Origin of the sequence: Streptococcus orisasini, from assembly GCF_001431045.1 — a bacterium.
Classification (GTDB): domain Bacteria; phylum Bacillota; class Bacilli; order Lactobacillales; family Streptococcaceae; genus Streptococcus; species Streptococcus orisasini.
In genome coordinates this window covers 57,672-115,342 of the sequence record NZ_BCLE01000029.1, presented here as the reverse complement: position 1 = coordinate 115,342, position 57,671 = coordinate 57,672, and the positions used below count along the sequence as shown (strand labels likewise).

At 40.8% G+C, this 57,671-nt stretch carries 53 protein-coding genes, 3 tRNA genes and 1 other RNA gene (2 of these 57 cut by a window edge); 50 read left to right on the top strand and 7 right to left on the bottom strand.

The annotated features are described in order from the left end of the window. The 6 genes from uvrC to SCSH_RS05790 form a co-directional block, all read left to right on the top strand. On the top strand, positions 1 to 1,612 hold the 3' portion of the coding sequence (uvrC, locus tag SCSH_RS05815; protein WP_057490951.1) for an excinuclease ABC subunit UvrC. 167 nt of this gene lie to the left of the window's left edge; the window shows 1,612 of its 1,779 coding nt (coding positions 168-1,779); its start codon lies beyond the left edge, outside the window; its stop codon occupies positions 1,610 to 1,612. A gap of 84 nt (positions 1,613 to 1,696) precedes the next feature. After that, positions 1,697 to 2,401, top strand: a complete 705-nt coding sequence (locus SCSH_RS05810; protein ID WP_057490950.1) for a GNAT family N-acetyltransferase — start codon at positions 1,697 to 1,699, stop codon at positions 2,399 to 2,401. 88 nt (positions 2,402 to 2,489) lie between these two features. Beyond that, positions 2,490 to 2,816: a bacteriocin immunity family protein gene (locus SCSH_RS05805; RefSeq protein ID WP_057490949.1), complete on the top strand. Its 327-nt coding sequence runs from the start codon at positions 2,490 to 2,492 to the stop codon at positions 2,814 to 2,816. A 430-nt stretch (positions 2,817 to 3,246) separates the two neighbouring features. Continuing rightward, positions 3,247 to 3,849, top strand: a complete 603-nt coding sequence (locus SCSH_RS05800; RefSeq protein WP_057490948.1) for a nitroreductase family protein — start codon at positions 3,247 to 3,249, stop codon at positions 3,847 to 3,849. Between the two features lie 8 nt (positions 3,850 to 3,857). Continuing rightward, positions 3,858 to 5,264 (top strand): dipeptidase PepV, encoded by a 1,407-nt coding sequence (pepV, locus tag SCSH_RS05795; protein ID WP_057490947.1) that lies wholly within the window; start codon positions 3,858 to 3,860, stop codon positions 5,262 to 5,264. A 106-nt stretch (positions 5,265 to 5,370) separates the two neighbouring features. Next, positions 5,371 to 5,955, top strand: coding sequence for a uracil-DNA glycosylase family protein (locus SCSH_RS05790; RefSeq protein WP_057490946.1), 585 nt, complete (start codon positions 5,371 to 5,373; stop codon positions 5,953 to 5,955). A 518-nt stretch (positions 5,956 to 6,473) separates the two neighbouring features. Here the strand turns inward: SCSH_RS05790 and mnmE are convergent. Then, a complete protein-coding gene (gene mnmE, locus SCSH_RS05785; protein ID WP_057490945.1) occupies positions 6,474 to 7,841 on the bottom strand; it encodes a tRNA uridine-5-carboxymethylaminomethyl(34) synthesis GTPase MnmE in 1,368 nt (455 codons plus the stop codon). Positions 7,842 to 7,969: 128 nt separating this feature from the next. Between mnmE and rpiA the strand changes: the two genes are divergently transcribed. The 11 genes from rpiA (at position 7,970) to yydJ (ending at position 17,838) form a co-directional block, all read left to right on the top strand. Continuing rightward, a complete protein-coding gene (gene rpiA / locus SCSH_RS05780; RefSeq protein ID WP_057490944.1) occupies positions 7,970 to 8,641 on the top strand; it encodes a ribose-5-phosphate isomerase RpiA in 672 nt (223 codons plus the stop codon). 51 nt (positions 8,642 to 8,692) lie between these two features. After that, positions 8,693 to 9,904: a phosphopentomutase gene (locus tag SCSH_RS05775; RefSeq protein WP_057490943.1), complete on the top strand. Its 1,212-nt coding sequence runs from the start codon at positions 8,693 to 8,695 to the stop codon at positions 9,902 to 9,904. Position 9,905: 1 nt separating this feature from the next. Beyond that, entirely contained in the window at positions 9,906 to 10,700 is a 795-nt protein-coding gene (locus SCSH_RS05770; protein WP_057490942.1) for an alpha/beta fold hydrolase, read from the top strand. A gap of 203 nt (positions 10,701 to 10,903) precedes the next feature. Further along, positions 10,904 to 11,713, top strand: coding sequence for a purine-nucleoside phosphorylase (locus SCSH_RS05765; RefSeq protein WP_057490941.1), 810 nt, complete (start codon positions 10,904 to 10,906; stop codon positions 11,711 to 11,713). Positions 11,714 to 11,722: 9 nt separating this feature from the next. Then, positions 11,723 to 12,427 carry a glutamine amidotransferase-related protein gene (locus SCSH_RS05760; RefSeq protein ID WP_057490940.1) on the top strand — a complete coding sequence of 235 codons (705 nt, stop codon included), beginning with the start codon at positions 11,723 to 11,725 and terminating at the stop codon, positions 12,425 to 12,427. After that, positions 12,420 to 13,673: a chloride channel protein gene (locus tag SCSH_RS05755; RefSeq protein WP_152972521.1), complete on the top strand. Its 1,254-nt coding sequence runs from the start codon at positions 12,420 to 12,422 to the stop codon at positions 13,671 to 13,673. Before SCSH_RS05760 ends, SCSH_RS05755 begins: the two co-directional genes overlap by 8 nt. Before the next feature lie 279 nt (positions 13,674 to 13,952). Further along, the gene (gene deoD / locus SCSH_RS05750; RefSeq protein ID WP_057490959.1) at positions 13,953 to 14,657 is read left to right on the top strand and encodes a purine-nucleoside phosphorylase; all 705 of its coding nucleotides are present in this window, start codon (positions 13,953 to 13,955) and stop codon (positions 14,655 to 14,657) included. 251 nt (positions 14,658 to 14,908) lie between these two features. Next, positions 14,909 to 15,373 (top strand): COG2426 family protein, encoded by a 465-nt coding sequence (locus tag SCSH_RS05745; protein ID WP_057490938.1) that lies wholly within the window; start codon positions 14,909 to 14,911, stop codon positions 15,371 to 15,373. A 96-nt stretch (positions 15,374 to 15,469) separates the two neighbouring features. After that, positions 15,470 to 16,390: a Gbs1250 family HEPN protein gene (locus tag SCSH_RS05740; protein ID WP_238581369.1), complete on the top strand. Its 921-nt coding sequence runs from the start codon at positions 15,470 to 15,472 to the stop codon at positions 16,388 to 16,390. Positions 16,391 to 16,493: 103 nt separating this feature from the next. Then, positions 16,494 to 17,114, top strand: coding sequence for a YydI family epipeptide exporter ATP-binding subunit (yydI, locus tag SCSH_RS05735; protein WP_057490937.1), 621 nt, complete (start codon positions 16,494 to 16,496; stop codon positions 17,112 to 17,114). 1 nt (position 17,115) lies between these two features. Further along, entirely contained in the window at positions 17,116 to 17,838 is a 723-nt protein-coding gene (gene yydJ, locus SCSH_RS05730) for a YydJ family epipeptide exporter permease subunit (RefSeq protein WP_057490936.1), read from the top strand. Between the two features lie 57 nt (positions 17,839 to 17,895). On the opposite strand, the gene SCSH_RS05725 is transcribed toward yydJ, so the two are convergent. After that, positions 17,896 to 18,801 carry a LysR family transcriptional regulator gene (locus tag SCSH_RS05725; protein ID WP_057490935.1) on the bottom strand — a complete coding sequence of 302 codons (906 nt, stop codon included), beginning with the start codon at positions 18,799 to 18,801 and terminating at the stop codon, positions 17,896 to 17,898. A gap of 302 nt (positions 18,802 to 19,103) precedes the next feature. On the opposite strand from SCSH_RS05725, the gene cpsA reads away from it, so the two are divergent. The 20 genes from cpsA to nt5e all read left to right on the top strand — a co-directional run bounded on the left by cpsA (position 19,104) and on the right by nt5e (position 40,995). Continuing rightward, on the top strand, positions 19,104 to 20,567 hold the full coding sequence (gene cpsA, locus SCSH_RS05720) for an LCP family glycopolymer transferase CpsA (protein ID WP_057490934.1): 1,464 nt from the start codon (positions 19,104 to 19,106) through the stop codon (positions 20,565 to 20,567). A 79-nt stretch (positions 20,568 to 20,646) separates the two neighbouring features. Next, positions 20,647 to 21,297 carry a sugar transferase gene (locus SCSH_RS05715; protein ID WP_057490933.1) on the top strand — a complete coding sequence of 217 codons (651 nt, stop codon included), beginning with the start codon at positions 20,647 to 20,649 and terminating at the stop codon, positions 21,295 to 21,297. A gap of 95 nt (positions 21,298 to 21,392) precedes the next feature. After that, on the top strand, positions 21,393 to 22,805 hold the full coding sequence (locus tag SCSH_RS05710; protein ID WP_057490957.1) for a flippase: 1,413 nt from the start codon (positions 21,393 to 21,395) through the stop codon (positions 22,803 to 22,805). 9 nt (positions 22,806 to 22,814) lie between these two features. Continuing rightward, positions 22,815 to 23,924 carry a UDP-galactopyranose mutase gene (gene glf / locus SCSH_RS05705; protein ID WP_057490932.1) on the top strand — a complete coding sequence of 370 codons (1,110 nt, stop codon included), beginning with the start codon at positions 22,815 to 22,817 and terminating at the stop codon, positions 23,922 to 23,924. A gap of 9 nt (positions 23,925 to 23,933) precedes the next feature. Beyond that, positions 23,934 to 24,728 carry a DUF4422 domain-containing protein gene (locus tag SCSH_RS05700; protein ID WP_057490931.1) on the top strand — a complete coding sequence of 265 codons (795 nt, stop codon included), beginning with the start codon at positions 23,934 to 23,936 and terminating at the stop codon, positions 24,726 to 24,728. A gap of 11 nt (positions 24,729 to 24,739) precedes the next feature. Beyond that, entirely contained in the window at positions 24,740 to 25,930 is a 1,191-nt protein-coding gene (locus SCSH_RS05695) for a hypothetical protein (RefSeq protein ID WP_057490930.1), read from the top strand. A gap of 2 nt (positions 25,931 to 25,932) precedes the next feature. Beyond that, on the top strand, positions 25,933 to 26,934 hold the full coding sequence (locus SCSH_RS05690; RefSeq protein WP_057490929.1) for a glycosyltransferase family 2 protein: 1,002 nt from the start codon (positions 25,933 to 25,935) through the stop codon (positions 26,932 to 26,934). Then, positions 26,931 to 27,863 carry a beta-1,6-N-acetylglucosaminyltransferase gene (locus SCSH_RS05685; RefSeq protein ID WP_057490928.1) on the top strand — a complete coding sequence of 311 codons (933 nt, stop codon included), beginning with the start codon at positions 26,931 to 26,933 and terminating at the stop codon, positions 27,861 to 27,863. Before SCSH_RS05690 ends, SCSH_RS05685 begins: the two co-directional genes overlap by 4 nt. Positions 27,864 to 27,874: 11 nt before the next feature. After that, entirely contained in the window at positions 27,875 to 29,011 is a 1,137-nt protein-coding gene (locus tag SCSH_RS05680) for a glycosyltransferase (protein ID WP_057490927.1), read from the top strand. After that, the gene (locus SCSH_RS05675) at positions 29,004 to 30,056 is read left to right on the top strand and encodes a glycosyltransferase (protein ID WP_057490926.1); all 1,053 of its coding nucleotides are present in this window, start codon (positions 29,004 to 29,006) and stop codon (positions 30,054 to 30,056) included. Before SCSH_RS05680 ends, SCSH_RS05675 begins: the two co-directional genes overlap by 8 nt. After that, on the top strand, positions 30,053 to 31,054 hold the full coding sequence (locus SCSH_RS05670) for a stealth family protein (protein ID WP_057490925.1): 1,002 nt from the start codon (positions 30,053 to 30,055) through the stop codon (positions 31,052 to 31,054). Before SCSH_RS05675 ends, SCSH_RS05670 begins: the two co-directional genes overlap by 4 nt. 284 nt (positions 31,055 to 31,338) lie before the next feature. Then, entirely contained in the window at positions 31,339 to 32,337 is a 999-nt protein-coding gene (locus SCSH_RS05665) for an acyltransferase family protein (protein WP_057490924.1), read from the top strand. A 259-nt stretch (positions 32,338 to 32,596) separates the two neighbouring features. Further along, on the top strand, positions 32,597 to 33,373 hold the full coding sequence (locus SCSH_RS05660; protein ID WP_057490923.1) for a dihydroorotate dehydrogenase electron transfer subunit: 777 nt from the start codon (positions 32,597 to 32,599) through the stop codon (positions 33,371 to 33,373). Positions 33,374 to 33,382: 9 nt separating this feature from the next. Continuing rightward, the gene (locus SCSH_RS05655; RefSeq protein WP_057490922.1) at positions 33,383 to 34,312 is read left to right on the top strand and encodes a dihydroorotate dehydrogenase; all 930 of its coding nucleotides are present in this window, start codon (positions 33,383 to 33,385) and stop codon (positions 34,310 to 34,312) included. After that, positions 34,305 to 34,997: an orotidine-5'-phosphate decarboxylase gene (gene pyrF, locus SCSH_RS05650; RefSeq protein ID WP_057490921.1), complete on the top strand. Its 693-nt coding sequence runs from the start codon at positions 34,305 to 34,307 to the stop codon at positions 34,995 to 34,997. The genes SCSH_RS05655 and pyrF overlap by 8 nt, the downstream gene beginning before the upstream one ends. A gap of 323 nt (positions 34,998 to 35,320) precedes the next feature. Further along, positions 35,321 to 35,950, top strand: a complete 630-nt coding sequence (pyrE, locus tag SCSH_RS05645; RefSeq protein ID WP_057490920.1) for an orotate phosphoribosyltransferase — start codon at positions 35,321 to 35,323, stop codon at positions 35,948 to 35,950. Between the two features lie 98 nt (positions 35,951 to 36,048). Continuing rightward, positions 36,049 to 36,549 carry a YbhB/YbcL family Raf kinase inhibitor-like protein gene (locus SCSH_RS05640; protein ID WP_057490919.1) on the top strand — a complete coding sequence of 167 codons (501 nt, stop codon included), beginning with the start codon at positions 36,049 to 36,051 and terminating at the stop codon, positions 36,547 to 36,549. 47 nt (positions 36,550 to 36,596) lie between these two features. Continuing rightward, positions 36,597 to 37,250: a uracil-DNA glycosylase gene (locus SCSH_RS05635; protein WP_057490918.1), complete on the top strand. Its 654-nt coding sequence runs from the start codon at positions 36,597 to 36,599 to the stop codon at positions 37,248 to 37,250. A gap of 22 nt (positions 37,251 to 37,272) precedes the next feature. Beyond that, the gene (locus SCSH_RS05630) at positions 37,273 to 38,541 is read left to right on the top strand and encodes a dihydroorotase (protein WP_057490917.1); all 1,269 of its coding nucleotides are present in this window, start codon (positions 37,273 to 37,275) and stop codon (positions 38,539 to 38,541) included. A gap of 222 nt (positions 38,542 to 38,763) precedes the next feature. After that, on the top strand, positions 38,764 to 40,995 hold the full coding sequence (gene nt5e / locus SCSH_RS05625) for a cell surface ecto-5'-nucleotidase Nt5e (protein WP_057490916.1): 2,232 nt from the start codon (positions 38,764 to 38,766) through the stop codon (positions 40,993 to 40,995). Between the two features lie 75 nt (positions 40,996 to 41,070). Here nt5e and plsY read toward each other — a convergent pair whose 3' ends face one another. Beyond that, positions 41,071 to 41,715 (bottom strand): glycerol-3-phosphate 1-O-acyltransferase PlsY, encoded by a 645-nt coding sequence (gene plsY, locus SCSH_RS05620; protein WP_057490915.1) that lies wholly within the window; start codon positions 41,713 to 41,715, stop codon positions 41,071 to 41,073. Between the two features lie 112 nt (positions 41,716 to 41,827). On the opposite strand from plsY, the gene parE reads away from it, so the two are divergent. From parE to SCSH_RS05565, 11 genes are all read left to right on the top strand, one after another. Further along, positions 41,828 to 43,777, top strand: coding sequence for a DNA topoisomerase IV subunit B (gene parE, locus SCSH_RS05615; RefSeq protein ID WP_057490914.1), 1,950 nt, complete (start codon positions 41,828 to 41,830; stop codon positions 43,775 to 43,777). A 19-nt stretch (positions 43,778 to 43,796) separates the two neighbouring features. Beyond that, positions 43,797 to 44,114 (top strand): hypothetical protein, encoded by a 318-nt coding sequence (locus tag SCSH_RS05610; protein ID WP_057490913.1) that lies wholly within the window; start codon positions 43,797 to 43,799, stop codon positions 44,112 to 44,114. A gap of 60 nt (positions 44,115 to 44,174) precedes the next feature. After that, a complete protein-coding gene (parC, locus tag SCSH_RS05605; RefSeq protein ID WP_057490912.1) occupies positions 44,175 to 46,634 on the top strand; it encodes a DNA topoisomerase IV subunit A in 2,460 nt (819 codons plus the stop codon). A gap of 173 nt (positions 46,635 to 46,807) precedes the next feature. Further along, the gene (locus SCSH_RS05600) at positions 46,808 to 47,869 is read left to right on the top strand and encodes a branched-chain amino acid aminotransferase (protein WP_274518961.1); all 1,062 of its coding nucleotides are present in this window, start codon (positions 46,808 to 46,810) and stop codon (positions 47,867 to 47,869) included. A 322-nt stretch (positions 47,870 to 48,191) separates the two neighbouring features. Next, positions 48,192 to 48,422, top strand: a complete 231-nt coding sequence (locus tag SCSH_RS05595; RefSeq protein WP_057490910.1) for a DUF2969 domain-containing protein — start codon at positions 48,192 to 48,194, stop codon at positions 48,420 to 48,422. A gap of 59 nt (positions 48,423 to 48,481) precedes the next feature. Beyond that, positions 48,482 to 48,562, top strand: a tRNA-Tyr gene (locus SCSH_RS05590). 156 nt (positions 48,563 to 48,718) lie between these two features. Beyond that, a tRNA-Gln gene (locus tag SCSH_RS05585) sits at positions 48,719 to 48,790 on the top strand. Positions 48,791 to 48,922: 132 nt separating this feature from the next. Next, positions 48,923 to 50,122, top strand: coding sequence for a 30S ribosomal protein S1 (gene rpsA / locus SCSH_RS05580; protein WP_057490909.1), 1,200 nt, complete (start codon positions 48,923 to 48,925; stop codon positions 50,120 to 50,122). A 176-nt stretch (positions 50,123 to 50,298) separates the two neighbouring features. Further along, positions 50,299 to 52,047, top strand: a complete 1,749-nt coding sequence (locus SCSH_RS05575; protein WP_057490908.1) for an ABC transporter ATP-binding protein — start codon at positions 50,299 to 50,301, stop codon at positions 52,045 to 52,047. Continuing rightward, positions 52,037 to 53,914 carry an ABC transporter ATP-binding protein gene (locus SCSH_RS05570; protein ID WP_057490907.1) on the top strand — a complete coding sequence of 626 codons (1,878 nt, stop codon included), beginning with the start codon at positions 52,037 to 52,039 and terminating at the stop codon, positions 53,912 to 53,914. Before SCSH_RS05575 ends, SCSH_RS05570 begins: the two co-directional genes overlap by 11 nt. A gap of 82 nt (positions 53,915 to 53,996) precedes the next feature. Beyond that, positions 53,997 to 54,068 (top strand) — tRNA-Arg (locus tag SCSH_RS05565). A gap of 127 nt (positions 54,069 to 54,195) precedes the next feature. On the opposite strand, the gene SCSH_RS05560 is transcribed toward SCSH_RS05565, so the two are convergent. Next, entirely contained in the window at positions 54,196 to 54,807 is a 612-nt protein-coding gene (locus tag SCSH_RS05560; protein ID WP_057490906.1) for a TVP38/TMEM64 family protein, read from the bottom strand. 80 nt (positions 54,808 to 54,887) lie between these two features. On the opposite strand from SCSH_RS05560, the gene ssrA reads away from it, so the two are divergent. Both ssrA and SCSH_RS05555 read left to right on the top strand, forming a co-directional pair. Next, positions 54,888 to 55,236: a transfer-messenger RNA gene (gene ssrA / locus SCSH_RS10900) on the top strand. A 51-nt stretch (positions 55,237 to 55,287) separates the two neighbouring features. After that, positions 55,288 to 55,902 carry a DUF3862 domain-containing protein gene (locus SCSH_RS05555; RefSeq protein WP_057490905.1) on the top strand — a complete coding sequence of 205 codons (615 nt, stop codon included), beginning with the start codon at positions 55,288 to 55,290 and terminating at the stop codon, positions 55,900 to 55,902. Positions 55,903 to 55,968: 66 nt separating this feature from the next. Here SCSH_RS05555 and SCSH_RS05550 read toward each other — a convergent pair whose 3' ends face one another. The 3 genes in view from SCSH_RS05550 to SCSH_RS05540 are tightly spaced (at most 9 nt apart) and all read right to left on the bottom strand, a layout consistent with a single transcriptional unit that may run on beyond the window. Then, positions 55,969 to 56,763 (bottom strand): hypothetical protein, encoded by a 795-nt coding sequence (locus tag SCSH_RS05550; protein WP_057490904.1) that lies wholly within the window; start codon positions 56,761 to 56,763, stop codon positions 55,969 to 55,971. A 9-nt stretch (positions 56,764 to 56,772) separates the two neighbouring features. Then, positions 56,773 to 57,480 (bottom strand): ABC transporter ATP-binding protein, encoded by a 708-nt coding sequence (locus SCSH_RS05545; protein WP_057490903.1) that lies wholly within the window; start codon positions 57,478 to 57,480, stop codon positions 56,773 to 56,775. Beyond that, positions 57,477 to 57,671, bottom strand: partial view of a GntR family transcriptional regulator gene (locus tag SCSH_RS05540; protein WP_057490902.1) — the 3' portion only. The gene runs 177 nt beyond the window's last position; the window shows 195 of its 372 coding nt (coding positions 178-372); its start codon lies beyond the right edge, outside the window; its stop codon occupies positions 57,477 to 57,479. The genes SCSH_RS05545 and SCSH_RS05540 overlap by 4 nt, the downstream gene beginning before the upstream one ends.

The window sequence follows — 57,671 nt, the reverse complement described above, 5'->3', positions numbered from 1 at the left end:
GGTGTCAGAAATCGAGGACTTTGAATACATTGTGACGGGTTCCAATATTGAGGCCCTTCTTTTAGAAATCAATCTCATTCAGGAAAATCATCCCAAATACAATATCAGGCTCAAAGATGACAAGTCTTACCCTTTTATTAAGATTACCAATGAGAGATACCCTCGCCTGTTGATTACGCGTCAGGTCAAAAAAGACAAGGGACATTACTTTGGTCCTTATCCTGATGTCGGCGCTGCCAATGAAATTAAAAGGCTGCTGGACAGGATTTTCCCTTTTAAGAAATGTACCAATCCGCCAGAAAAAGTTTGCTTTTACTATCACATTGGCCAGTGTTCTGCTCACACCGTCTGCCATACTGACCAGGCCTATTACGATAAGATGATAGAAGATGTCAGTAATTTTTTAAATGGCTATGACAATAAGATTGTTAATGGGCTCAAGGAAAAAATGCAGACCATGGCTGAAAACATGGAGTTTGAGCGGGCCGCAGAGTATCGGGATTTAATCAGTGCGATTGGTGTTCTCAGAACCAAGCAGCGGGTGATGGCGCAGGATTTGATTGACCGAGATATTTTTGGCTATTATGTCGATAAGGGCTGGATGTGCGTGCAGGTCTTTTTTGTCCGCCAAGGCAAGCTCATCCAGCGTGATGTCAACATGTTTCCTTATTACAATGAGCCTGAAGAAGATTTTTTGACCTACTTGGGTCAGTTTTATCGGGACAGGCGCCATATTATTCCTAAGGAAATCTTTATCCCCAAAAATATTGACGAAGAGTTCGTCAAAGCCTTGGTGGATACTAAGGTCATCAAACCTCAGCGCGGTGAGAAGAAGCAGCTGGTCAATTTGGCAATAAAAAATGCGCAGGTCAGCCTGCAGCAAAAATTTGACCTGCTAGAAAAAGACTTGAAAAAAACGCAGGGAGCTATTGATAATTTAGGGGAGCTGTTGGGAATTGAAAAGCCTGTAAGAATCGAAGCTTTTGATAATTCCAATATCCAAGGAACCAGCCCAGTTGCGGCCATGGTCGTCTTTGAAAATGGCAAGCCCAATAAAAAGGAATACCGTAAATATAAAATCAAAACCGTTACTGGTCCGGATGATTATGCCTCTATGCGAGAAGTCATCCGCCGCAGATACAGCCGTGTCAAGCGTGATGGTCTCAGAGTTCCGGACCTGATTATCATTGATGGCGGACCAGGTCAGGTCAATATCGCCAAGGAAGTTGTCAGAAAAGAAATTAATTTAACGATTCCTATCGCAGGTCTGCAAAAAAATGACAAGCACCAAACCCAAGAGCTGCTCTTTGGTGATCCGCTGGAAGTGGTGCCGCTGCCCAGAAATTCCGAAGAATTTTTTCTCTTGCATCGCATTCAAGACGAGGTGCACCGTTTTGCCATCACCTTTCACAGACAGGTTCGCAGCAAGAACAGCTTTAGTTCTAAACTGGATGGCATTGCAGGTCTTGGGCCTAAGCGCAAGCAATTATTGCTAAAACATTTCAAGAGTTTGACCAAGATTAAAGCGGCTAGTTTGGATGAGCTGACAGCCCTAGGAATTCCGCAGAAAGTCGCAGAAAATGTGCAGGAGAAGCTGCAAGAAAAAGCGTAAGGCAGAACTTGCTAAAATGCGACTACGTAAATTTAATGTAGAAGAGAAGAAACAAAGCCCTTAAGGGCAAATAAGGAGACCATTATGCCAACAAATATCTTTGATCAGCCAATTGGAGAATCAGTTCTTGATTTTAGACCTGGTCAATTGCCGGCTATCAAGCAGCTTACAGGAAATTATACCATCGTTGAACCTCTGAATGCGGATAGACATTTTGAGGATGCTTATACTTTTTATGGTCCTGACAGCCCTAACGAACAGTGGACCTATCTGCCAATTGATCATTTTGAAAATAAAGAAGATTTTAGGGATTATTTTGAAGGGATGGCTGATTCCAAGGATCCTTATTATTTAGCTATTATAGATAAGGAGAGTCACAAGATAATAGGTACGTTTTCTCTCATGCGAATAGATTCTAAAAATCGTGTGATTGAAATGGGCTGGGTTCTTTACGGTCCGGAGTTAAAGCACTCACGAATAGCGACTGAGGCCCAATATCTGGTCATGAAATATGTTTTTGAAGAATTGCATTATCGCCGCTACGAATGGAAGTGTGACAGCCTAAATGCGCCTTCTAATCAGGCTGCCAAGCGTTTAGGATTCACCTTTGAAGGAACCTTTCGGCGGGCAGTGGTTTATAAAAACCGCAGCCGCGATACTAACTGGTATTCCATGCTGGAAGAAGAATACCAAGCCATGAAAACTAAGTTTGACAAATGGCTGGATCCAGAAAATTTTGATGATCAAGGCCGCCAAATCACCTCTTTAAATGGTGCTCATGCAAGTTAAAAAATCCAATTTGACGAATACAACAGTTAAATTGGCGAGATTATATAGGCTAGGAACTGGCTGAATGTTGTAAAGTGAGGTAAAACTGATGACTAAAAAAGATAGACAGCAAATGGAAAATCAAGTCATGACAGACTACTACAATCTTTTGCTCAATCCGGATATTTATCCAGAAGAACGTGAGCTGCTGTTGGACTATAAGCAGGAAGTGGAGGCCGGGCGTGATTTTTCAAGACAGTCTTATCGCCTCTGCAGAGATTTAGAGCGCTTGTCATTGAAGTATTTGCAGAGAAAAAAAGGCTTATCAGAACCTGTTAAAGCTTTTTATGGTTCGCTTAACGGTTTAGAGGCATCAGAATTGAGAAACAATGAAATTGCCAAAGGGATTATTGCAGCCTCGGGAACTTGGTTATAAATACAAGCAGCAGATTTTCAATCTGCTGTTAGCTTGAAGAAAAAGTCCTTTTTTGATACTTCCTTAGGTGATGTCGGACGGCAGCGACTTCCTAGGGAATTCCATGCCTAAACTTTGAGCCACGGTCTCAAAGTTTCCGAGTGTCAGAATTGGCTTAAATTCACCATTTCTGACACTTTCATCACGGCGGAAGTATCCTTTAAACTCGTTTGCGTTCGTGGAATTTATATGGTAGTCTGCAGACTTCTTTGCTGATCAAGGTAGGCAAATGGAGAATTGTCTACAGTCTGGCAGCAGATTTTCAATCTGCTGTTTTAATGTCTGACGTTTTCTTATTTATTTTTAAGAAGATGCTGAAAAAGCTGTAAACAGTTTCAAAAAATGGTAAAATAAAAAAGTAACTATAACATATTAGAAGGATCGTTCATTTATGAAATTTTTAGAGTTAAATAAAAAGCGGCATGCGGTCAAGAAATTTAATGACAAGCCTGTTGATTTAAAAGATATCCGCACAGCGATTGAAATAGCTCAGCTGGCTCCCAGCGCCAATAATATTCAGCCCTGGAAATTTGTAATTGTCAAAGAAAAAAAGGAGCAGCTGGCTCAAAGTCTGCCTGCTCTCAATAAAGTACAGGTGGAACAGGCTCAGTATGTGATTGCACTTTTTACAGATACGGATCTGGTGCAGCGTGCCCGCAAGATTGCCAGAATTGGCAGTAAAAATCTTCCCGATGATATGATTGCCTACTATATGGAAACCCTGCCAGCTCGTTTTGCTTCTTTTGATGATAAGACCAAGGGTGAGTATCTGGCCCTTAATGCTGGGTTAGTGGCTATGAACTTGGTGCTGGCCTTGACTGACCAAGGTATTGCTTCCAATATAATCCTTGGTTTTGATAAAACAGTAGCCAATGAGATATTGGATATTGATGAGCGTTTTCGTCCTGAACTCTTGATTACTGTGGGTTATACAGATGAAGAGCTTGAGCCAAGCTACCGTCTGCCAGTTGATGAGATTATTGAGATACGATAGGAGCAGTTATGTTTGTAGATTTTCAAAAGGAAGTAGATAAACGCCGCGGCGACATTTTAGCAGATCTTTTTCGAATTTTGCAGATTAATTCGGAACGTGATGACAGTAAGGCTGATGCCAAACACCCTTTTGGCCCTGGACCTGCTCAGGCTCTGCAGCATTTTTTGAAAATGGCTGAACGAGATGGTTACGAAACGAAGAATGTCAATAACTACGCTGGACATTTTGAATATGGCCAGGGAGATGAGGTTTTAGGTATCTTTGCGCATTTGGATGTTGTCCCTGCTGGCAGTGGCTGGAAAACATCACCTTACCTGCCTGAAATCATTAATGGCAAGCTTTATGGCCGCGGTGCCAGCGATGATAAGGGACCGACAATTGCTTGTTACTATGGTTTGAAAATTATCAAGGACTTGGGTCTGCCGGTTTCTAAAAGAGTGCGTTTTGTTGTTGGTACAGATGAGGAATCTGGCTGGGCGGATATGGACTATTATTTTGAACATGTCGGTGTGCCCGAGCCTGACTTCGGTTTTTCACCGGATGCCTATTTCCCTATCATCAATGGTGAAAAGGGGAATATCACCGAATACCTGCATTTTGGCAACAAAAACGGCGGTTCTTTCACTCTTGAATCCTTCAAGGGCGGCCTGCGTGAGAATATGGTACCGGAGTCAGCAACAGCTGTTTTTACAGGCAATCTCAGCTTAGAAGATTTACAGCTGTCTTTGGATGCCTTTGCTGAATCTCACAATCTTAAAGCCAGTCTGACTGAAGATGAAGGTCGTTTTCATTTGACGATTCATGGGAAGTCCGCTCACGGTTCTACTCCGGAAGCTGGTATCAATGGCGCTACTTATTTGGCTCTCTTTTTATCTCGTTTTGATTTTGCTGGTGATGCCAAAGCCTACCTTGATTTGGCAGGTAAGATATTGCTGAACGACCATGCGGGTGAAAAACTAGGTGTTGCCTTTGTTGATAAACAGATGGGAGCTTTATCCATGAATGCCGGTGTCTTTGATTTTGATGCAGAAGCAGAGAACAACACCATTGCACTTAATTTCCGCTATCCTCAAGGAACAGATTCGCAAACCATCAAAGCGAAATTGGAACAGTTAAACGGTGTCAAAGAAGTCACCCTGTCTGAGCACGAGCACACTCCTCATTACGTACCGATGGATGATCCGTTGGTGTCAACGCTTTTGGCTGTTTATGAGAAACACACTGGTGATAAGGGCAAGGAATGGGTTATCGGCGGCGGTACTTTCGGTCGTTTGCTGAAACGAGGTGTTGCTTTTGGAGCTATGTTCCCGCATTCTGAGGATACCATGCACCAAGCCAATGAATTTGTGGAAGTAGAAGACCTCTACAAGGCAGCAGCCATTTATGCCGAAGCCATCTATGAGCTAATCAAGTAAACATGAGAGCAGAGCCGTGCTAAGAACATGGAACAAGCTTAAATAACAAATGAAAAAGAACTGACGATTTGTTTATCTCAGTTCTTTTTGACAAGGGAGAGTAATTATGACAACTATTGAAGAAATCACTAAGGCCATTATGGCAGACAGTCAAAATAGTTTGTATACGGAACAAGGAATCGAGCCGCTTTTTTCAGCACCGAAAACAGCACGCATTAATATTGTTGGTCAAGCACCCGGCATCAAAGCACAGGAATCGCGGCTCTATTGGAATGATAAGAGTGGAGATCGTCTGCGCGAGTGGATGGGGGTTGACTATGATACCTTTTATCATTCAGGTTATTTCGCTGCTATTCCCATGGATTTTTATTATCCTGGTAAAGGAAAATCAGGCGATCTGCCGCCTCGAAAGGGATTTGCCCAGAAGTGGCATCAGCCGATTTTGGATCTACTGCCGGATATTCAGCTGACTATTTTAATTGGCAATTATGCTCAAAAATACTATCTGCAGCAAAAATCTTCAGTCAAATTGACAGATACAGTTGAACATTATAAAGACTATCTGCCGGATTTCTTTCCACTTGTCCACCCCTCTCCTAGAAATCAAATTTGGATGTCTAAGCATCCTTGGTTTGAAGAGCAGGTCGTGCCGGATTTAAGACAGATTGTTGAGAAAATCATTAAAAAATAAGGAAAGAACTATAGGTAAAATTACATGGGTAACTATTTTTTCTACTAAAGAAGGTATGAAAAATAAGATTTAATTATTCCGATTTTTTAGGAATTGAGTTTGCTGCTAGAAATCATTCATCATTAGCTTATAAAGATAAAGCCCTTAGGACTTGAGTTTCTAAGGGCTTTATTTTCAGTCTGAAACATCCGGTGGATAATTTCAAACTGAAGAAAAAGTCAATTTTTATCAAAAGAACTATTGTGTTATGATACTTTCCTTAGGTAGCACGGACGGTAGCAACTTCCTTTGGAATTTCATACCTAGATTTTGAGCCCAAGTCTCAAAATCTCCGAACGCCAGAAATGAGTGATTTCTGGCGTTTTTGCTACAGCGGAAAGTATCTGGGGCAGGATCGTTCAATTCTCCTATTTTTCTTATAGATTGTGAGTTGATATTATCCTAAGATGTGTGTGCTTGTGAAATGCTAACTATAGAGTTTGTCTACAACCTGAAACATCCGGTGGATATTTTTTGTTTTATTTTCCCAGACAAAATTGGCTGAAGAGCTGAGTGATGAGTTCATCTGGAGCCGCATCGCCTGTGATTTCGCCTAGGATTTCCCAAGTACGGGTCATATCAACCTGTAAGAGATCTACCGGCATACCAAGTTCCAAACCTTCATTGACAGCATGGAGGCTTTCGAGAGCCTGCTCGATAAGGCTGATGTGACGCGCATTAGAAAGGTAAGTCGCATCTTTTTCAACAATGCCTGCGTTATCAAAGAAGATTTGGTTGATGCGTTCTTCGATAAGATCAATGTTTTGATTTTTTAAGACTGATATCTTGATGACATCATTCGGCAACTGATCGCTTTCAATCTGCTGGGGCAGATCAGTCTTGTTGAGCAGAATGAGCCGATTAGTATTTTGGCTGATTTTTAGTAAGGTACGGTCTTGATCGGTTAGTTTTTCGGCGCTGTTGAGGACTAGAAGGACGAGATCGGCTTCCTCAAGCGCTTTTTTGGAGCGCTCAACACCGATTTTTTCGACTAAATCATCTGTTTCCCGAATACCCGCAGTATCAATCAATTTTAGAGGCACACCCTTGATGTTGACATACTCTTCAATGACATCACGGGTTGTTCCTTCAACATCAGTAACAATGGCTTTTTCTTCCCGTAAAAGATTGTTAAGAAGGCTTGATTTGCCGACATTGGGCCGGCCGATGATAGCAGTGGACAGACCTTCGCGCAAAATCTTGCCGCGGCGGGCTGTTTGTAAAAGATTGGTCAGAAGTTTTTCAAATTCCTGTGTCTTTTCGCGCATCAAGGCTGTTGTCATTTCTTCGACATCATCGTACTCAGGATAGTCAATATTCACTTCGACCTGAGCCAGTGTGTTTAAAATTTCCTGACGGATATTATTGATGAGTTCAGAAAGGGAACCGTCCAGCTGCTTCACAGCGACAGCCATAGCCTTGTCTGTTTTGGCACGGATCAAATCCATAACAGCCTCAGCCTGAGCCAAGTCAACACGCCCGTTTAAGAAAGCACGTTTGGTGAATTCGCCGGGCTCAGCCATCCGGGCACCAGAGCGAATAACTAGCTGCAAAATTTCATTGGTAACTGCTACACCGCCATGGGTATTAATCTCAATGACATCTTCACGGGTGAAGGTCTTAGGCGCCCGCATGACCGAAACCATGACCTCATCAATAAGACGCCCGTCTTCTACGATATGGCCGTAGTTAATCGTATGGGAGGCGACTTTGGTTAAATCCTTGCCTTTAAAGATTTTTTGGGCGATAGCAAGAGCTTCAGAGCCAGAAAGCCGGACAATGCCGATAGCTCCTTCACCAAGAGGTGTTGCAATCGCAGCAATGGTATCAAATTCTTTCGTGATCATAACTTAATTGTAGCGCAAAAAGAGGGAAGCTGCAAGATTTTGAGACCTTCAGAAAAGGGAGATTGCTATTTAACAAGTATGCGATTTCATGGTATAATAAGATGATTATATGTGAAAGAGGAAGCTTTATGGAAGAGCTCAAAAAAATTGCTGGCATCAAAGCGGCAGAATATGTCAAAGACGGTATGACTGTGGGACTTGGAACAGGCTCAACAGCCTATTATTTTGTTGAAGAAATTGGCCGCCGTGTTCAGGAAGAAGGCTTGCAGATTGTCGGTGTAACAACTTCAAGCGGGACAACTGCTCAGGCTAAGAGCCTTGGGATTCCGCTCAAGTCTGTTGATGAGGTTGACTCCATTGATGTGACTGTTGATGGCGCCGACGAGGTCGATCCTCAGTTCAACGGTATCAAGGGCGGCGGCGGTGCTCTGCTCATGGAGAAAATTGTTGCAACTCCCACCAAAGACTATATCTGGGTTGTTGATGAGAGCAAGCTGGTGGACACTCTGGGATCTTTTAAATTGCCGATTGAGGTTGTTCAGTACGGTGCCGAACGTCTTTTTAGAGAATTTGAAAAGAAGGGCTATAAACCTTCTTTCAGGGAATATGACGGTGTTCGTTTCGTGACGGATATGAAAAATTTCATTATCGATTTGGATTTAGGTTCTATTCCCAATCCTGTTGAGTTTGGTGCTGAGCTGGATCACCAAGTCGGCATTGTTGAACACGGTCTTTTCTGCGGCCTGGTCAACCGTGTCATCGTTGCTGGCAAAGACGGCGTTCAAGTTTTGGAAAAATGATTGTTCATAGGTAATGGGTGCCAACCGTAACCACCCTTAGAAAGAAAGATAATGTCTAAATTTAATCGTATTCACTTAGTAGTTTTGGATTCTGTTGGTATTGGAGCTGCACCAGATGCTAATAACTTCTCCAATGCTGGTGTGCCGGACGGTGCTTCTGACACACTGGGACATATTTCCAAAACAGTTGGCCTTAATGTGCCAAATATGGCCAAAATCGGTCTTGGAAATATTCCGCGTCCGCAGGCTCTAAAAACCGTTCCTGCCGAAAGTCAGCCAACTGGCTACGCAACTAAATTAGAAGAAGTATCTCTCGGTAAAGATACCATGACCGGCCACTGGGAAATCATGGGGCTCAATATCACCGAGCCTTTCGATACCTTCTGGGATGGCTTTCCGGAAGAAATCATCACTAAGATTGAAGAGTTCTCAGGACGCAAGGTCATCCGTGAGGCCAACAAGCCTTATTCTGGTACTCAGGTCATTGCTGATTTTGGTCCGCGGCAAATGGAGACTGGTGAGCTGATTGTCTATACCTCAGCTGATCCAGTGCTGCAAATCGCAGCTCACGAAGAAGTGATTCCGCTGGATGAGCTCTATAAAATCTGTGAATACGCCCGCTCCATTACCTTGGAGCGTCCAGCTCTTCTCGGTCGTATTATCGCCCGTCCTTATGTCGGGGAAGCCGGCAACTTTACACGGACAGCCAACCGCCGCGATTTGGCTGTATCGCCTTTTGCACCGACAGTCTTAAATAAACTGGATGAAGCTGGCATTGATACTTACGCTGTTGGTAAAATCAATGATATTTTCAACGGCTCAGGAATTAACCATGACATGGGTCACAATAAATCCAACAGCCACGGTATTGATACTTTGCTTAAAACCATGAACCTGCCTGAGTTCACTAAAGGTTTCTCCTTTACTAACTTGGTAGACTTTGACGCTCTTTACGGCCACCGTCGAAATGCGCATGGCTATCGCGACTGCCTGCATGAATTTGATGAGCGTCTGCCGGAAATCATTGCAGCCATGAAAGAAGATGACTTGCTTCTTATCACAGCTGACCACGGAAATGATCCAACCTATGCCGGAACCGACCACACCCGTGAATATGTGCCGCTTTTGGCTTACAGTCCGGCCTTTAAGGGCAGCGGCACTATCCCAGTTGGCCACTATGCCGATATTTCAGCAACCATCGCTGATAACTTCGGTGTGGACACAGCTATGATTGGGGAAAGTTTCTTGGATAAATTGGTGTAGAATGTATAAAGCCAGAAATAAAAGCTTAACTTTTAATGGTACCAAAATGGACTACCTGACTTTCGGTAAAGGGATAAAGCCTCTCATTTTGATACCTGGCTTGAGTACGCAGCGACTCAAGGGCAGAGCTTTTTTCATGTCTTATGTCTATCGTATTTTTGCCAAAGACTACAAGGTCTACATGTTTGACCGCAAGAATAAGGTTGAGGCTGGTTACAGCATTTCAGATATGGCAGATGAATTAGCGCAGGCCATGAAGTACTTGAATCTTGAAAAAGTAGATATCATTGGAGTTTCGCAAGGTGGGATGATTGCTCAGCTGCTGGCAATACGTTATCCGGAACTAGTCCGTAAACTGGTTCTTGGTGTAACCTTATCGAAAGTCAATGATACAGCTCTATCTACCATAGGCAATTGGGTAAATCTGGCTCAGAAGGAAAAACGTCAGCAATTGGTGCTTGATATGATGGACAAGGTTTATTCTGAACGCTATGTCAAGCGTAATCGCTGGTTGATTTTTCTCTTGTCAAAATTGATGAAACCGAAAGAATTGGATAGATTTATTATCTTGGCGGATTCCATTTTGCATTTTGATGCCAGCGACAAGCTCAAAGAAATTGCCTGCCCTGTTTTTGTAATCGGAGGCGGTAAGGATAAGGTGGTAGGTGCCCAGTCATCAGCTGACTTAACTCAAGCTCTCAACTGTTCCTATCACATTTATCCGAATTTAGGGCATTCCGCCTATGTTGAAGCCAAAGATTTTAATCAAAGGATTTTGACATTTTTACAATCTTAATCAAAAACTAAAATTTGCAGAAAGGATTGTTCGGTTGGCAATTCCAACTGAACACGGGGCTAAATTCCTAGGAAAAAGACACAGTCCTTTGAATTAGAAGTGTGCTTACTTGTAAGTGTAAATCTTACCTAGGAAGAGGTTCGGTAAATTGCCTATTTTTTAGGGAATTTTTCGCAAGCGAAAGGCCCTTTGTAGCTTAATTTATGACACTAGTAGAAAAAATCAATGAAACCCGTGAATTTTTACAAACCAAAGGCGTGATAGCGCCTGAGTTTGGTCTGATTCTAGGTTCTGGTCTGGGTGAGCTGGCAGAGGAAATTACCAATGCTGTCGTCCTTGACTATGCTGATATTCCTAATTGGGGACGCTCAACAGTCGCGGGGCATGCTGGCAAGCTTGTCTATGGTGACTTAGCAGGCCGCAAGGTCTTGGCTTTGCAGGGACGTTTTCATTTTTATGAAGGCAATCCACTGGAAGTGGTGACCTTCCCTGTGCGCATCATGAAGGCTCTGGGTTGTCAGGGTGTTCTTGTCACCAATGCGGCTGGTGGTATCGGTTTTGGTCCGGGAACCCTCATGGCTATTTCGGATCATATCAATCTGACAGGACAAAATCCATTGATTGGAGAAAATCTGGATGAATTCGGTCCGCGTTTTCCTGATATGTCCAATGCCTACAGCAGGGATTACCGCAAAAAGGCTCAAGCTGTTGCACAAAAGCTGGGAATTCAGCTGGACGAAGGGGTTTATATCGGCGTATCAGGACCTTCTTACGAAACACCGGCTGAAATTCGTGCCTTTAAAACACTGGGAGCTGATGCTGTTGGTATGTCAACTGTTCCTGAAGTCATCGTTGCAGCGCATTCAGGTCTCAAGGTTCTGGGAATTTCAGCTATCACCAATCATGCAGCTGGTTTCCAAGAAGAATTGAACCACGAGGAAGTCGTAGAAGTGACACAACGCATTAAAGAAGACTTCAAGAGATTGGTTAAAGCTATTTTGGCAGAATTGTAAGGGGCTAAGATGAGAATTCATTTTATTGTTCATGAAAGTTTTGAAGCGCCGGGAGCCTATCTTGCTTGGGCGGCTCTGCGAGGACATGAGGTGTCCTTGACCAAGGTTTATCGGTATGAGCCTCTACCTGAGTCGGCAGCTGACTTTGATATGCTGATTGTTATGGGAGGACCGCAGAGTCCGCAGACGACCAAGGCGGAATGTCCCTATTTTGATGCCGCTGCCGAGATTGCTTTGCTCCAGTCAGCCATGGCAGCTGATAAGATCATCATCGGTGTCTGTCTGGGAGCGCAGCTATTGGGCGAAGCCTATGGAGCAACAGTAGAACACAGTCCTGAAAAGGAGATTGGCAACTTTCCGATTAGCCTGACTGATGCGGGATTGGCTGATGTAGGCTTGAAAGCTTTTGGAAAGGGGCTGACAGTAGGCCATTGGCACGGGGACATGCTCGGCCTGAGTGAGACAGCGCAAGTCTTGGCCATCAGCCAAGGCTGTCCAAGACAGATTGTCAAATATAGCGACAAGCACTATGGTTTCCAATGTCATTTAGAATTCACTCAAGACTTGGTTGCTAATCTGTTAGCGCAAGAAGCAGATTTTGATCAGACGGTTCAGCATCATAAATATGTTCAAGAAGCAGAGCTCATTCAAGGTTTTGACTATAAGGAGATGAATGAGAAACTTTTCTCATTTCTAGATAGTTTCAATGCTTAAGTCAGATAAAACTTATATTGGTAAACTGCTGGCCGCCTTTGTTTTGACTAGTTTACTGACAGGTCTAGGTGGTATATTGCTGCATGAGCTGCAAGAGCTGGTGGAAAAACTAGCTTTTGGACGAGGGGAAGTCTCCTCGCAGTTGCTGCTCTTTGGACATGTTTCCACTGAACGGCGATTCTTAGCTGTTTTTGCTGCGGGAATCCTTTCGGCCTTGATTTGGTACTTGATACAAAGGAAAAATCGGCAGATTATTTCGGTCAGATCTCAGGTTTCACTGGATAAAAAAGCTAGTTATCGCCCAATCCTTTGGATACATCTCTGCAACATTTTCTTGCAGGTTGCTTCTGTTGCAGCAGGTTCTCCCATCGGCAAGGAAGGAGCGCCTCGTGAATTGGGAGCTTTGACGGCAGGACGAATTTCAGATTATTTCCACCTGCGTTTGCCCGACCGTAAACTCTTGATTGCCTGCGGAGCGGCAGCAGGACTGGCGGCAGTCTATCAGGTTCCTTTTGCTAGTGTTTTCTTCGTCTTTGAAACCTTGGCTATCGGCTTTTCCTTTCGCAATGGCCTGTTCGCTCTTCTTTCAACGGTTTTAGCGGCAGCAGTTGCTCAAGTAGTTATTCCCGATGTTCCTCTTTATAGGACAGGACAGCTGACCACCAGCTTCTCTACGCTTTTACTGGCTATTGCAGTTGGAGCGGTGGTCGGGCCTCTGGCCAAGTATTTTCGTCAGCTGACCAGCTGGGCACAGTCTCATAAAACCAAAGATAGGGCTATCCTCTGGCAGTTGCCTTTGAGTTTTCTCCTCTTGGCAGCGATTGCTCTCAACTTTCCTGAACTTTTGGGAAATGGTGGAGCTTTGGCACAAAAGGTTTTTTTCGGCATGCCACTGACTCAGGCTCTGCTCATTTTGCCTATCAAAGCCTTCCTTGTTTTACTGGTCTTAAGAACAGGGGCTTATGGCGGTACCCTGACACCCTCCTTTTCAATGGGGGCTGTCTGTGCTTTCATCTTAGTTTCAGGACTGCACCTCATCTTTCCAGACCTATCAATGACAGCAGCTCTGCTATTGGGCGCAGCCGTATTTTTGGCAACCACCATGAAAGCTCCCTTAACTGCTATTGGATTGGTCATCTCTTTTACAGGACAGTCTTATCCGTCCTATTTACCGTTTTTATTGGCAGTCGCAGCTGCCTATGTCGTCAATACTTATTTATTTAATCACCAAAAAAAGCAAAAGTGACAGTCGGTGTTCATGGCAAGTGAATACGGGCTCAGGACTTTTTGCCATATCTATTAAGAAAAGAGAACAGGTTCATTTGATTGCAACTTGAGCGGAAAGCGCAGTTCTCTTGAATATCATTACAAATACAAAAGAAAGGAAAGGGTAGCTGGTTTGTATTCACTTAGACTAATACAAGCCAAGGACTGGGACAAACAGATAAATCACCAGCGAAAATTAGAATTTTCGAGCGATTTCCTATCTTGTCTGTGTCTTTTTAAGGCCCTTTATATCTTGATTATGTCAATCCACATTGGTGCCCAAGAAGGGCAAATTGCTGATAAAATCTTACTGCCAGGCGATCCCCTGCGTGCTAAATTTATTGCCGAAAACTTTTTAGAGGATACCCAGTGTTTTAACAATGTCCGCGGCATGCTGGGCTATACTGGCACTTACAAGGATCATCGTGTCTCTGTCATGGGAACAGGAATGGGCATGCCCTCCATCTCTATCTATGCCAACGAGCTGATTACATCTTACGGCGTTAAAAAACTGATTCGTGTCGGAACTGCAGGCTCGCTCAACAAAGATGTTCATGTCCGTGAATTGGTTTTGGCTCAGGCTGCTGGAACCACATCCAGCATGATAAAAAATGAGTGGCCCCAGTATGATTTTCCGCAGATAGCAGACTTCAGTCTTTTAGATAAGGCCTATCATATTGCTAAAAACATGAACCTAACAACCCATGTCGGCAGTGTCCTGTCAATCGATGCCTTTTACTCTGATTTTGCGGAAAATAATATCAAATTGGGGCAAATGGGTGTGAAGGCTGTTGAGATGGAAGCAGCAGCGCTCTATTACCTTGCAGCTAAGTACGGTGTTCAGGCATTGGGTATCATGACCATTTCAGACAGTCTGGTGGCAGACGAAGATACGACTGCCCAAGAACGTGAAACAACCTTCACCGATATGATGAAGGTAGGCTTAGAAACATTGATTGATTAAACTGACTGATAATTGAGCCAAAAAATCATGAATTTTTGGCTCAATCACTATGATTATGTCTCAGTTTATGGTATTATTAACGTCATACTTGGTTGTCCAAGGCGCTGAGACTTTGTTTTATCTCATCACGTTCTTTCCTAGACATAATCAGTAAGCTAGTACATTGTTAGAAATAAGGCGTTGAGAAACTATCAGGTCAATCGGCTGTCTCTCTCATTTATAAATAAGATGAAAGGTTTCAATACTTAGATATGAAAAAATATCTTCTGACATTTTTGATTTCCATGATTCCCATTATTGAATTGCGCGGCGCTGTTCCTTTCGGTGTAGCTTATAACCTGCCAGTTTGGCAGGCAATTATGATTGGGGTGATTGGCAATATACTTCCAGTTCCTATCATTTTTTTCTTTGCTCGCCGAGTCCTTGAGCTGGGAGCTGATAAGCCAGTCATTGGAAGCTTTTTTAGCTGGTGCCTAAAAAAAGGACACAATGGTGGTCAGAAGTTAGTTAAGAGCGCTGGTACTAAGGGGCTTTATTTTGCCCTCTTCCTTTTCGTAGGGATTCCTCTTCCAGGAACCGGTGCTTGGACAGGAACGCTTGCCGCCTCAATTTTAGACCTCAAGTTTAAAAACAGCATCATTGCAGTTGTGCTTGGAGTAATCCTAGCTGGATTTATCATGGGATTTGGCTCAGTCTTTATCAAGGGATTAATCTAATGTCTATTAGTCTGACCTGATGAAGGGTCAGACTTTTTATACTGTTAAAAAATTTTTATGCAGGATTATAATAGCGTCAGAAAAGGAGTGGAACAGATGGCTGCTAATGAAAGAATTACTTTCCCTGTAAAGCCTGAGTATCTGGAAGATTCCTCACGCTTGATGCGTGGCCGTGCGATAAAAGCAAGCAGCAAAGGGAGTGCTCATGACTTTCCAGAAGCTTATGCTGAAACTGAAAAAGAGGGTCAAATCTCGTCAGAAGCAACAGAAACTCTAGATATTCTTTTGAATGTTTACGCCTATCATCACGCTTATCAGATTGTAAAGGCTAGCTGCGAATTTTCCACTGATATTATTTTTCTTTTGGAGTTGTTGAAAGAAAGGCGGGAACTCAATGTCAATTTTCTTTTTGAAAAGCGCGCGCGTCTGAAAGAGTTGGAAAATACCTATCAGATTTCCTTGCTGGATAATGCCTACGAAGAAGAATTGCTGGCAAACTATATCATGGATTTAGAAGCAAAGCTGCGCAATGATAACATTATTGACTTTGTCAGGAGTGTCAGTCCAATTTTATATCGGCTCTTCATGCGTTTGCTGACCAGTCAGGTGCCGGATATTGATGCTTATATTTATGATGCCAAAAATGACCAGTACGATATTTGGGAATTTGACAAGATGCACCGCTCCTCAAATCCCTTAGTTCAGCGTTTTGTCGCTAAGGGAAGAGACAGCAAGGTGACTTCTAAAAGCTTGGTTGACTTTATTGAGCTGACCAATCTGCCTGAAGAAGTCAAAGCTTCCGTTTTATTGTTGCGGGACTTTGAAAAATCAGTCCGTAACCCTCTGGCTCACCTCATTAAACCTTTTGATGAGGAGGAGCTTCACCGAACGACTGGCTTTTCTTCCAAAACGTTTTTAGAGAAGATTATTGCTTTGGCCATCTTCTCAGGAGTCGTTTATGACAGTGATGTCTTTTATTTCGACAAGGTCAATGCCTTGATCAAGCATCTCTATTGATAGCCCAATGCTATAGCTGTTTTAACACGGTTATTATTTGTTTTAATATATACTATTTGGTTTATTTGGAGTTTATAAGCAAGCAAGATGATGGAGAATGGATATGTTTATAAAAAATTATAGTTTGGTTGTTGGGAAAAAAGTGTTATTAAAAGAAACGGAGCTAGCTTTTGAGAAGGGTAAAATAAATCATATTTTAGGTCGAAACGGTTCAGGAAAATCACAGCTAGCAAAGGATTTTCTCTTGAATGGTGGAAGAAATTTTTCTAGTGACATATCTTCTAATACTTTAATCATATCTAGTTATTCAAATTTGCCCAGGGAGTTAACGATTAATGATTTTCATAAAGTCATCCCTTGGAAACTATCAAAAGAAATTTATGATTTGTTAGATATTAAAAGTATTGACAGCAGCATAAAGCTAAAGCATTTAAGTGATGGTCAAAATCAAAAAGTTAAATTATATGTTTTACTATCACTGAATAAGGATATCATCATATTGGATGAGATTACAAATGCATTAGATAAAACAACTGTAGGTGAAATTCATCTTTTCTTGCAAAATTATATTGATAACCATCCAGATAAAATAATCATCAATATTTCTCATGATATTAGTGATATTAGATTGTTGATTGGAAATTATTTTGTTATTGACAATCAAAAACTTAATAAAGTACCCTCATCTGAACATGCAATAAAGTGGTATCTGGGGGAGGAATAATATGTTAAAAATAGAGTTATTTAAGTCAATTAGAAATAAAACCTTCTTATATATTTTATCAACAGTCTTACTAAGCTATATTTTAGGCTATATATTGCCTGTTGGGATTGACAAGGTTAGTCAACTGGGACTAGGGGATTTTTATTTTAGTACTTACACTGTATTTACTCAATTTGGCTTTCTAATTTTTGGTTTTGTGATTGTTTATTTTGTAAATAAGGATTACTCAGATAAAACCATTTTGCTAAATTATTTTTGGGGTTATAACTCATTACAATTCTTACTGGCAAAAATGGCCGTCCTTTTGCTAGAATTTATTTTATCGATTATCATTTCAAACCTATTGATAGCTTTCCTTTTTCATTTCAGTTCCTTTTATTTTCTATTTTCAAGCTTGATGTTTTCACTAATTGTACTTCAATACATTTTAATTGTTGCTACCATTAGTATTCTCTTTTCAAATCTGCTAGTATCTATTGGTGTATCCTTATTTTATTGGCTGACATCGATAATTCTTGTTGCAGTAGGTGGCATATTCAAAATAGCTGCAGTATTTGATGCGTCAAATTCTCTGTATGCTGTCGTTGAAAAAGCTTTATCCGAAGGCAGATTGGCTGACATTTCTACCTTTTTTGTCATTGTTCCTTATATTTTGATCCTAGTTTTGTTGAGTCTATTTATTGGTGGAATTTCGACAAAAAGGTGGCTCAAAAACGGTTTGTAAAATACTAAGAGACCTAGAGTCAATTCGAAAGAATGCTGACTCTAGGTCTCTTGTGTATTAATTAAACTTAACTTCTTCAAGCAGGTAGTCGATGAATTTTTCACCCATTTTGGAGAGATTGGCTTTTTCGTGTTTGAGATAGATGATATCAATCTCATCGTCCACGTCAAGAGGGATGGAAACGATATTGTCTCCATTTAGATTGCTGTTTAAGATACCAGTGGCGATAGTATAGCCATCCAGACCGATCATAAGATTAAAGAGTGTTGCCCGGTCGGACACGACAATGGATTTTTTGTGGGAAATCTGAGACATGATTTCTTCCGAAAAATAAAAGGAATTGTGGATTCCCTGATCGTAGCTGAGATAAGGGAAGTCTTCCAAGTCACTCATGGAAACTATTTTTCGATCGGCCAGGGGATTGGATTTGCTGACAAAGATATGAGGGTGTGCCTTAAAAAGATTGGTGTAGGTCAAATGATTGTCATCAAACATTTTTGTTAACACGTCCTGATTATAGCTATTTAAAAAGAGCACGCCGATTTCTGAACGAAAATTTTTGACATCATCAATGATTTCATAGGTCCTGGTTTCGCGCAGAAAGAGTTCGTAGCGAGTCATGTCAGTTTCCTTGAGCAGACTGACAAAGGCATTGACAACAAAGGCGTAGTGCTGGGCAGAAACGCTGAAGAGTTCGCGCGTGTGCCCCTGACTCTTATAGCGCTCTTCAAGCAGAGCAGTCTGCTCGACCACCTGACGGGCATAAGAAAGAAATTCGACACCGTCCTTGGTCAGAGTAATGCCTTTAGGATTGCGGATAAAGATTTCAATGCCCATTTCACGCTCTAAGTCGCGGACAGCATTGGACAGCGAAGGCTGGGTGATAAAAAGTTGTTTGGCAGCCTCGTTCATGCTGCCGGTTTCTACGATTTTTATAATGTAATGTAATTGTTGGATACGCATATGCTTATTGTAACACAAATCAAGTCTTTAATAAATAAAAGCTCTTTGTGTTTATTGGCTGAAACTATCTGAAAAAGTGCTTTTTCAGATAAATTGTTACAAGTAAGTTTGTTTTTGCTTAAAACAGGGTGTGATCTTGGCTTAAAAAAGACAAATATGAAGCAAATTTGTAAAAAAGATGAAAACATTTTGAAAATATCTGTGATTTCTAGTCGCTACATGATTGCAAATAAGGCTTTGAAATGGTATAATAAACAAGCTATTATTGCATATAAAACAATAAATTATTGGGGAAGAAAAATATGGTTAGTCGCTCAAATAGAAATTATCAGAGTCGTCGTACAGGGAAAAAACTAAGTGTCATTAACAGCATACTTTTAGTTTTGTTTACTATCCTGTCAGCTGTGACTCTCTTTTTTATTTTTGCTTATGATTTTTTAGCTTTTAGAGGTCTGAATATAATTGCAGCAGTGGTTTTACTGGCTGTAGTTTTGGTATCTTTGGTGCTCATTCTTAAAAAACGTGCCAGCAAATTTACGCTGATTCTCCTCTTATTGGGAAGCTTAGCCGCTTCAGGAGCATTATATTTTCTGAAATCAGCTGTTGATGTGTCTGATCAGATGAATCAAACAGCATCTTATTCAGAAGTTAAGATGAGCGTTGTTGTGCCCAAGGACAGCTCTGTTTCTAAGCTTGCTGATTTAAAGAGTGTCTTAGCACCGACAGGAAATGATGGCACCAATATTGCCTCTCTTATCAGTAAGATCCAAAGTGATAAGGGTGTTGATTTGACAACAGAAGCGACAGATTCTTATCAAAGTGCCTATCAGAGTTTGCAGCAGGATTCCAGCAAGGCCATGGTCTTAAACAGTGCTTATAATGAATTGTTGTCACAGACTGATGAAAACTATAAGGATAAGCTAAAGACGATTTACACCTATACCATTAAACAAAAGGTCGCTTCTCCTAAGAAAAAGACGAATAAAGATGTCTTCAATCTCTATATCAGCGGTATTGACAGCTATGGTTCCATTTCATCGGTTTCACGTTCAGATGTCAATATCATCATGACGGTTAACCGCAAGACCAATAAGATTCTTTTAACAACAACACCGCGCGATTCCTATGTTCCGATTGCTGATGGTGGCAATAACCAAAAGGACAAACTGACTCACGCTGGTATTTACGGTATTGATTCATCAATCCATACCTTAGAGAATCTTTATAATATTGACATTGACTATTACGCACGGATTAACTTTACTTCTTTCATAACTCTGGTCGATTTGCTGGGTGGTATTGAAGTTTATAACGATCAAGCCTTTACTAGCCATATCGGTCACTATGATTTTCCAGTTGGAAAACTAAAGCTAAATTCTGAAAAAGCCTTAGCTTTTGTTCGTGAACGTTATTCATTAGAAGCTGGCGATAATGACCGCGGTAAAAATCAGGAAAAAGTTATCACGGCTATTGTTGATAAACTAACTTCTATGAAAGCTGTGTCTAATTACAGCAGTATCATTAAAGGACTTGGAAAATCCATCCAAACCAACATGTCCTTAAATACAATGATGTCTCTGGTTAATGCACAATTAGAGTCTGGTTCAAAATACACTGTTAAATCACAGGCTGTTACTGGTACAGGCTCAACTGGAGAATTGCCATCTTATGCGATGCCAAATGCCAGTCTTTATATGTTATCTCTTGATAAGTCTAGCTTGGCAAAAGCTAAAGATGCGATCAATGACACTATGGATGGAAACTAGGTGAAATCTAATCCAAAACTGGCGTTTTGAAAAATCAGAAACCATAATTCATGAAAAAGAAAAGATAGGAGGGGATTATTTGGCTGAAAATGACCTTGAGAAGGCTCATGGATTTTATTTATATGTCAAGCGTCTGTTAGACATTATTATCGGTCTGCTTGGCGCAGTTTTTCTCCTGCTTCCGGTTTCGATAATCATCTTTGTTTTCTATCTGTTTGGTAGAGACAAGGGCGGCATCTTTTTTACCCAAGAGAGAATGGGTAAAGGTGGAAAAACGTTTAGAATCATAAAATTCCGTTCCATGGTGGTCAATGCTGAGGAAGTTTTAAAAACAAACCCCGAACTCTATCAGCAGTACCTTGACAACAGCTATAAATTGCTGCCTCATGAAGATCCAAGATTGACTCGAATCGGCCATTTTATTCGAAAGACTAGTATTGATGAACTACCGCAATTTATCAACCTTATCAAGGGAGATATGAGTTTTATTGGTCCTAGACCTATTCTAGCTTCTGAATTAGAAGAGTATAGGCCTGATGAACAAAAGGAACTCTTATCTATCAAACCAGGTGCAACAGGCTGGTGGCAGGTTTCCGGAAGAAGCGAGGTTTTGTACCCTGAGCGCTGTCAGCTGGAGCTCTATTATGTCAGAAATTTCTCTTTCAAGTTAGATTTAAAAATCTTCTTTTTGACCATTAAAAAAGTTTTTACAGGTGAAGGTGCCCACTAGGCAGCTGCCTAATCCTTATAGGCTTAAAATTAACATTCGTAAATTGGAGTACGATTACAGTGAACCGTTACAATTCTGTCAGATTTAATTTTGTGATGAATTTTATTCTGACTATTTCAAATTTTATTTTCCCTTTGATTACTTTTCCTTATGCTTCCAGAGTGCTGCAGGCTCAAGGAGTCGGAACAGTATCATTTGCAAGTTCGATCATTACTTATTTTACTATGGTTGGCATGATGGGAATTCCTACCTATGGTATCAGAGCTTGTGCCAAAATTAGAAATGATGAAAAGAAATTAGGAAAAACGGTCCAAGAAGTTTTTCTGCTCAATGCTATTGTTATGCTGATTGCCTTGATTGGTTTAGCTTTTTCTGTTTTCATGGTTCCAAAACTAGCTCAGGAAAAAATGCTTTATCTGATTATGTCTTCAACTCTGATTTTTAATGTTTTGGGGGTTGAGTGGCTTTATAAGGCATTGGAAAAATATTCCTACATCACTATTCGTTCTATTGTTTTTAAATTTCTATCGCTGATTTTACTCTTACTTTTGGTTAAAAATAAAGAAGATTATGTTCTTTACGGGGCTATAACAGTATTTGCAGGAGTAGGATCTAACTTGCTGAACTTCTTGAATTTAAGAAGATTAATTGATCTCAAACCTGTTAAAAATTTGAATCTAAAGCAGCATATTAAACCCTGTCTGACCTTTTTCCTTTTGACGGTGTCAACGACCATTTATCTCAATGTTGATACGACCTTGCTCGGCTTTATTAAGGGAGATCATCAGGTTGGTTACTATACTGCAGCTGTCAAGATTAAGCAGATTCTAGTTAGTATTGTAACCTCGCTGGGGACCGTTTTGTTGCCCCGTTTGTCCTTTTACCACGAGCAGGAACGTCATGCTGAATTTAGAACACTGGTTGAGAAAGCCCTCAGTTTTGTTTTTGTTTTGGCTATACCCTTAACTTTGTTCTTTATTCTTGATGCTAAGGAGAGTATTCTCTTTTTATCAGGAAATGATTTCCTGCCAGCTGTTCTTCCAATGCAGCTGATTATGCCAACGGTTATTTTTATCGGCATCTCTAACTTGATGGGAATACAGATTTTGGTTCCTATGCAAAAGGAAACCTTGGTTGTTGTATCAACGATTATTGGAGCCCTTGTTGATGTTTTGATTAATGTTATTATCATTCCTTTATTTGGAGCTTCAGGGGCTGCTTTTGCTGGCAGCATTGCAGAGCTGACAGTCGTTTTGGTTCAGTTATACTTCTTGCGTGATTTGATTGTACCCATGCTCAAGCGAATCGGTTTATGGAAAGTCATATTGAGTACCTTGGCGGCAGTTTGTGCTACTCTGGTTTTGAAAGGCTTTTTGTCTTTTGGAGCCTTTTTGACTCTCGCTGCAACAGCTATTGTCTTTTTTGCTGTTTATGGTTTGTTTTTGCTTATCACAAAAGAGAAGTTTACAATAGATACCCTTCAATCATTGTTGGTGCGGTTTAAATAGGAGATTCAAATGTCAAATTATGATTATTTAATAGTGGGAGCGGGCTTATTCGGTGCTGTTTTTGCTCATGAAGCTGCTCTCAAGGGTAAAAAAATCAAAGTTATTGAAAAGCGCAGCCATATTGCTGGTAATATTTACACCAAAGAAGTGCAGGGCATTCAGGTTCATGAATACGGTGCCCATATTTTCCACACATCTGACAAAGAAATTTGGGATTACATCAATCAGTTTGCGGAATTTAACCGTTATACCAACTCACCTGTTGCCAATTACAAGGGAGAGATTTACAATCTCCCCTTCAACATGAATACCTTTAATAAACTATGGGGAGTTGTGACACCTGAGCAGGCTATGGCAAAAATTGAAGAGCAGCGAGCTGTTCTAGGTGGCAAGAAGCCTGAGAATCTGGAAGAACAGGCTATTTCTCTTGTCGGAACGGATATTTACGAGAAACTGATAAAGGATTATACAGAAAAGCAGTGGGGCAAGGCCTGCCGTGATTTGCCAGCCTTCATCATTCGCCGGCTGCCGGTCCGTCTGACCTACGATAACAATTATTTCAACGATACCTATCAGGGCATTCCTATCGGCGGTTACACGCAGATTGTTGACAAAATGCTGGCTCATGATAATATTGATGTTGAAGTAGGTGTAGACTTCTTTGAGAATAAGGAGCGCTATTTGGCAGATTTTCCAAAGATTGTCTTTACCGGTATGATTGATCAATTCTTTGATTATCAGCTAGGAGAGCTGGAATACCGCAGCCTGCGCTTTGAAACGGAGTTGCTGGATATGGAAAATTACCAGGGCAATGCGGTTGTTAACTATACTGATAGCGAAACACCTTATACACGGATCATTGAGCACAAGCATTTTGAATTCGGCACTCAGGAAAAAACGATTATCACTAAAGAATATTCAAAGACTTGGCAAAAAGGGGATGAGCCTTATTATCCCGTCAACAATGACCGCAACAATCATCTTTATAATGCTTATAAGGCTTTAGCTGATAAGGAAGACAAGGTTATCTTCGGCGGTCGCCTGGGGCATTATCGCTATTATGACATGCATCAGGTCATTGCAGCAGCCCTTCAGTGCGTCAGAAAAGAAGTAAAGTAGGAAATTAGCGTGAAAGACATTAAATTAATTGTGGCAACACACAAGCAATTTAAAATGCCCAAGGATCAAAATCTCTACCTTCCTCTGCATGTCGGCAGAGAAGGTAAGGAAGATCTGGGTTATAGAGGGGACAATACTGGCGATAATATTTCGCGCTTAAACCCCTATTACTGTGAGCTGACAGGCCTTTACTGGGCATGGAAAAATCTGGACTGCGATTATCTGGGCTTGGTTCACTATCGGCGTTATTTCACCAGAAAGAAGCAGGCCTATAAAGAAGATATCAAGATTGATGATGTTATTCTGTCACAGGCTGATGCAGAAAAGCTCCTTGATACAGCCGATGTCATCGTGCCCAAAAAGCGAAAGTACTATATCGAAACCCTTTATTCCCACTATGCTCATACCCATGATGCCAAGCATTTGGATATGACCAGAGAGCTGGTGGCAGAGCTGTATCCGGATTATCTCAAAGCCTTTGACAGTGTTATGAAGCAGCGTAGTGGCTATATGTTCAATATGTTTATCATGAAAAAAGAGCTGTCTGGGGCCTATTGTGAGTGGCTATTTTCTATTATTGACGAACTCTACAAACGTTTGGATCTGACAGGCTATTCAAGTTTTGATGCACGTTTGTTCGGCCGTGTCAGCGAACGCCTTTTCAATGTGTGGTTGGCCCAGCAAAAAGAGCTGACTATTAAGGAAGTCCCTTTTATGTACATGGAAAAAATTGATCTTTTTCAAAAGGGGAAGGCCTTCTTAGCCGCTAAATTTTTAGGGAAGAAATATGGGAAAAGTTTTTAGGAGAAATCAACATGATACAACAGGTGCAATTTAGAGGCAAAGAGATAAAAACAGATGAGTTTTTGTTCTTTTTGGGCTTTATTCCTTACTTGATTATTGTAATGTTGGGAACTACCATGTTTCCAGTGCCGAGATTTCTTTTTGCAGTAGGAAAAGCTTTTTTGATTTTTCCTTTTGCTGGTGCCTTCTTCAAGAAAAGCTGGGGCTCTCAGTTTTTTGTCACCTCGTTGCCCTTGTTGGCAATAGGGGCTGTAGTTTGGCAGCAGACTAGCAATACAGGAATTATTGCCTTGACAGTGCTGATGATGGGAGCCTATAGGCTCGATACCAAAAAAATTATTGATGTCTATCTTAAGATTGTTATTGCTATTATGATCCTTGCCTTTCTTGCTTCTATGGTGGGGATTATTCCAAATTTACAATATGTTCGGCCGGAATCAGGCATTGTACGTAATTCCTTTGGTATTATTTACCCGACAGATTTTGCAGCTCATGTCTTTTTTACCTATTTGTTTTCAGCCTATCTGTATTTTGAAAAAAGACCTGGATTGTTTACTGCTTTAGGTTTGTTTCTGTCGTTCTTTGTACTTAAATTCTCAGATGCTCGTCTGGATGCGATAACGCTGTTTTTAGCGATTATATTATTTCTCATGGTACGCTTTCTGCCATCAGATATTCTGCATCCCTTGGCAAAAGTTGCTACTTTGTCAACGCCTTTAGCTTGTTTGGCTTCCTATTTTTTAACAGTCTTTTACAGTCCTAAAATAGGCTTTTTAGATGCCATTAACAAATCTCTTTCTGGACGCCTTCATCTAGGAAGAAGAGCTTTAAACAAGTATGGCCTGCGACCTTTTGGGCAAGTGATTAAGTTTGTTGGTAACGGAGGGACAACAAAACCAGTATCAGAATCAAATTATAATTTTGTAGATAGCTCGTACTTGAAGGTTGCTCTTTTATTTGGTGTCGTTTTCATTTTATTTTTTGTGCTGCTGATGACCTTTCAAGCAATCAATCGCTTTCGCCGAAAGGATTATTATACTTTAGCGGTGCTTGTGATGATTTCTCTCAACAGCATAGTTGCCCATCATTTGATTGAGCCTCAATACAATATTTTTGTCATTCTCTTTTTAGCAAATTTCACGCATATGCAGCTGCTAAATTCTCAGGAGAACCCATCGCCTATTAAAGAGTCAGAGTCGTAAATATGTCTAAAAAAATCAGTGTTATCGTACCCGTGTATAACGTGGAGCAGTATTTGGAGCGCTGTTTAACTTCTTTAGTGAACCAGACCTATTCCAATCTTGAGATTATTATTGTCAATGATGGAACTAGGGATGGTTCAGTTGCCATTGCCGAAAGATTTGCTCAGACAGATTCACGGATTAGAATTATCCACCAAGAAAATGCCGGTCTTAGTGAAGCTAGAAATACAGGTCTCAAATATATCACGGGAGATTACGTTGCCTTTTTGGATTCTGACGACTGGTTAGAGGAAGATGCCTATGCTTGCATGCTTTCTCTGCTGGAAGAGAATGAGGCGGACATTTGTGTTGGTGCTATTAACCGAACAGCTGTTTTTAAACCTTTTTCTCAAAAAAAGGCTCTTACGGCAGAAGTTCTGACGCAGAAAGCTTATGCCAAAAAATACTTTAAAATTGGAAGCCAAACCATTGAGTATTATGTTTGGAACAAGCTTTATAAGCGTCAGGTTGTTGAAAATATTACCTATCCTAAAGGGTTTTATGCTGAAGATGTTCCGACAACTTTTCGCTATATTTTAAAATCACAGAAGATTGTTGTGACAGATAAGGTCGTTTATCACTATTTTATCAATAATCGAGGACTAACTTCCCGTTTTTCCAAGAAGCATTTTGATGTCTTAAAGGGATGGGATATAGTGGTCAAGGAAGCTGAAAGAACTGCTGATTCTGATTATATAAAATGGGCTAAATTGAACCGGCAGAGAGCAGATTTTGCCTTGCTTACTGAAATTTCTTTATCACCGAATTTTACTTCCTTGAAAAAAGAGTTTGCGAGTGAAATAGAAACCTTGTCTCAGCAATTGAAGAAAAATAGAAATAATTTGCTTGATGCAAAACTGCCCCTAAGTCGAAAATTATTGATTAGACTTTACGCCAGTAATTATCCATTCTTTGCGGGCCTAATCAATCGATTGATAAAAATTAAAACGATAGTTAAAATATGACAAAACACGCGTATTTAATCATGGCTCATGCTAATTTTAAACAATTAGCTTTTCTGGTTTCTTTATTGGATGATACCAGCAATGATATTTTTATTCATATTGATGCCAAAGCCCCTTTTACAAAAAACGATGAAAACCTGATCAAGGGTGCTTGTAAATATTCAAGCCTTACGATTACAGCTCGTGAAGCGATTTACTGGGGCGGTTTTTCTCAGGTTAGAGCAGAACTTTTGCTGTTTAAAGCAGCACAGGCGCATGATCATTATGAATTTTATCATCTCTTATCGGGAGCAGACTTGCCTATTGTCAGTCAAAAGAAAATGCATCATTTTTTTAATGACCATAAAGGGCAAGTCTTTCTTAGTCGGATGACCTTAGAAGGAGATCCTGAAAATATTAATCGGCTAAAGTATTATCATTTTTTTGAGCGCTTTACCCCAAGAACCATTCCGGGAATTGTTGGAAAAGGCTTATTTAAAATCTATCGTTTTTTGGAAGTAAGCATTCAAAAAATCTTAAGGATTAATCTGCTCAAAAAATTTGATCTGATACCCATGAAGGCCAGTCAATGGGTCAGCTTGCCAGATGATGTTGTTGGGACTTTGCTAAAAAATGAAGAGTGGGTGCTTAAAACTTTTGGCAGGACTTTTATTCCTGATGAAGTTTTTTTACCAATCTTTTTAGATAAATTTGGTTTTAATGAGCGCATTTTTAATGCAGCTGTCAATCATAATACACGTGATGAATTTCAGGCTAATCTGAGGTTTGTCAATTGGTGGGATGGCAATCCTTATGTTTGGACAGGCAGTCAAGAAGATAGAGAAGAACTGCGCAGGATAAGAGATGAAGGCTACTTTTTTAGCCGAAAATTTGATTTAACCGCTTATCCTGAGTGTCGAACACTTATTAAGGAATTGCTAAATGAATAAGGAACTGGTTTATGTATAAGATACTGATGACGGGGATGTCGCCGGTCTTGGCTGGGACAGAAACCTTTATAATGAATTATTACAGGCATTTGAATCCTCAAAAAATTCAGATTGATTTTATCAAGAGAACGAAGGAGCCTATTATTTTTGAAGAAGAAATATTGGCCAGAGGTTCTAAAGTATATTATCTGCCCCGTAAAGGTAAAACAATTTCAGCTTATCAAAACTATAAAAGAGCGCTGACTTCCTTTTTTGACAAACATGCAAAAGATTATGATGCTGTTTGGTATAATGCTATGGGAATTCCTAATATTGATTTATTGGTCTATGCCCAAAAATACGGCATTAAAGAACGGATTATTCACAGTCACAGTTCCCAATGGAAGGGAAATTTTGCCCGCTTAGTCTTTCATACCATCAATAAAAAACGGATTAAAAAAATTGCGACTCGTTTTTTTGCCTGTTCAGATTTGGCAGCACGCTATATGTATACTGGATCTGCCTTAGAAAAATCGCGTATTATTCAAAATGCTATTGAATTTAAAAATTTTGCATTTTCTGCTAGTGCCAGAGAAAATTTGCGAAAAAGCCTGGGCTGGCAGCAAAATAAAATCATCGGTAATGTTGGAAGACTGGATATCCAAAAAAATCAGCCCTTTTTGATTGATGTTTTTAACAAAGCCTTGGAATTAGATGATTCATTAAGGCTAGTTATTATTGGGAAAACCTCTGGAACTAACAGTACAGAAGAGCTGATAAAACAAAAAATCAAGGATTACGATATTGCGGATAAGGTACTAATGGCTGGCAGTCAGTCTGATATGAAAACTTGGCTGAGTGCTTTAGATCTTTTTGTACTGCCATCGCTTTTTGAAGGACTGCCTCTTTCTGCAGTTGAAGCACAGGCCAATGGTTTGCCAGTACTGGCTAGCGACACTATTACCAAAGAGTTGAAAATTTTGGACAGTCTAAATTATCTTTCTTTGGATGAAGAGCCAGCTGTTTGGGCTCAGACCATGATCGATATGCTTAAGCTAGATCGCAGTAATACAGTTCAGATTAAGCCTCTTTTTGAAGAAAAAGGATTTGATATTAGCAGCCAAGCCAAGGATATCGAATCCTTATTGTTAGGAGAAGAAGTTGAATAAATACCAAATTGTTGAATCATACGGACATCATAAACATGCTGGCAGTAAGGCAACAAATGACTGTGTCGATATTCTGACAGGCCTAGGCTTTAAGAAATTGGCTGTTTCCAAGTCCAATGAACAGTATGATTTTATTTCTAAAGTCAAAAGACAAGTGTCCTATATTAAAGAATGGTCGGCGATTTATTCTCAAATTGAAGAAGATTCGGTTTTAGTTTTGCAGCACCCTTTCCGAAGAAACCAGAGCAATCGCTTTGCAACCTTAAAGAAACTAAAAGAGAAAAAGAATGTTAAAATCATCTCTTTGGTTCATGATGTGGAGCTGATTAGAAATATATTTTCCGATAAGTTTTACCAAAAAGAGCTGAATCAGATGCTGGCTGTGGCCTATAAAATTATTGTTCATAATGATAAAATGAAGCAGTGGTTTATTGATTACGGTGTTTCATCAGACTGCCTCATTTCTTTGGAGATTTTTGATTATCTCAATAAGGAGCCACAGGATAAAAATATCCATTTCTCAAAGCACGTTCAAATTGCTGGCAATCTAAAGGCTGATAAAAGTCCCTATGCTTATCAGCTAGAGAAACTGTCTAATCTAGACTTTGATTTGTTTGGTATTTTTTATGAACCTAAGCAAATTCCTGATAATGTTCACTATCATGGTTCTTTTCCAGCAGACGAGGTTCCTTCTCAGTTAAATTCAGGATTTGGCCTGGTTTGGGACGGGAATCAACTCGATACTTGTTCGGGACCAACCGGGAACTACCTGAAATACAATAATCCGCATAAGCTGTCACTTTATTTATCTTCAGGCATTCCTGTCATTGTTTGGAAAGAGTCGGCTGAAGCAGAATTTGTTGAAAAACACCATTTAGGCCTTGTTGTTTCTTCTCTTTACGAGCTAGAAGAAAAATTAGAAGAGCTTACTGAAGAAGATTATCAGAAATACGCAAAGAATGTCAAAAAAATAATGAAGAAACTGCAAGAAGGGGATTACCTTAAAAAGGCAGTCACAGAAGCATTAAAGGATGTTACACAATGAGCTTAACAGAAAAAAGCAAGATTGATCTTGTTGTTACTTATGTTGATGGAAATGATCCTGAGTGGCTCAAAGAAAAGTCACAATTTGACGGAAGCAATGAATATCTAGAAGGAGACACTGCGCAAAGATACCGCAGCATTCCCTTCTTTAATTACTGGTTTCGGGCAGTAGAAAATTTCGCTCCTTGGGTCAATAAGGTCTTTTTTGTCACTTATGGACATGTACCGGTCTGGCTGAATACGAATCATCCTAAACTGCGTATTGTTAAGCATAAAGACTATATTCCAGAGGAGTATCTTCCCACCTATAATTCCAATGTTATCGAGCTGAATCTGCATAGAATTCCAGATTTAAGTGAGCAGTTTGTCTTGTTTAATGATGATATGTTTCTTAATAGGACTGTAAAGCCAGAAGATTTTTTCCTTAATGGGAAAGTCAAGGACTATGCTATCTATGCTCCCTTAGTTCCAAGGGAAGAATTCAATCATATTGAATTAAATAATACTATCGTTATCAACAAATATTTTGAGGCTAAAAGCGTTTTAAAAAGACACCCTCTCAAATTTTTTAATATCCGCTATAAAAAATATATAGTGAATAATCTATTTGCTAGCTTATACAAAGGGATTTTTGGCTATAAAAACTTCCATGTCAGTCTGCCGCATTTGAAATCGACCTTTAAAGAAGTTTGGGAAAAAGAAGGCGAACTGCTGGATAAAGTCTGTCACAACCGATTTAGAAATATCGATGATGTAAACCACTTTTTGATGAGCAATTGGAACATAGAAAGGAATCAATTTGAACCGCAAAAAGTTGGATTTGGCAGCTACTATTCGCTGGAAGATACAGAAGGAATAGCAGGCGAACTGCTCAATCCGCAACATTGCGTTATCTGTCTAAATGATGATGTCAATGACCTTGATTTTGATAAGAAGTGTCAATTAATTGTGGCTAGCTTTGAGCGTAAATTTCCACATAAGAGCAGCTTTGAAAATTAAGGGAAACTAATGAAAACTAAACGCATGGAATGGATTGATTTGGGTTATCTTTCACATTCCTGTGTTTTTTGCTAGGAATTTTATAAGTTTTCTATTGTACTTCTATTGTAAATTCTAGTACAATTACTGTTGACCACAATACCTTTACCAATCAAGCAACCTATCTCAATCAGGATAATGGCCTAACCGCTAAAGTTATCTATATGATTGGTACCAGTGAAATCGTGAAGGAAAGCCAAAATTGGTCATGGCTTTTTAAAGAATAAGGGATAGGAGTATAAAAATTGCAGAATAAATTAAAACATTACGATGGTATTGATTTCATGAAATTGATTATGGCAATTTCTGTAGTTGGTATCCATTCTGGTCTTTACGGTCTTAAAACTTTTGGTAGACTAGCTGTTCCATTTTTTCTGATTACGAGCAGCTATTTCTTTTTTCAGAAATATTATTATAGGGATGCTGGGCTAAATTACCTCAAGAAATATTTAAAACGTATTGCTTTACTCTATTTATCATGGCAAGTCATTTTCCTGCCTTTATTAATTTTACAATTTCGAGAAGATTTGCAGGGTGAGTTCACGATTAAGAGAATTATAGTCCAAATCATTGAGTTGGTTACTAGTGGGGCTCATAATGGCTGGGGGCAGTCCTGGTATTTATTGGCTCTTATCTACGGCTTACCAACCTTACTAATCTTGCTAAAGTTACTACCAAAATGGGGAGTGTGGCTCTTAGTCATTGGGCTCGAGTGTTACTTTATCCTAACAACTGGTTATAACATGTTTTATCCTAATCATTGGATCATGATATCACCATTAACCATGCCTCGAGTCTTAATTTATTTAATGATGGGCTGTGAACTAGCAGGATTGGCTCAAAAACCAAAATTTTGGCTAATATCACAAAAAGCACTATACGCTAGCGGCATGTGTCTCTTAGTGTTATTTTTTGCTGAAAACTTAATAAATGAGAGATTATTAGCTAGTATAACAAATCCTGAAGAAGTCATACTAACCTTGCCCACTAGTACGATGATATTCATAGCTAGTCTGTTAGTTACTCAAAAATTGAACTATAGTCACTTTTATAAAGAGTTTAGTACATTTTTATATGTCACTCATAAGGCTGTCATTTCAATTGTTGTACGAGGTCATCTTATTAGCGAGGATCATAAGGTGCAAATTTTTATGGTGGCTCTTGTAGGGTCATTAATCGGTTATGTCCTATATTCTTATCTTCGCAAAAAGACAGAATGGAAATGGCTGGGAAATTTGGTTTAAAGGATTATCTAGGAAAAATTGATTTTTCCAGCTCCCATTTATGATACTCCTAGGACATGTCAGTTGTGCATATTTAGCAGCTTAAATGAGGATTTGACATTCTTAGTGTTTCAGGCTATAATGGAAAAAATGAAATAACCTTTAATTTAGTCCAGAGAGGCTGTCAAGGGAGATTACGTTTAAAAGGCAGAGGTGCAGTCTGCCCGCTTTTTGTGCAACCTTGCCTTGCTGGTAAGGTTTTTTTGTTAGAAAGGTACTTATGATTTTAAAAGAAGATATGACAGTGGTCGCTCAGCGAAAGATTGCTCCTGATATTTTTGAAATGGTGCTAACCGGTGAGATGGTTAGTGAAATGCAGGCTGGTCAGTTTCTGCATTTGCGCGTTCCGGACAGCAGCAAACTTTTGCGGCGGCCAATTTCTATTTCTGAAATTGATAAGTTAAAAAAAGAGGCCACCATTGTTTACCGAATTGAAGGTGAAGGGACGGCTGTCTTTTCACAGCTGAAGGCCGGTGATGCGGTTGATTGTCTGGGGCCTCAGGGTAATGGTTTTGATTTATCCGTTATTGGAGCTGGCCAAACTGCCCTGCTAATCGGTGGCGGCATTGGGGTTCCGCCTCTGGTTGAGACTGCCAAGCAGCTGCATGACAAGGGTGTTGCAGTGACTTGCGTGATTGGCTTTGCTAATAAAGAGGCTGTCATTTTGGAAGAAAAGCTGCGCCGCTATGGTGATGTTATCGTAACAACAGATGATGGTTCTTATGGCATTCATGGCTATGTTTCCACGGTGATTGATGGGTTTGACACGGTTGCTGACGCTGTTTATGCCTGCGGGGCACCTGGTATGCTTAGATACGTAGATAGCAAATTTGAAAATCATCCGCACGCTTATTTATCAACAGAGTCACGCATGGCCTGCGGTATGGGGGCTTGTTATGCCTGTGTTGTCCACCTTAAAGGCCAGGAAGATTCCAAAAATCTGCGTGTTTGTGAAGACGGTCCGGTTTTTAAAACTGGTCAGATTATTTTAGATTAGGAGGAGCCCGTGACAAATAGACTTGCTGTTAAGCTGCCGGGATTAGAGCTGAAAAATCCGATTATCCCGGCCTCTGGTTGTTTTGGCTTTGGTCAGGAGTATGCTAAATATTATGATTTGAATCGGCTTGGTTCTATCATGATTAAAGCGACTACTCAGCACCCGCGTTTTGGCAATCCGACACCGCGTGTAGCAGAGACACCGTCGGGCATGCTCAATGCTATCGGTTTGCAAAATCCAGGTGTGGACGTTGTCATGGCTGAAAAACTGCCCTGGCTGGCTGAACATTATCCGGAACTGCCTATTATTGCCAATGTTGCCGGTTTCTCAAATGATGAGTATGCCCATGTGTCTGAAAAGATTTCTCAGGCGCCAAACGTAAAGGCTATTGAGCTCAATATTTCCTGTCCCAATGTTGACCATGGCAATCATGGTTTGCTGATTGGGCAGGTGCCAGAATTGGCCCACGCTGCGGTCAAGGCTGCGGTTGAGGCTTCTCAAGTGCCAGTCTATGTTAAGCTGACACCGAGTGTGGCGGATATTACTCAGGTTGCCAAGGCCGTAGAAGAAGCTGGGGCAACAGGATTTACCATGATTAATACCTTGGTTGGCATGCGCTTTGATTTGAAAACCAGAAAACCGATTATTGCCAATGGAACTGGCGGTATGAGTGGTCCGGCAGTCTTTCCAGTAGCCCTCAAATTAATTCATCAGGTCGCTCAGTCCACTAGTCTTCCTATCATTGGCATGGGAGGAGTGGATTCGGCTCAGGCTGCACTGGAAATGATGATAGCCGGTGCTTCAGCTGTTGCTGTGGGAACGGCTAATTTTACCGACCCCTTTGCCTGTCCTAATATCATTGAAGACCTGCCTAGGGTCATGGATAAATATGGTATTGACACTCTTGAACAGCTCAGAAAGGATGTTAGAAATGCGTGAGAATCGCCCCATTGTTGCTTTGGATTTTCCATCATTTGAAGATGTGAAGTCCTTCTTAGCTCTTTTTCCGGCCGAGGAGAAGCTTTATGTTAAAATTGGTATGGAGCTTTATTATGCGGCTGGACCTGACATTGTTCGCTACGTCAAATCACTAGGACATTCGGTCTTTCTTGATTTGAAACTGCATGATATCCCCAATACGGTGAAATCGGCAATGGCTGTGCTGGCACAGTTGGGTGTTGATATGACCAATGTTCATGCGGCTGGTGGTGTTGATATGATGAAGGCTGCGCGTGAAGGACTTGGAATTGGTCCCAAATTGATTGCGGTGACACAATTGACATCAACATCTGAGGAACAAATGCGTGACTTCCAAAACATTCAAACCAGCTTAGCAGAATCAGTAGTCCATTATGCTAAGAAAACAGCAGAAGCTGGTCTTGATGGAGTAGTTTGCTCAGCCCATGAGGTGCAAGCTATCAAATCTGCTACGTCAAAAGATTTTGTCTGTCTGACACCAGGCATCCGTCCAGCAGGCTCTGCTGTTGGTGACCAAAAACGTGTTATGACACCAAGAGATGCATATGCTATCGGCTCAGACTATATCGTCGTAGGCCGCCCAATCACACGAGCTCAAGACCCAGTCGCAGCTTATCAAGCAATCAAGACTGAATGGAATGACTAGAAAAATTTTTAAGCTGGTCATTGATAGAAGTGATAGGCTGTCAAGATAAGTTTTGACATGTCTATCCTATCACTTAGGGCTACATTCCAGATTTGCTGGCCAGAGATGGTGAAAGACAGGATGTTGACATCATTTCTAAGAAAATCACTTAAGTTTTGAAGGGCAGCTAGCTGCTATTATGCATTCATCGGGCAGACGATGCTGAAAATACGCCCTTTTTGACTTGGCTAGGTGAGCAGATTAGTTTTGAAGTTATCAGAGAAAACACAGTTGTTAGAGCAGTATTTTACATCAACCATTGAACTTTTAGAAGGAGAATAACTATGACATTGGCAAAAGACATCGCACGTGACCTATTGGATATCAAGGCGGTTTATCTCAAACCTGAAGACCCTTTTACTTGGGCATCTGGCATTAAATCACCGATTTATACAGACAACCGCATCACATTGTCTTATCCTGAGACACGTACCTTGATTGAAAATGGTTTTGTTGAAAGCATCAAGGAAGAATTTCCAGAAGCAGAAGTGATTGCAGGGACAGCAACAGCTGGTATTCCGCACGGAGCTATCATTGCAGACAAGATGGATCTGCCCTTTGCTTATATCCGCAGCAAACCAAAAGACCATGGCGCTGGCAATCAAATTGAAGGCCGTGTGACTAAGGGACAAAAAATGGTCATTATTGAAGATTTGATTTCAACAGGAGGTTCTGTGCTGGATGCGGTAGCAGCTGCCAAGCGTGAAGGGGCTGATGTGCTTGGTGTGGCAGCTATCTTCACTTACGAATTGCCAAAGGCAAGAGAAAATTTTGAAAAAGCTGGTGTCAAATTGGTAACTTTGTCAAACTACAGTGAACTCATCAAGGTAGCCAAGGTTCAAGGCTACATCAATGCAGACGGTCTGCAATTGCTGAAAAAATTCAAAGAAAACCAAGAAACTTGGCAGAATTAAGCGTATTTGATCTTGATTACTTTTTCCTTATAGGGCTGTTTTTCCTGCATTTTCTTATGAAAAATATGATAAAATAGCGGTGACGTAAGGAGGCTACAATGAAAATTATTACAGATTTTGACAAGAATATTTTACCGGATCGCTACGGCAAGTACACTGATGAACTTAAGCTCGGAAATGCTATTGTATCATTTCCTTTTAAGCTGACAGATGTGCCTAAAGAAGCTAAAACATTGGCGTGGACTTTTGTGGACTACGATTCAATTCCTGTTTGCGGCTTTGCCTACATCCATTGGTGCGTGGCAAATGTTCCTGCAGACAAGACCGACATTGAGGCCGATTTTTCGCGTCTGGACACCCAGCACCTGCATGGGAAAAACAGTCTGGTCAGTAAGTTTTTAAGCACTGATTTTTCAGCTATTGAAAATGGTTATATAGGACCTTATCCGCCAGACAAGGATCATGCCTATACCTTAACAGTCTATGCTTTAGATAGTGAACTTCCCTTAAAAGAAGGTTTTTACCTCAATGAACTTGGCCATGCTGCTAAAAATCATATTATTGAGCAGGCTGAAATTGATTTGATTGGGAAATGCTAACTCAAGATCAATAAGTGTTTTGGTCTTTTAGGAGGGAAAGGAAGTCTATGCAACATTCAGCTTGGCATGATTTGATAAAAAAAGAACTGCCGGAAGGTTATTTTGCCCAGATTAATCATTTTATGGATGAAGTTTACAGCCGGGGTATTATTTATCCGCCGCGAGAAAAAGTTTTTAATGCTATTCAGACGACGCCTTTGGAAAGCGTCAAAGCAGTGATTATTGGTCAGGACCCTTATCATGGGCCTAATCAGGCTCAAGGGTTGTCTTTTTCTGTACCGGATCAGGTTCCTGCACCGCCGTCCCTGCAAAATATTTTAAAGGAGCTGTCGCTTGATATCGGGGAGAAAAAGAGCCACGATCTAACATCATGGGCACAGCAGGGCGTACTTTTGCTCAATGCCAGCCTGACTGTTCCTGAACACCAAGCTAATGCTCATGCCAACGGTATTTGGGAACCATTTACGGATGCGATAATTAAGGTGGTCAACCAAAAAGAAACACCAGTAGTCTTTATTCTTTGGGGTGGTTTTGCCCGCAAGAAGAAAGCACTGATTACCAATCCGATCCACCATATTATTGAGTCACCTCATCCAAGTCCTCTATCTGCCCACAGAGGTTTCTTTGGCAGCAGACCGTTTTCACGGACCAATGATTTTTTGAAGGCACAAGGATTGGAGCCGATTGACTGGCTGCAATAATTAGATGTAAGGGAGAAAATAAATGATACTTATCAAAAACGGCCGCCTGGTTGATCCTAAATCTCAAACAGACAAAGTCTGCGATTTGCTTCTGGATGGCAAAAAGGTTGTCAAAATAGCTGAGCAAATTGAGTCACCTGATGCTGAAATCATTGATGCTGCAGGGCTTGTGGTTGCTCCGGGTCTTGTTGATGTCCACGTGCATTTTCGTGAACCCGGTCAGACACACAAGGAAGATATTCATACCGGGGCTCTAGCGGCAGCAGCGGGCGGTGTAACAACGGTCGTCATGATGGCAAATACAACACCGACTATTTCTGATGTGGAGACATTGATAGAAGTGTTAGAAAGTGCAGCTAAGGAAAAAATTAATATTAAGTCTGTAGCAACTATTACCAAAAACTTTGACGGCCGCAACCTGACAGATTTTGCAGCACTTCTAAAAGCAGGAGCTGTTGGTTTTTCAGATGATGGGATTCCTTTGACGAGTTCTAAGGTCGTCAAGGAAGCCTTGGACTTGGCTAAGAAAAATGACACTTTTATCAGTCTGCATGAGGAAGATCCTGAATTAAACGGCATCCTTGGCTTTAATGAAAACATTGCCCGCGATAAATTCCACTTTTGCGGTGCAACTGGGGTAGCTGAGTACAGCATGATTGCGCGTGATGTCATGATTGCTTATGACAGACAGGCGCATATCCATATCCAGCATTTATCCAAGGCTGAATCGGTTAAAGTAGTAGAATTTGCTCAAAAGTTAGGCGCTCAGGTGACCGCAGAAGCAGCGCCGCAGCATTTTTCAAAAACAGAAAACCTGCTGCTTGAAAAAGGTGCCAATGCTAAGATGAATCCACCGCTACGTTTGGAGTCTGATCGTTTGGCAGTTATTGAAGGCCTTAAATCTGGCGTTATTTCAGTTATTGCTACTGACCACGCCCCTCATCATGCAGATGAAAAAAATGCAGCAGATATTACTAAGGCACCATCTGGCATGACAGGCCTGGAAACATCGCTGTCGCTTGGTTTGACTTATTTAGTTGAGGCGGGTCATCTGAGTCTGTCAGACTTTTTGGCTAAAATGACAGTTAATCCAGCTCAGCTCTATGGATTTGAAGCAGGATATCTGGCTGAAGGTGGCCCTGCGGATGTGGTCATTTTCGCTGATAAAGAAGACCGTCTGATTTCAGAAAAGTTTGCTTCTAAAGCAGCCAATTCTCCTTTCATCGGAGAAACCTTGAAAGGCCAAGTCAAGTATACAATTTGCGGTGGTGAAATTGTTTATCAAGCCTAAAAAACGGGGCTAGGACATAAAAATCCAGCCCCCTTTTGGCTATACAGAATTTAAGACGAAACCAGCATTGGGTATTAAAAAAACTATTTTTTGATGAAAAGACCAGCTGAAGTCCTTATATTTTTTAGTATCAGTAATGAAATGAATTTTCAGAATGTTTTTAACACTCAATAAAAATTTGGAAAAGCGGTATAGTTTGTTATAACTTATAGGAGAAATTGAATGAAAAGAAAAGCTTTACTTTTACCAACTTTGTTCCTGTCAACAGCTCTTTTATCCATGCATGCTTATGCAGATGAGACACCTGCGACAGCTAATGCTGGCAGTGAACAGGTTCCGGCCGTCAGTGCCCAGACAGAAGCCGCTCCAAATGAGAGTGAGCAGGTGACTGCTGTAACAAATGCAGCATCAAATCCGACAGCACAAACTAGCGCGCCACATGCTCCGGCTGCTTCAGAAGCTGCAGAGTCAAGCGCGCCACCGACAGTAAATTCGGCAGAATCTCCTGCTGTCACCAGAGCTGCCGCTACACCGGTGGCTGACAGTCCTGAAAATAATAACTCCATGACCATTTTACATACCAATGATATCCACGGACGTTTTACGGAAGACAGTAAAAATGGTGTTATTGGTATGCCCAAATTAGCTGGCCTTGCTGACAGCGAAAGGCAAAAAGGAAGGACTTTGCTTTTGGATTCGGGTGATGCTACGCAAGGGCTGCCCATCACCAATAACAGCAAGGGAGAAGATGCTATTGCGTTGATGAACGCTGCTGGTTATGATGCTATGACGGTTGGTAATCATGAGTTTGATTTTAGCTTGGAACAGCTCAAAACACTGAGCCATAAAATGACTTTTCCAATTATCAGTTCTAATATTTATGTCAATGGAGCACGACTTTTTGAAGCCTCAACGATTATTGATAAAAATAAAAACATCGAAGGGGATGAATACGTAGTTATTGGTGTCACAACGCCTGAAACTTCCACCAAAACTCACCCTCGCAATGTTGTCGGCGTGACCTTCACCGACCCTATCACTGAAGTTACTAATGTTATCGCTCAAACAGAAGCCCAGGCCAGAGCAGAAGGCAAAAATTACCATAATTATATTATCCTAGCTCATCTGGGAGTTGATACGACAACCAAAACAGAATGGCGCGGAGACAGTCTGGCTCAGGCTCTAGCTAAAAATAGTTTATTGGCTGGAAAAAATGTTATCGTTCTTGATGGCCATTCTCATACTGCCAAAACAGCTGTTTACGGTAACGTTATTTACAATCAGACGGGCAGTTATTTGAACAATGTTGGGCTTATCAGATTAAATTCGAAAGAGGTCTTGAACAACACTCTGTTAAGTGCTCAGGATGTAAGCTCAGTCAGTCCAAATCCAGCTGTTCAGGCCATGGTAGATGGAATTGAGGCTCGTTATAAGGCCGACAATGCCAAAATTGTTATTCCTAACAGTCCTGTTGAACTCAACGGAAATCGCATGAATGTCCGTGTTCGAGAAACTAACCTTGGTAATGCTGTCGCAGATGCTCTGCTGGATTATGGACAAACAGGTTTTTCTCATAAATCTCATTTAGCCGTGACCAATGGCGGCGGACTGCGTGAGACAATTGCTAAGAATAAACCAATTACAAAAGGTGATATTATTGCTGTTTTGCCTTTCGGTAATACTGTTTCGCAGATTGCTGTAAAGGGGCAAAGCATCAAAGAGATGTTCCTTAAATCTTTAGGCTCTATTTTACAAGTGGATAAGCAAGGAAAACCGATTCTTGATGAAAATGGTCAGCCTTTAATGGAACCAAGCGGCGGCTTTTTGCAGGTTGCAGGAGCTAAAGTATATTATGATACTAATTTAGAACCGGAAAAACGTATCCTTCATATTGCCATTTTAGATCCAGAGACAAAGACCTATAAACCTTTGGATCCAGCAGCAACTTACTACCTAGTAACCAATGATTTCTTGGCTGCAGGAGGCGACGGTTACACTATGTTAGGCGGCAGCCGGGAAGAAGGACCTTCTATGGACAGCGTCTTTGCTGATTATTTGGCCAAGGCTGATTTGACACAGTATGCGGTCGTCAATCCCAATTCTCGTGTTATTTCCATCTCTTCCACAAAAGACAGCGATGGAGATGGTTTTACAGATTTAGATGAAATACTTGCAGGAACTTCTCCTCAAGATCCAAAGAGTTATCCAAATCAATCCAAGCAGAAATCTCAGTCTAAGTCTGCTGCTGATAAGTCTGTGGTTAATACACCGCTAAAACTCTCTGTTCGCTATAAAAACACAGAATCAGCGGTCAGCTATCCTAATTCTTCCTATCAGGCTAGCAGACAATTGCCACGGACCGGCAGTCAGGAATCAGCTATTTCTATCTTGGCAGGTATTTCTCTGGCCGGGTTGGGCTTATACGGCCTTAGCCGCAGGAGCTATGGCAAATAAGCCAGCTTAGGCTAGTCTGCCTGAATCGTCTGACTTGTTCTGGTCTAGTGTATTTGGCAGAATAAAAAAAGAAGGTTACTCTGCCTTCTTTTTTTGATGGGTCAGATTTAATCCCCAGGGGACTAAATTTTCATTTTTTTCTTTGATGCGGATCATGTTATCCTTGTGGCGGACAATGATAATTCCTGCAATCAGAATAATAATTCCGGTGAAGAACCAGTCATAAAACGGTAAGAGGAAATGAAAGGCTGGAAAAATTAAGGCACTGATAATAGCCACGCTTGCTGCTGTAACGCTGGCCAGGGAAATCATACTGGATAAATAGAGAACAATTGTAAAAATAATTAAGAGGTAAAGAAGAAACAGCGGTGCTAAGCCGAGCAAAATTCCTGCGCTGGTTGCTACGGCCTTACCGCCCTTAAATCCGGCAAAGATGGGAAAGGTGTGTCCCAAGATAGCAAAAAAGCCAAAGAGGAGCGGCGTCACACCGCTGACCCCAAAAATCATTGGCAGTACCGTAGCCAGAGTTCCCTTTAGCATGTCAATAATAAAGGTCACTGAACCCGCCTTGGGACCAAGAACACGAAAGGTATTGGTTGTCCCCATATTGCCGCTGCCGTAGTCTCTTAGATTTTTTCCGTAAAAATATTTGCCAATCCACAGTCCGGTAGGAATCGAGCCCAGTAAGTAGGCAATAATTAAAAAAATAATGACTTTCATAGAAACATTATATCAAATCATTTAGGGAAAATCTCTTGATTTTCAAAAATAACTTTGCAAAATTTCCAAAAAACTTGTAAGATAAAAAAGATGAAATAATCGGAGGTCAATTTTGGCTAAAAAGGAAATTACAATCACTAATTATAATGATGATGCCATTCAGGTATTAGAAGGGTTAGATGCTGTCCGTAAGCGGCCGGGAATGTACATCGGCTCAACCGACGGTACGGGCTTGCACCACTTGGTATGGGAAATTGTCGACAATGCAGTCGATGAAGCTCTGTCAGGATTTGGTGAACGTATTGATGTAACTATTAATAAAGATGGTTCGCTGTCAGTAACTGACAGCGGCCGCGGCATGCCGACAGGAATGCATGCCATGGGAATTCCTACCGTTGAAGTTATTTTTACTGTCCTCCATGCCGGCGGTAAATTCGGTCAAGGCGGCTACAAGACATCCGGCGGTCTGCATGGTGTCGGCTCATCAGTTGTTAATGCCTTATCCAGCTGGTTAGAAGTTGAAATTACTAGGGACGGTGCTGTTTATAAGCAGCGTTTTGAAAACGGCGGCAAACCAGCAACAACCTTGAAGAAGATTGGAACAGCGCCAAAATCTAAAAGCGGTACCAAAGTCACTTTTATGCCGGATGCAGGCATCTTTTCAACGACAAATTTTGTTTATAATACGATTGCCGAGCGTCTTAACGAATCGGCTTTCCTGCTCAAAAATGTGACGCTGACATTGACCGATGAGCGGCCGGAAGAAGCTCTGCATGCGGAGTTTCATTATGAAAATGGTGTTCAGGACTTTGTTGAATATCTCAATGAAGACAAGGAAACACTGACACCGGTCATTTACTTTGAGGGCGAAGAGTCCGATTTTCAGGTAGAAGTTGCTCTGCAGTACAATGATGGGTTTTCAGATAACATCCTTTCTTTTGTCAATAATGTCCGGACCAAGGACGGGGGAACCCATGAAACGGGCTTGAAATCTGCCATTACCAAGGCCATGAATGATTACGCCAGAAAGACCGGTCTGCTAAAAGAAAAAGATAAAAATTTAGAAGGCTCTGACTACCGTGAAGGCCTGTCTGCGGTTCTGTCTATTTTGGTTCCGGAGGAGCATCTGCAGTTTGAAGGACAGACCAAGGATAAATTGGGCAGTCCTTTGGCTCGTCCTATTGTTGACAGTTTGGTTTCTGATAAATTAACTTTCTTTTTGATGGAAAATGGCGAGCTAGCTTCCAATCTTGTCCGTAAGGCCATTAAGGCCAGAGATGCCAGAGAAGCGGCCCGCAAAGCCAGAGATGAGAGCCGCAATGGCAAGAAAAATAAAAAAGACAAGGGGCTGCTGTCAGGGAAATTAACTCCTGCTCAGTCCAAGAATCCAAAGAAAAATGAACTGTATCTGGTCGAAGGAGATTCTGCCGGCGGTTCAGCCAAACAAGGACGAGACCGGAAGTTTCAGGCTATTTTGCCTCTGCGCGGGAAAGTGCTCAATACCGCCAAAGCCAAGATGGCAGACATCATCAAAAATGAAGAAATCAACACCATGATTTATACCATTGGTGCGGGTGTGGGGGCCGATTTCAAGGTTGAAGATTCCAATTATGATAAAATCATTATTATGACCGATGCTGATACGGACGGTGCCCATATCCAAACCTTGCTTTTAACCTTCTTTTACCGCTATATGCGGCCTTTGGTTGAAACAGGCCATGTCTATATTGCTCTGCCGCCGCTCTACAAGATGTCTAAAGGCAGGGGCGCTAAAGAAGTAGTCGAATACGCATGGACCGACCAAGAGCTCGAAGACCTGCGCAAGAAATTCGGCAAGGGCGCTGTCCTCCAGCGTTACAAAGGTCTGGGTGAAATGAATGCCGACCAGCTCTGGGAAACCACCATGAACCCTGACAGCCGCACCCTTATCCGCGTCACCATTGAAGACTTGGCGCGTGCCGAACGCCGCGTCTCCGTTCTCATGGGCGACAAGGTCGAACCCCGCCGCAAGTGGATCGAGGATAATGTCAAGTTTACCTTGGAAGAGAGCACGGTGTTCTAGATTGAAATAGAGTAGAATAATGAAATATTGGACTAATGATAAAGAATTTGACGATCAGATGTTACGTTTTAGAACAATATTAGAAGATAAAGGCTATGTTATAGAATCTGATCATCCGTATGCCTATCAAATGCAGAATGACGATGCGTTTGATGATATTAAGGAATGGCTGATTGAAAAAGGTTACGAAGGTAAGGTGGAGTCGCTATGTAATCGTGGTTATTTTAAATTGGTTGCTGTATATGGATTGTTTGATACTGAATTATTTAGTTATGAAGAAATAAATAAGATTCTAGAGCGAGAAGCGGATAGACAAAATAACAAATTAGATTTCTAATAAATTTTAATTATTGTCTAAGGCGATTATCAAAAAAGAAAAAATAAAAGAAGAAATATTATGAGTAATATTCAAAACATGTCCCTCGAGGACATCATGGGAGAGCGCTTTGGCCGCTACTCCAAATACATCATTCAGGAACGGGCGCTGCCTGATATTCGTGATGGGCTGAAGCCTGTTCAGCGCCGTATTCTGTATTCCATGAATAAAGATGGCAATACGCATGACAAGGGTTTTCGTAAATCTGCCAAGTCTGTCGGTAATGTCATGGGTAACTTTCACCCACATGGTGACAGCTCGATTTACGATGCTATGGTGCGGATGAGCCAGGACTGGAAAAACCGTGAGACCTTGATTGAAATGCACGGTAACAACGGTTCCATGGATGGCGATCCGGCCGCTGCTATGCGTTATACCGAGGCTCGTCTGTCTGAAATTGCAGGTTATCTGCTTCAGGATATTGACAAAAACACTGTGCCTTGGGCCTGGAATTTTGACGATACTGAAAAAGAACCGACCGTACTGCCGGCGGCTTTTCCAAATCTCCTCGTCAATGGAGCGACAGGTATTTCAGCGGGTTATGCGACAGATATTCCGCCGCATAATTTAGCTGAGGTTATTGATGCTGTCGTTTACATGATTGACCATCCAAAGGCCAAACTGGACAAACTTATGGAATTTCTGCCTGGACCAGATTTTCCGACAGGAGCTATTATCCAGGGTAAAGATGAAATCCGCAAAGCTTACGAAACCGGCAAAGGACGTGTAGCAGTTCGTTCGCGGACGGAAATTGAAAGCCTCAAGGGCGGTAAAAAGCAAATTGTTGCTACTGAAATTCCTTATGAAGTCAATAAAGCTGTCTTGGTCAAAAAGATTGACGACATTCGCATTAACAACAAGGTTCCAGGTATTGCTGAAGTGCGCGATGAGTCTGACCGTGATGGTCTGCGGATTGCCATTGAGCTCAAAAAAGATGCCGATGAAGAGACCATTTTGAATTACCTCTTCAAATATACGGATCTGCAGATCAATTACAGCTTTAACATGGTGGCTATTGATAACTACACACCGCGTCAGGTCGGCATTATTCCTATGCTGTCCAGCTACATCGCTCACCGGAAAAATATTATTGTGGAGCGGTCTAAATTTGACAAGGAAAAGGCGGAAAAACGCCTGCACATTGTTGAAGGGCTCATTCGCGTCTTGTCTATCTTGGATGAGGTTATCGCTCTTATCCGTGCATCTGAAAATAAAGCTGATGCCAAGGAAAATCTCAAAGTCAGTTATGATTTTACTGAGGAGCAGGCCGAAGCTATTGTTACCTTGCAGCTTTATCGCTTAACCAATACCGATATTGTTACCTTGGAAGAAGAAGATGCAGCACTGCGTGAACAAATCACCACCTTATCTGCTATCATCGGTGATGAACGCACCATGTACAATGTCATGAAACGCGAGCTGCGTGAGGTTAAAAAGAAATTCGCCAGCCCGCGTTTGACAGAATTGCAGGATAAGGCACAGGCTATTGAAATTGATACAGCCAGTCTTATCGTTGAGGAAGAAACGATTGTCAGCGTTACCCGTGAAGGGTACATCAAGCGCACCAGTCCGCGTTCTTTCAATGCTTCAACAGTTGAAGAACTGGGTAAACGCGACGATGATGAGGCTGTCTTTATTGAAACGGCTAAAACGACTCAAGAGCTGTTGCTGTTTACTAATCTTGGCAATGTTATCTACCGGCCTGTTCATGAATTGGTGGATGTCCGTTGGAAAGAAATCGGTGAGCATCTCAGCCAGAGTATCACCAATTTTGCGACGGATGAAAAGATTCTTTATGTTGATGTCGTTAATCGATTTGAAGAAGGTACTTACTATGCAGCAACCCGTCTGGGGCAAATCAAGCGTTTCGAGCGCAAAGATTTGACGCCATGGCGCAGCTACAAAACAAAATCAGTTAAATACGCCAAATTAAAGAGTGAAGATGACCAGATTGTTGCCATATCTCCAATCAAACTAGATGATGTTATGCTGGTTACTGGCAAGGGCTATGCTCTGCGCTTCAACATCGAAGAAGTACCAATTGTAGGACCTAAAGCCGCAGGTGTTAAGGCCGTTAATCTCAAAGATGGGGATTACTTGGTTAGCGCCTTTATCGCTAATACGGACAGCATTTACATCCTGACCCAGCGAGGCAGCCTAAAACGGATGGCCATCAGTCTTATTCCGGTTACCAGCCGAGCTAAAAGAGGTCTGCAGGTGCTGCGCGAACTTAAGAGTAAGCCGCATCGTGTTTTTGCGGCCGGACCGGTGTTCTCAGAAGCAGAAGCCGAAGAGCTGGACCTGTTTACAACAGCGGATCCTAGCAGCGGACAAAAAGAAATTCTCGAGGTTAAATCCCAGACCTTAGCAGCCTACGAAATTAATCTGGCTGAGCTGTCTTTGTCAGAACGCACCAGCAACGGCAGCTTCATTTCAGATACGATTTCAGATGAGGGTATCCTTTCGGTCAGAATAAAATAAATTTTAAGACGAGACTATTTAAATCAAGCAGCAAGAACTAAGTGTCTTAGGCCTGGTTAAGCAGAATGTTAATAATACCCAAGAAGAGAGCTAAGCAGCTTCTCTTCTGTTTTTAAAAGAAATTTTCAGAATTTTACGAAAAAATACTTGAAAATTTTAGGGAAAAGCGTACAATAGAAAAAGAAAAAAGGAAGAAAGAGGATTTTAACATGACAGTAGATTTAGACTGGGAAAACCTTGGATTTGAATATCACAAACTTCCATTCCGTTACATCTCTTACTACAAAGATGGTAAGTGGGATGAAGGCAAGCTGACAGAAGATGCAACCCTTCATATTTCAGAAAGTTCACCAGCACTTCACTACGGCCAGCAAGCCTTTGAAGGGTTGAAAGCCTATCGTACCAAAGATGGTTCTGTACAATTGTTCCGTCCAAATAAGAACGCTGAACGCCTGCAGCGTACAGCAGATCGCTTGTTAATGCCACAAGTGCCGACAGACAAATTCATTGACGCAGTGAAGCAAGTGGTTCGTGCCAATGAAGAATATGTTCCGCCATATGGTACCGGTGCAACGCTCTATCTGCGTCCTTTGATGCTTGGTGTTGGCGATGTTATTGGTGTTCATCCGGCAGATGAATATATCTTTACAGTCTTTGCTATGCCGGTTGGAAATTATTTCAAAGGTGGCTTAGCACCAACTAATTTCTTGATCCAAGATGACTATGACCGTGCAGCTCCTCATGGAACAGGTGCAGCTAAGGTTGGTGGCAATTACGCAGCCAGTCTCTTGCCAGGTAAGGTAGCCCATGACCGCCAATTCTCAGATGTTATTTATCTTGATCCGGCAACTCACACTAAAATTGAAGAAGTGGGTTCAGCAAACTTCTTTGGTATCACAAAAGATAATGAATTTATCACACCGCTCAGCCCGTCTATTCTGCCATCTATCACCAAATATTCCCTTCTTTATTTGGCTAAGGAACGTTTTGGCATGAAAGCCATTGAAGGTGAGGTCAGAATTGATGATTTGGATAAATTTGTTGAAGCTGGTGCCTGCGGTACAGCAGCTGTTATCTCGCCAATCGGCGGTGTTCAGCACGGCGATGACTTCCATGTTTTCTACAGTGAAACAGAAGTAGGACCTGTGACGCGTAAGCTTTATGATGAATTGACAGGTATTCAGTTCGGCGATGTTGAAGCACCAGAAGGCTGGATTTACAAGGTTGATGAATAAATTTCAAAAGAAAGATAGCGAGAACAATTTAACTCCGTTTCTTTGCAGACTTTCTCAAAATCCTAAAGAGCAGGAAATTGACTTAAACAAGGTGAGCAGACATTAAGAGGAAATTTTCAGATAGCTTGCAGCCAATGAAATTTCTTTTTGACTGTTGCACCATCCTGTTTAACCTATTAATTAAAAAATCGTCAGAAAAGGTTAATAGATACTGTTTCTGGCGATTTTTATTGTTATAGAAGCATAGAAAGAATTAAAAAAACGCCCAAACTTGCCCTTGCAAGCTTTTCTTTTTTTGTGTAAAATACTTGAGAGGTAAGTTATGCGTAAAAAAGATAAAAAAATTGAAATTCAAATCAGTGATGCTCAGGTTGAGATAAATGGCGCTAAGCTAACAGGTTATCAGCTGACAATCGGCAAAAAAGTTATCGGTCAAATTGCTGAAATTGATGAAAAATACGCAGCTGTAAAAAATGGTGCTGTTGTAGACTTTCATAAAAATTTAGAAACCGCTGTAGAAGCAATTATTGAAACCTATAATTTGAATAACTAAAAATAGAAAGGGCTTGATTTTGGCCTGAAATTATGGTAAACTAATTTTTAGTTGTCAACGGAAGGGTAGCGAAGAGGCTAAACGCGGCGGACTGTAAATCCGCTCCTTCGGGTTCGGGGGTTCGAATCCCTCCCCTTCCATACTCAGGATACAAAGACCGTTTAAAAATCCGTATGAAAATAGGAAACTGACGAAGCGTTAGATATAACGCTAGGAAGTTTATCTTTTTCACTAGGATTTTAGGTCGTGTTCAACTTAGTTCTCTAGCTTTTCCTGAGTATTAAGTTATTTGCTTTTGGGGTATAGCCAAGCGGTAAGGCAAGGGACTTTGACTCCCTGACGCGCTGGTTCGAATCCAGCTACCCCAGTCAGAGGTATTAGACCAGGTTTAAGGCTGTCAGAAAGATGCGTCTTATTGTTTGTCCTTGCGGGTTGCCTTGTGAAAATATATTGTTATCAAGAAATAAGGCGTCTTATTTCTTGTCGGAGGTTTTTTTAGAATGAATGAATTTGAAGATTTGCTAAACAGTGTCAGTGAAGTAAATCCGGGCGATGTTGTTACTGCAGAAGTTTTGACTGTAGATGGTGAACAAGCAAACCTTGTTATTGAAGGAACAGGTGTTGAAGCAGTATTAACACTTCGCGAATTAACTAATGATCGCAATGCTGATATTAACGATTTAGTTAAACCAGGAGAAAAGGTTGAGGTACTTGTTCTTCGTCAAGTTGTCGGAAAAGATACAGATACAGTAACTTTCCTTGTCTCTAAAAAACGTCTAGAAGCTCGCAAAGCTTGGGACAAACTTATTGGCCGTGAAGGTGAAGTTGTGACTGTCAAAGGAACTCGTGCTGTTAAAGGCGGACTTTCAGTTGAATTTGAAGGCTTACGCGGTTTTATTCCGGCATCTATGATTGATACACGTTTTGTACGTAACACTGAAAAATTTGTCGGTCAAGAATTTGAAGCTAAAATTAAAGAAGTTGATCCAGCAGAAAATCGTTTCATCCTTTCACGCCGTGATGTTGTTGAAGCAGCAGCAGAGGCAGCTCGTAAAGAAGTTTTCTCAAAACTTGCTGTTGGTGATATTGTTACCGGTACTGTTGCTCGTTTGACAAGCTTTGGTGCCTTCATTGACCTCGGCGGTGTTGATGGACTGGTTCACGTTACGGAATTATCACATGAACGCAACGTTTCACCAAAATCAGTTGTAACTGTCGGTGAAGAAATTCAAGTTAAAGTTCTTGCTATCGATGAAGAAGCAGGTCGTGTATCACTTTCTCTTAAAGCAACAACTCCTGGACCATGGGATGGTGTTGAACAAAAACTTGCTGCAGGTGATGTTATTGAAGGCAAGGTAAAACGTTTGACAGACTTTGGTGCCTTTGTTGAAGTTCTTCCAGGTATTGATGGTTTGGTTCACATTTCACAAATTTCTCACAAACGTGTTGAAAATCCAAAAGATGTTCTTTCAGTAGGTCAAGATGTAACTGTTAAGGTTCTCGATGTTAATACTGCTGATGAACGTGTGTCACTTTCTATCAAAGCTCTTGAAGAGCGTCCAGCACAGGATGAAAACAGTGGTGAAAAACGTCAGTCACGTCCTCGTCGTTCAAAACGTCAGGAAAAACAAGATTACGAACTTCCAGAAACACAAACTGGATTCTCAATGGCTGACTTGTTTGGTGATATTGAATTATAAGAGATGAAAACTCGTCAACCCCTAGATCATTTGATCAGGGGTTGATTTCATGCTTTTATCAATTTTACCTTAATTTGATTCTGTTTATTGCTTGCTAATCTCATCTTAGATAGATTGGCAAATAATTTTTGTTTAAACGTATTGCTATTATTAAAGTTTTCATTAGAGGAGGAACTATGCTTAAATCTCTTATTGCTGAGATTAAGGACTATAAAAAGCCTTCAATTTTAGCTTCTGTCTTTATGGCTTTTGAGGTTATTTTTGAAATTTCTATTCCTTTTGTCATGGCTTATCTGCTCAACAACGGTGTTAAAGAATCAGATATGAGTAATATTCTCAAATTTGGCTTTTTAATGCTGGTCTGTGCTTTTTTATCTTTATTTTGCGGAATTCAGTCTGCTAATTATGGAGCCAAAGCATCTGCTGGTTTTGCTAAAAATCTGCGTAGGGCTTTGTTTAGCAAGGTGCAGACATTCTCATTTGAAAATATTGATAAGTTTTCAGCCGGCGGCTTGGTTACGCGTATGATGACTGATGTTACCAACATTCAAAATTCATACCAGATGATTATCCGCGTCTGTGTTCGTGCGCCCTTGAATTTGATTTTTGCCTTTTGTGCGACTTTTTTGATTAATGCTAAAATGGCTATGATCTTTGTTTATGTGGCGATTTTTCTTGCCTTGGTTTTAACCTTGGTTATGCGTACGGTATTTCCAATCTTCAAAAAGGTCTTCAAAGAATACGACCATTTAAATAACAGTGTGCAGGAAAATATCACGAATATGCGTGTCGTGAAGTCATATGTCAAAGAGGAAAAAGAGACAGTCAAATTTAAAAAAGCTTCCCGCATGATTTATAACATGTTCATGAAGGCTATTCGCTTGGTTACCGTCAATAACCCTGCTATGATGCTGTCAATGTATACTTCCTTCTTGATGATTTCTTGGTTGGGTGCTCACTTGATTGTTTCTGATGAGTTAACAACAGGTGATTTAACAGCCATGTTCACCTACACCATGACCATCTTGATGTCCCTTATGATGTTTACCATGATTTTTGTGCTCCTGTCTATTTCGACAGCATCTGTGGAGCGTATTGATCAGGTTCTGACGGCAGATTCAACAATTGTTTCTCCAGAAAACGGTCAGACAGAAGTAAAAGATGGTTCTATTGTCTTTGATCATGTTAATTTCTCCTATACAGATGAAGATGGAGACAAGGCTCATGTCTTAAGCGATATCAATTTTACCATTCGTTCGGGTGAAGTTATTGGAATTCTTGGCGGTACGGGTTCTGGGAAATCAAGTCTGGTACAGCTGATTGCTCGTTTATATGACGTTGAATCAGGAGCTGTTAAAGTAGGTGGAGTAGATGTCCGCGAATATGATTTAGATCATCTTCGCAAGCAAGTGGCCATGGTGTTGCAAACCAATGTCTTGTTCTCAGGAACGATCAAAGAAAACATGCGCTGGGGAAATAAAGAGGCTACCGATGAGGAAATCATTGCTGCTTGTAAAATTGCTCAGGCCGATGAATTTATTTCTACCTTTAAAGACGGCTATGATACGATGATTGAGCGCGGCGGTGCTAATGTTTCAGGCGGCCAGCGGCAGCGGCTCTGTATTGCCCGTGCCCTTTTGATGAATCCTAAAATTTTGATTTTGGATGATTCGACATCGGCAGTTGATACCAAGACAGATGCTCTAATCAGGCAAGGTTTGGCAGCTAGTTTAAAGGATACGACGAAGATTATTATTGGCCAGCGCATTTCATCTATTCAGGATGCTGATCGTATTGTTGTCCTAAATGATGGTAAGATAGATGCTATTGGCAGCCACGAAGACTTGCTGCTTTCAAACGCTATTTACCGTGAAGTATATGAAACACAAACACAAGGAAAGGGAGGTGAAGAAGATGACAAATAAGGGATTTAGGAAAAAAAATAACTGGTCTTCTATTGGACGTCTTTTGGCCTTCATGTGGAGAGAATATAAGCTTCAGCTCATTATTTCCTTTGTTTTGATTATCATTGCTTCTTTGGCGACTGTCAATCTAACAGCATCTATCCAGTCTCTGGTTGATGATTATATCACACCGATGGTTAAGAGTAACAGCCATGATTTCAGGCCTCTCTTGAACTTTTTGACTGGTGTTGGAGCCTTCTGTATTGTCGGTGTTATTGCCAACTATAGTTTTTCTTTGATTATGGCAACTGTATCGCAAGATACTCTTCGTTCGCTGCGTGATCAATTATTTGCCCGCATGCAAACCCTGCCAGTCAAATATTTTGATACGCACCAGCATGGGGACATTATGTCAGTCTATACCAATGATATTGATACCTTGCGTCAGGCTATTGAACAATCTATTCCTCAGCTCTTATCCTCAGCTTTCACCATTTTGGGAGTGATTGTGTCAATGCTTCGTGTCAGTCCCTTACTTTTCTTGGTGGTATTGGTGATGTTGGCTGTTATGGTTGCTGTTATTAAGACAATATCAGCCAGATCGGGACGCTATTTTGGCGAACAGCAAAAAAATCTAGGGATTGAAAATGGCTTTATTGAAGAAATGATGGCTGGGCAAAAGGTTGTTAAGGTTTTTGTACACGAAAAGGAAAGTATTGAAGCCTTTAATGGAATCAATGAGCAGCTGTTTTTATCTTCTTACCGAGCTAATGCCTATGCCAATGTTTTGATGCCTATTCTTGGTAATTTGGGAAATGTCTCTTTTGTTTTAACAGCTATTGTCGGTGGAAGTTTCACTGTCGGTGGTGTGGGTGGCTTGACAATTGGTGGTCTCATGGCCTTCTTGCAACTAAATCGCTCATTTACCGGACCGATTGCTCAGGTTTCTCAGCAGTTAAACTTTGTTTTGATGGCTCTGGCAGGTGCCGATCGTATCTTTGATCTTTTGGATGAAAAACCAGAGGTCAACGAAGGAAAGGTCACTCTGGTTAATTACGAAGTCGTTGATGGTCAAATGGTTGAGACATCTGAAGCGACCAATCTTTGGGCTTGGAAACATCCGCGTCCTAATGGAGATGCTGAGCTGGTCAAATTAGTCGGAAATGTTGTCTTTGATCAAGTTGATTTTTCATATGATGGCAAAAGTCAGATCCTTCATGATATCAATCTTTATGCTGATAGGGGGCAAAAAGTGGCCTTTGTTGGCGCAACTGGTGCCGGAAAGACGACGATTACCAACCTGATCAACCGCTTTTACGATATTCAGTCAGGTTCCATTACTTACGACGGTATTGATGTTAAGTTAATTGATAAAAAAGCATTGCGCAAGTCACTCGGTATTGTGCTGCAAGACACGCACTTATTTACAGGCACCATTGCCGAAAATATTGCTTATGGGCGCGAAAATGCTAGCCGCGAAGAGATTCTTGAAGCAGCACGGATTGCCAATGTTGATTCCTTTGTACAGCACTTGGATCAGGGTTATGATACTATGTTAACTGGTGACGGTGCTGGACTTTCAAATGGCCAGCGTCAGTTAATCGCCATTGCTCGCGCAGCCTTGGCCAATGCACCAGTATTGATTCTTGATGAAGCAACATCTTCAATTGATTCGAGAACAGAAAAAATGGTGCAAGACGGTATGGATAAATTGATGGAAGGACGCACCGTCTTTGTCATTGCCCACCGTCTGTCAACCATTGTGAACTCCGATGTTATTATGGTTATGGACCACGGACGTATCATTGAACGCGGCAATCATGAAGAGTTGATGAAGCAAAAAGGCACCTATTATCGCCTTTATACGGGCGGTTTGGAGCTGGATTAAAAACATTGGTGCTTATATCTAAAATAAATTTGCTAAATATGCAGCCAAATTAGCAAAACTATGGTATAATTATCAGTGTTGTCCACCTTTAGTGTAATGGATATCACGTAAGATTCCGGTTCTTGAGATGGGGGTTCGATTCCCTCAAGGTGGATAAATAACTAAATAAAAACCCTTGAAAATCAAGAGTTTTTATTTTTTTGCCCCAAATTTACCCCCAAAAAAGTTCTGTAGTCCCTTGTAGCTAAGTTGTTACTCTAAGGGGTACAGAACTTTTTTGTTTATTTAAAAAGATGTTCTATGAACTTACTGCCGTAAATCCAAAAATAGCTGTAGGAGATGATTGATAAGGGCTTAGTAATGAGAAGTATAGTTGTAAACCGTTTAAGACTCATGCTGGTTAAACCGGTAATCATGACCATAATATCAGCTGGGGAAACCGGCGATAGCATACAAAAAATAAACAGTCTTTCATAGGTTTCGCTTTCTAGCTTGGCCTCATATTTGTCAAAAGTTTCCCTTTTCATAAACAGCAGGATAAACTTGCGGCCAAGCCATTTGACCAAAAGAAAAAGCAAAACACTACCGATAATAATACCAATGTAATTTAAAATGAAACCAAGCCAGGTATCGAAAATCAGGAATCCGGCAACCGTAGTAACGCCGCCCGGAATGACGGGAAAAACAATTTGAAAAATTTGAACGAGTATAAAGATTAGAGGTCCTAAAACTTTGTGACGGTGAACCAGATCTTTTAAGGCATTGCTATCATTTAGAATGCCCAATTTATAAAACCAGATTACTAAAATTACTGAAGCAATCAAGGCTAAAATTCCTAAGAACTGGATAGTCTTTTGCAGCATTATATAACGTCTGCTTAATTTCATTTTCATAATAATATAATAACATATTGGGGTATTTTTTTGCTATTTTTTCCGTAATTTGCTATACTATTTTAACGGATAATGCTTTTGGGGTCGTTACGGATTCGACAGGCATTATGTGGCTTATTTTGCGACTCATCGGCAGATGTAAAAATGCCAGTTAAATATAACTGCAAAAAATACAAATTCTTACGCAGTAGCTGCCTAAAAAACAGCCTGTGTGACTTTCACGAGATTGCTTGTGTTTCGGCGAAAGTCTTATGTTAAACAAGCTACGTTTAACCATTGTCTGGCTGGTTAAAAAGAGAATAACAGACTCGCTAAGGAAGAACTTGAGCTATGTGTCCTTTTTTAGTTAAATTAAGACATAGCCTATGGTTGTAGACAAATAAGCTGGCAGGTGTTTGGACGTGGGTTCGACTCCCACCGGCTCCATGGATGAAAACGCCTATATAAGCGTTTTTTTGTTTAAAAGAAAGTTAGGTTGTAATGAAAAGTATAAAAAAGGTATTATTAGCAAGCTTAATGCTACTGTTTTGTTTTGTATTGTCGGGCTGTCAGACCAAAGAGTCTCATCCAAAGACAGCAAAGCCTTCTGATCAGCCGGCACTGATGAAAACGGAGAACGTAGATTTTCGTTTAAATTTTAATAAGATTAAGATCTCTCATGATAAAAAGACCTTCACGGGCGGAACGAGTTTGGAAGAGCTTAAACAGCTGTTTGGTGAACCCAATAAACATGGGCAAAGACCAGCGGGAGATGTGGTTTTGGACAGCTATACTTGGGAAAAAGACGGAGCTTCAATAGAAGTTCATCTTTATCAAAATAGTACAGTGGCGCGTTCTATTGCCAATTTTTCCTTTAAGCGAAGAGAAAAAATTACTAAATCTGATTTCCAGAAATTACAGACAGGCACCAACTACAAACAGGTAGTTGAACAATTAGGGGAACCCGATGGACTTTTTCAGTCTGTCTCCTCGGATAAGGAAGAAATTCAGGCCGTCTGGACCAGCGGATTAAAAACGAAAGCTGCTTCAGCGGACATTAGATTGTATTTTGAAAATGATCTTCTCAAAACCAAACTTCAAAACGGATTGGATTAAATATAAGTAGAGGCTGGAACTGTATCTTGTTCCAGCCTCATTTGTTCTTCTATTCTGTAAGCTCTCTTATTGTATATTCAATTTATTTTTAATAATGTAGTGTGTTCCAAAATAGAAGATTAGGCCATATATAGAAGTAACAATAATGCTTAGGGTCAAAGAATAATTGCTTCCGTAACTATTGACAAACAGAACATCAAAAATATCATTTCCATAGCCTTGCATTACAATAGCTATAACGCTGCGGATAAAATTGATGAGGAAATAAAAGACGAAGGCCAGCAAGCCACGGTAATCTTGAAAGAGTTGCCCTAGGGAGATAGCCAAATAAATTTCTAAAATGCTAGTAAGGACTCCTACGATAAGAAGCAAAATAAATAATATAAATTCTGAGGAAAAAACAAACTTTTCAAGATTTTTGGCTATTTCTGCTAAATATGTGGCATTTATTCGATTAATAGTTGGAAGAGACAGCAATAAAACGCTGATAAAGAAAACCAAGCTGCTGCAAAAAGTCCAAACAAAACCTGTTAGTAATTTAGCTAAGATAGTTTTATGAGTTGACACCGGCAGAGTTAAAGTTAAATAGCCCTCTCTACCGAAAATATTGTTGTAAAAACGGCGGATAATAATTAATAAAGTAGCAATAAGAATGGCGATAAAAATAGCTACCAGAGAACTTGATAAGATAAGAAGCAAAATTTCCTGAGCATTAGAATTAAAAGTACTATGCTTTTCAAGTCCAATATTATGATTAATCCAAAGCCCCATAACGAAAGAAATAGCAATAGCTAGTCCATATAAGCCAAAAAACCAAGCTCCGACTGATTTAAATTCATATTTTAATAGTTTTCCAAACATATTATCCTCCTAAGCTTTGAATTGTTCTCTAAAGATCTGGTCAATCGATTGTGTATATTGCTCACGTAAATCATCAACTGTTTCCTGTAAAGTAATTTTTCCTTGATTGATAAAAATGACTTCATCTAAAATTTGTTCAATATCAGCAATCAAGTGAGTTGAAATGAGAACAGAGGCATCTTCTGAGTAATTGCCAATAATAGTCTTTAAAATATAATCGCGGGCAGCAGGGTCAACACCGCCGATGGGCTCGTCTAGAATGTAGAGCTGAGCTTTACGGCTCATAACCAGAATCAGCTGTACCTTTTCTTTATTTCCTTTAGAGAGATTCTTTAACTTTTCATTCTGAGCAATAGCCAAATCTTCTAATAACTGTTCAGCTTTCTGCCTATCAAAATCGTTGTAAAAATCTTCAAATAAGCGCAAGATATCGCAAACCCGCATCTTATCACTGAGATAAGTCGTATCCGGGAGGTAGGAAATCAATGCCTTTGTTTCAGGACAAGGTCTCAACCCGTTGATTACAATGTCACCTGTAGTGGGCTGCAGCAGTCCGTTAGCCATTTTAATCAGTGTTGTCTTACCGCTTCCGTTTGGTCCCAGTAAGCCAATGATTTTTCCTTTTGGCAGTTTTATAGAAATATCATCAAGGGCTGTTTTTTTCCCGAATTTTTTAGTAACGTGATGTAATTGTAGTAGGGGCAGTTGTTCTGTCATTGTGACTCTCCTTTTATGTATTGGTCTAGTATTGCTGTGAGGCTATCTTTGCTAAAGCCGATTTTAGTCATCTTATCAATAAAATTTTTGAGCTCTAACTGGGCCAATTTACTGCGTTCTTCCTCAATAAGTTGCAGATTTTCTGTTACAAAACGTCCAGAAGTCCTGACGGAAAAAACCATTTCTTCTTG

Bases quoted from the DNA above. Each gene is read 5' to 3' on its own strand.
- mnmE (WP_057490945.1), bottom strand. From the start codon at position 7,841: ATGATCACGAAAGAATTTGATACCATTGCTGCGATTGCAACACCTCTT.
- SCSH_RS05640 (WP_057490919.1), top strand. From the start codon at position 36,049: ATGAAAATTATTACAGATTTTGACAAGAATATTTTACCGGATCGCTAC.
- SCSH_RS05810 (WP_057490950.1), top strand. From the start codon at position 1,697: ATGCCAACAAATATCTTTGATCAGCCAATTGGAGAATCAGTTCTTGAT.
- SCSH_RS05745 (WP_057490938.1), top strand. From the start codon at position 14,909: ATGAAAAAATATCTTCTGACATTTTTGATTTCCATGATTCCCATTATT.
- SCSH_RS05770 (WP_057490942.1), top strand. From the start codon at position 9,906: ATGTATAAAGCCAGAAATAAAAGCTTAACTTTTAATGGTACCAAAATG.
- SCSH_RS05545 (WP_057490903.1), bottom strand. From the start codon at position 57,480: ATGACAGAACAACTGCCCCTACTACAATTACATCACGTTACTAAAAAA.
- plsY (WP_057490915.1), bottom strand. From the start codon at position 41,715: ATGAAAGTCATTATTTTTTTAATTATTGCCTACTTACTGGGCTCGATT.
- SCSH_RS05670 (WP_057490925.1), top strand. From the start codon at position 30,053: ATGAGCTTAACAGAAAAAAGCAAGATTGATCTTGTTGTTACTTATGTT.
- SCSH_RS05610 (WP_057490913.1), top strand. From the start codon at position 43,797: ATGAAATATTGGACTAATGATAAAGAATTTGACGATCAGATGTTACGT.
- SCSH_RS05595 (WP_057490910.1), top strand. From the start codon at position 48,192: ATGCGTAAAAAAGATAAAAAAATTGAAATTCAAATCAGTGATGCTCAG.
- parC (WP_057490912.1), top strand. From the start codon at position 44,175: ATGAGTAATATTCAAAACATGTCCCTCGAGGACATCATGGGAGAGCGC.
- SCSH_RS05805 (WP_057490949.1), top strand. From the start codon at position 2,490: ATGACTAAAAAAGATAGACAGCAAATGGAAAATCAAGTCATGACAGAC.
- rpiA (WP_057490944.1), top strand. From the start codon at position 7,970: ATGGAAGAGCTCAAAAAAATTGCTGGCATCAAAGCGGCAGAATATGTC.
- SCSH_RS05555 (WP_057490905.1), top strand. From the start codon at position 55,288: ATGAAAAGTATAAAAAAGGTATTATTAGCAAGCTTAATGCTACTGTTT.
- SCSH_RS05800 (WP_057490948.1), top strand. From the start codon at position 3,247: ATGAAATTTTTAGAGTTAAATAAAAAGCGGCATGCGGTCAAGAAATTT.
- SCSH_RS05635 (WP_057490918.1), top strand. From the start codon at position 36,597: ATGCAACATTCAGCTTGGCATGATTTGATAAAAAAAGAACTGCCGGAA.
- yydI (WP_057490937.1), top strand. From the start codon at position 16,494: ATGTTTATAAAAAATTATAGTTTGGTTGTTGGGAAAAAAGTGTTATTA.
- cpsA (WP_057490934.1), top strand. From the start codon at position 19,104: ATGGTTAGTCGCTCAAATAGAAATTATCAGAGTCGTCGTACAGGGAAA.
- SCSH_RS05755 (WP_152972521.1), top strand. From the start codon at position 12,420: ATGCTTAAGTCAGATAAAACTTATATTGGTAAACTGCTGGCCGCCTTT.
- glf (WP_057490932.1), top strand. From the start codon at position 22,815: ATGTCAAATTATGATTATTTAATAGTGGGAGCGGGCTTATTCGGTGCT.
- nt5e (WP_057490916.1), top strand. From the start codon at position 38,764: ATGAAAAGAAAAGCTTTACTTTTACCAACTTTGTTCCTGTCAACAGCT.
- SCSH_RS05570 (WP_057490907.1), top strand. From the start codon at position 52,037: ATGACAAATAAGGGATTTAGGAAAAAAAATAACTGGTCTTCTATTGGA.
- SCSH_RS05560 (WP_057490906.1), bottom strand. From the start codon at position 54,807: ATGAAAATGAAATTAAGCAGACGTTATATAATGCTGCAAAAGACTATC.
- SCSH_RS05765 (WP_057490941.1), top strand. From the start codon at position 10,904: ATGACACTAGTAGAAAAAATCAATGAAACCCGTGAATTTTTACAAACC.
- deoD (WP_057490959.1), top strand. From the start codon at position 13,953: ATGTCAATCCACATTGGTGCCCAAGAAGGGCAAATTGCTGATAAAATC.
- SCSH_RS05550 (WP_057490904.1), bottom strand. From the start codon at position 56,763: ATGTTTGGAAAACTATTAAAATATGAATTTAAATCAGTCGGAGCTTGG.
- SCSH_RS05725 (WP_057490935.1), bottom strand. From the start codon at position 18,801: ATGCGTATCCAACAATTACATTACATTATAAAAATCGTAGAAACCGGC.
- SCSH_RS05685 (WP_057490928.1), top strand. From the start codon at position 26,931: ATGACAAAACACGCGTATTTAATCATGGCTCATGCTAATTTTAAACAA.
- pyrE (WP_057490920.1), top strand. From the start codon at position 35,321: ATGACATTGGCAAAAGACATCGCACGTGACCTATTGGATATCAAGGCG.
- SCSH_RS05660 (WP_057490923.1), top strand. From the start codon at position 32,597: ATGATTTTAAAAGAAGATATGACAGTGGTCGCTCAGCGAAAGATTGCT.
- yydJ (WP_057490936.1), top strand. From the start codon at position 17,116: ATGTTAAAAATAGAGTTATTTAAGTCAATTAGAAATAAAACCTTCTTA.
- SCSH_RS05695 (WP_057490930.1), top strand. From the start codon at position 24,740: ATGATACAACAGGTGCAATTTAGAGGCAAAGAGATAAAAACAGATGAG.
- SCSH_RS05790 (WP_057490946.1), top strand. From the start codon at position 5,371: ATGACAACTATTGAAGAAATCACTAAGGCCATTATGGCAGACAGTCAA.
- SCSH_RS05740 (WP_238581369.1), top strand. From the start codon at position 15,470: ATGGCTGCTAATGAAAGAATTACTTTCCCTGTAAAGCCTGAGTATCTG.
- SCSH_RS05710 (WP_057490957.1), top strand. From the start codon at position 21,393: ATGAATTTTATTCTGACTATTTCAAATTTTATTTTCCCTTTGATTACT.
- SCSH_RS05690 (WP_057490929.1), top strand. From the start codon at position 25,933: ATGTCTAAAAAAATCAGTGTTATCGTACCCGTGTATAACGTGGAGCAG.
- SCSH_RS05630 (WP_057490917.1), top strand. From the start codon at position 37,273: ATGATACTTATCAAAAACGGCCGCCTGGTTGATCCTAAATCTCAAACA.
- SCSH_RS05680 (WP_057490927.1), top strand. From the start codon at position 27,875: ATGTATAAGATACTGATGACGGGGATGTCGCCGGTCTTGGCTGGGACA.
- pepV (WP_057490947.1), top strand. From the start codon at position 3,858: ATGTTTGTAGATTTTCAAAAGGAAGTAGATAAACGCCGCGGCGACATT.
- rpsA (WP_057490909.1), top strand. From the start codon at position 48,923: ATGAATGAATTTGAAGATTTGCTAAACAGTGTCAGTGAAGTAAATCCG.
- SCSH_RS05775 (WP_057490943.1), top strand. From the start codon at position 8,693: ATGTCTAAATTTAATCGTATTCACTTAGTAGTTTTGGATTCTGTTGGT.
- SCSH_RS05575 (WP_057490908.1), top strand. From the start codon at position 50,299: ATGCTTAAATCTCTTATTGCTGAGATTAAGGACTATAAAAAGCCTTCA.
- SCSH_RS05760 (WP_057490940.1), top strand. From the start codon at position 11,723: ATGAGAATTCATTTTATTGTTCATGAAAGTTTTGAAGCGCCGGGAGCC.
- pyrF (WP_057490921.1), top strand. From the start codon at position 34,305: ATGCGTGAGAATCGCCCCATTGTTGCTTTGGATTTTCCATCATTTGAA.